48 protein-coding genes and 1 riboswitch are annotated in these 49,048 nt (G+C 61.7%); of the genes, 46 read left to right on the forward strand and 2 right to left on the reverse strand.

Annotation, left to right across the window (positions count from 1 at the left end; translation table 11 throughout):
* Nucleotides 1–217: hypothetical protein (locus F599_RS15865; protein ID WP_211209084.1), on the forward strand; the 217-nt coding region annotated here is incomplete at its 5' end.
* Between the two features lie 285 nt (nucleotides 218–502).
* On the opposite strand, the gene F599_RS0109025 is transcribed toward F599_RS15865, so the two are convergent.
* Nucleotides 503–1,543, reverse strand: a complete 1,041-nt coding sequence (locus F599_RS0109025; RefSeq protein ID WP_019543203.1) for an HD-GYP domain-containing protein — start codon at nucleotides 1,541–1,543, stop codon at nucleotides 503–505.
* A 460-nt stretch (nucleotides 1,544–2,003) separates the two neighbouring features.
* Here F599_RS0109025 and F599_RS0109030 point away from each other — a divergent pair, with 460 nt between their 5' ends.
* From F599_RS0109030 to ribF, 35 genes are all read left to right on the forward strand, one after another.
* Nucleotides 2,004–3,029, forward strand: a complete 1,026-nt coding sequence (locus F599_RS0109030; RefSeq protein ID WP_019543204.1) for a sulfate ABC transporter substrate-binding protein — start codon at nucleotides 2,004–2,006, stop codon at nucleotides 3,027–3,029.
* A 73-nt stretch (nucleotides 3,030–3,102) separates the two neighbouring features.
* Nucleotides 3,103–3,945, forward strand: coding sequence for a sulfate ABC transporter permease subunit CysT (gene cysT / locus F599_RS0109035; protein WP_019543205.1), 843 nt, complete (start codon nucleotides 3,103–3,105; stop codon nucleotides 3,943–3,945).
* Nucleotides 3,946–3,947: 2 nt separating this feature from the next.
* On the forward strand, nucleotides 3,948–4,772 hold the full coding sequence (cysW, locus tag F599_RS0109040; protein ID WP_019543206.1) for a sulfate ABC transporter permease subunit CysW: 825 nt from the start codon (nucleotides 3,948–3,950) through the stop codon (nucleotides 4,770–4,772).
* Entirely contained in the window at nucleotides 4,762–5,832 is a 1,071-nt protein-coding gene (locus F599_RS0109045) for an ABC transporter ATP-binding protein (RefSeq protein WP_019543207.1), read from the forward strand. Before cysW ends, F599_RS0109045 begins: the two co-directional genes overlap by 11 nt.
* Nucleotide 5,833: 1 nt before the next feature.
* Entirely contained in the window at nucleotides 5,834–7,537 is a 1,704-nt protein-coding gene (locus F599_RS0109050) for an adenylyl-sulfate reductase subunit alpha (protein WP_211209085.1), read from the forward strand.
* A complete protein-coding gene (locus F599_RS0109055; RefSeq protein ID WP_019543209.1) occupies nucleotides 7,527–7,826 on the forward strand; it encodes a 4Fe-4S dicluster domain-containing protein in 300 nt (99 codons plus the stop codon). The genes F599_RS0109050 and F599_RS0109055 overlap by 11 nt, the downstream gene beginning before the upstream one ends.
* Before the next feature lie 121 nt (nucleotides 7,827–7,947).
* On the forward strand, nucleotides 7,948–8,856 hold the full coding sequence (cysD, locus tag F599_RS0109060) for a sulfate adenylyltransferase subunit CysD (RefSeq protein ID WP_019543210.1): 909 nt from the start codon (nucleotides 7,948–7,950) through the stop codon (nucleotides 8,854–8,856).
* The gene (locus tag F599_RS14020) at nucleotides 8,856–10,496 is read left to right on the forward strand and encodes a sulfate adenylyltransferase subunit 1 (RefSeq protein ID WP_019543211.1); all 1,641 of its coding nucleotides are present in this window, start codon (nucleotides 8,856–8,858) and stop codon (nucleotides 10,494–10,496) included. Before cysD ends, F599_RS14020 begins: the two co-directional genes overlap by 1 nt.
* Before the next feature lie 373 nt (nucleotides 10,497–10,869).
* A complete protein-coding gene (locus tag F599_RS0109070) occupies nucleotides 10,870–13,542 on the forward strand; it encodes a valine--tRNA ligase (RefSeq protein WP_019543212.1) in 2,673 nt (890 codons plus the stop codon).
* 13 nt (nucleotides 13,543–13,555) lie between these two features.
* Nucleotides 13,556–14,887, forward strand: coding sequence for a bifunctional folylpolyglutamate synthase/dihydrofolate synthase (locus F599_RS0109075; RefSeq protein WP_019543213.1), 1,332 nt, complete (start codon nucleotides 13,556–13,558; stop codon nucleotides 14,885–14,887).
* Nucleotides 14,880–16,373: an O-antigen ligase family protein gene (locus F599_RS0109080; protein WP_019543214.1), complete on the forward strand. Its 1,494-nt coding sequence runs from the start codon at nucleotides 14,880–14,882 to the stop codon at nucleotides 16,371–16,373. Before F599_RS0109075 ends, F599_RS0109080 begins: the two co-directional genes overlap by 8 nt.
* Complete coding sequence (locus F599_RS0109085; RefSeq protein WP_019543215.1) at nucleotides 16,370–17,008, forward strand: redox-sensing transcriptional repressor Rex; 639 nt, start codon at nucleotides 16,370–16,372, stop codon at nucleotides 17,006–17,008. The genes F599_RS0109080 and F599_RS0109085 overlap by 4 nt, the downstream gene beginning before the upstream one ends.
* 220 nt (nucleotides 17,009–17,228) lie before the next feature.
* Nucleotides 17,229–18,731 carry an acetyl-CoA hydrolase/transferase family protein gene (locus tag F599_RS0109090; protein WP_019543216.1) on the forward strand — a complete coding sequence of 501 codons (1,503 nt, stop codon included), beginning with the start codon at nucleotides 17,229–17,231 and terminating at the stop codon, nucleotides 18,729–18,731.
* Nucleotides 18,732–18,811: 80 nt separating this feature from the next.
* Nucleotides 18,812–20,467, forward strand: a complete 1,656-nt coding sequence (locus F599_RS0109095; RefSeq protein WP_019543217.1) for an acyl-CoA mutase large subunit family protein — start codon at nucleotides 18,812–18,814, stop codon at nucleotides 20,465–20,467.
* Nucleotides 20,468–20,538: 71 nt separating this feature from the next.
* Nucleotides 20,539–20,934 carry a cobalamin B12-binding domain-containing protein gene (locus F599_RS0109100; RefSeq protein WP_019543218.1) on the forward strand — a complete coding sequence of 132 codons (396 nt, stop codon included), beginning with the start codon at nucleotides 20,539–20,541 and terminating at the stop codon, nucleotides 20,932–20,934.
* A 39-nt stretch (nucleotides 20,935–20,973) separates the two neighbouring features.
* A complete protein-coding gene (gene meaB, locus F599_RS0109105) occupies nucleotides 20,974–22,002 on the forward strand; it encodes a methylmalonyl Co-A mutase-associated GTPase MeaB (RefSeq protein WP_019543219.1) in 1,029 nt (342 codons plus the stop codon).
* 24 nt (nucleotides 22,003–22,026) lie between these two features.
* Nucleotides 22,027–22,443: a methylmalonyl-CoA epimerase gene (gene mce, locus F599_RS0109110; protein WP_019543220.1), complete on the forward strand. Its 417-nt coding sequence runs from the start codon at nucleotides 22,027–22,029 to the stop codon at nucleotides 22,441–22,443.
* Nucleotides 22,444–22,539: 96 nt separating this feature from the next.
* Nucleotides 22,540–24,069 carry a methylmalonyl-CoA decarboxylase subunit alpha gene (gene mmdA / locus F599_RS0109115; protein WP_019543221.1) on the forward strand — a complete coding sequence of 510 codons (1,530 nt, stop codon included), beginning with the start codon at nucleotides 22,540–22,542 and terminating at the stop codon, nucleotides 24,067–24,069.
* Nucleotides 24,070–24,090: 21 nt separating this feature from the next.
* Nucleotides 24,091–24,240, forward strand: coding sequence for a hypothetical protein (locus tag F599_RS0109120; RefSeq protein WP_019543222.1), 150 nt, complete (start codon nucleotides 24,091–24,093; stop codon nucleotides 24,238–24,240).
* A gap of 29 nt (nucleotides 24,241–24,269) precedes the next feature.
* Nucleotides 24,270–24,650 (forward strand): biotin/lipoyl-containing protein, encoded by a 381-nt coding sequence (locus tag F599_RS0109125; RefSeq protein WP_019543223.1) that lies wholly within the window; start codon nucleotides 24,270–24,272, stop codon nucleotides 24,648–24,650.
* Nucleotides 24,651–24,797: 147 nt separating this feature from the next.
* Nucleotides 24,798–26,051: a GGDEF domain-containing protein gene (locus tag F599_RS14025; RefSeq protein ID WP_081626367.1), complete on the forward strand. Its 1,254-nt coding sequence runs from the start codon at nucleotides 24,798–24,800 to the stop codon at nucleotides 26,049–26,051.
* 109 nt (nucleotides 26,052–26,160) lie between these two features.
* Nucleotides 26,161–26,610 carry an Hsp20 family protein gene (locus F599_RS0109135; RefSeq protein ID WP_019543225.1) on the forward strand — a complete coding sequence of 150 codons (450 nt, stop codon included), beginning with the start codon at nucleotides 26,161–26,163 and terminating at the stop codon, nucleotides 26,608–26,610.
* A 257-nt stretch (nucleotides 26,611–26,867) separates the two neighbouring features.
* The gene (locus F599_RS0109145) at nucleotides 26,868–27,656 is read left to right on the forward strand and encodes a CheR family methyltransferase (protein ID WP_019543226.1); all 789 of its coding nucleotides are present in this window, start codon (nucleotides 26,868–26,870) and stop codon (nucleotides 27,654–27,656) included.
* A gap of 18 nt (nucleotides 27,657–27,674) precedes the next feature.
* Entirely contained in the window at nucleotides 27,675–28,658 is a 984-nt protein-coding gene (locus tag F599_RS0109150) for a phenylacetate--CoA ligase family protein (RefSeq protein ID WP_019543227.1), read from the forward strand.
* 142 nt (nucleotides 28,659–28,800) lie between these two features.
* Nucleotides 28,801–29,958: an exonuclease SbcCD subunit D gene (locus tag F599_RS0109155; RefSeq protein WP_019543228.1), complete on the forward strand. Its 1,158-nt coding sequence runs from the start codon at nucleotides 28,801–28,803 to the stop codon at nucleotides 29,956–29,958.
* Nucleotides 29,955–32,561, forward strand: a complete 2,607-nt coding sequence (locus F599_RS0109160; protein ID WP_019543229.1) for an AAA family ATPase — start codon at nucleotides 29,955–29,957, stop codon at nucleotides 32,559–32,561. Before F599_RS0109155 ends, F599_RS0109160 begins: the two co-directional genes overlap by 4 nt.
* A gap of 160 nt (nucleotides 32,562–32,721) precedes the next feature.
* Complete coding sequence (locus F599_RS0109165; protein WP_019543230.1) at nucleotides 32,722–33,174, forward strand: ribosome maturation factor RimP; 453 nt, start codon at nucleotides 32,722–32,724, stop codon at nucleotides 33,172–33,174.
* Nucleotides 33,175–33,231: 57 nt separating this feature from the next.
* Nucleotides 33,232–34,374 carry a transcription termination factor NusA gene (nusA, locus tag F599_RS0109170; RefSeq protein ID WP_019543231.1) on the forward strand — a complete coding sequence of 381 codons (1,143 nt, stop codon included), beginning with the start codon at nucleotides 33,232–33,234 and terminating at the stop codon, nucleotides 34,372–34,374.
* A 1-nt stretch (nucleotide 34,375) separates the two neighbouring features.
* The gene (rnpM, locus tag F599_RS0109175) at nucleotides 34,376–34,678 is read left to right on the forward strand and encodes an RNase P modulator RnpM (protein WP_019543232.1); all 303 of its coding nucleotides are present in this window, start codon (nucleotides 34,376–34,378) and stop codon (nucleotides 34,676–34,678) included.
* Entirely contained in the window at nucleotides 34,675–34,986 is a 312-nt protein-coding gene (locus F599_RS0109180; RefSeq protein ID WP_019543233.1) for a L7Ae/L30e/S12e/Gadd45 family ribosomal protein, read from the forward strand. The genes rnpM and F599_RS0109180 overlap by 4 nt, the downstream gene beginning before the upstream one ends.
* Nucleotides 34,987–35,005: 19 nt before the next feature.
* Nucleotides 35,006–37,438 (forward strand): translation initiation factor IF-2, encoded by a 2,433-nt coding sequence (gene infB, locus F599_RS0109185; RefSeq protein ID WP_019543234.1) that lies wholly within the window; start codon nucleotides 35,006–35,008, stop codon nucleotides 37,436–37,438.
* Nucleotides 37,439–37,453: 15 nt separating this feature from the next.
* The gene (gene rbfA / locus F599_RS14030; RefSeq protein ID WP_019543235.1) at nucleotides 37,454–37,843 is read left to right on the forward strand and encodes a 30S ribosome-binding factor RbfA; all 390 of its coding nucleotides are present in this window, start codon (nucleotides 37,454–37,456) and stop codon (nucleotides 37,841–37,843) included.
* A 1-nt stretch (nucleotide 37,844) separates the two neighbouring features.
* Nucleotides 37,845–38,804 (forward strand): DHH family phosphoesterase, encoded by a 960-nt coding sequence (locus F599_RS0109195; RefSeq protein ID WP_019543236.1) that lies wholly within the window; start codon nucleotides 37,845–37,847, stop codon nucleotides 38,802–38,804.
* Entirely contained in the window at nucleotides 38,801–39,691 is an 891-nt protein-coding gene (gene truB, locus F599_RS0109200) for a tRNA pseudouridine(55) synthase TruB (RefSeq protein WP_019543237.1), read from the forward strand. The genes F599_RS0109195 and truB overlap by 4 nt, the downstream gene beginning before the upstream one ends.
* Nucleotides 39,692–39,885: 194 nt before the next feature.
* Nucleotides 39,886–40,821 (forward strand): riboflavin biosynthesis protein RibF, encoded by a 936-nt coding sequence (ribF, locus tag F599_RS0109205; RefSeq protein ID WP_019543238.1) that lies wholly within the window; start codon nucleotides 39,886–39,888, stop codon nucleotides 40,819–40,821.
* Nucleotides 40,822–41,086: 265 nt separating this feature from the next.
* On the opposite strand, the gene rpsO is transcribed toward ribF, so the two are convergent.
* Nucleotides 41,087–41,365, reverse strand: coding sequence for a 30S ribosomal protein S15 (rpsO, locus tag F599_RS0109210; RefSeq protein WP_019543239.1), 279 nt, complete (start codon nucleotides 41,363–41,365; stop codon nucleotides 41,087–41,089).
* A gap of 218 nt (nucleotides 41,366–41,583) precedes the next feature.
* A riboswitch (TPP riboswitch) is annotated at nucleotides 41,584–41,707 on the forward strand.
* Between the two features lie 100 nt (nucleotides 41,708–41,807).
* Here rpsO and thiS (F599_RS0109215) point away from each other — a divergent pair.
* The 10 genes from thiS (F599_RS0109215) to F599_RS0109260 all read left to right on the forward strand — a co-directional run bounded on the left by thiS (F599_RS0109215) (nucleotide 41,808) and on the right by F599_RS0109260 (nucleotide 48,893).
* Nucleotides 41,808–42,005, forward strand: a complete 198-nt coding sequence (gene thiS / locus F599_RS0109215; protein ID WP_019543240.1) for a sulfur carrier protein ThiS — start codon at nucleotides 41,808–41,810, stop codon at nucleotides 42,003–42,005.
* Nucleotides 42,006–42,044: 39 nt separating this feature from the next.
* Complete coding sequence (locus tag F599_RS0109220) at nucleotides 42,045–42,824, forward strand: thiazole synthase (RefSeq protein WP_019543241.1); 780 nt, start codon at nucleotides 42,045–42,047, stop codon at nucleotides 42,822–42,824.
* 12 nt (nucleotides 42,825–42,836) lie between these two features.
* On the forward strand, nucleotides 42,837–44,096 hold the full coding sequence (gene thiH / locus F599_RS0109225; RefSeq protein ID WP_019543242.1) for a 2-iminoacetate synthase ThiH: 1,260 nt from the start codon (nucleotides 42,837–42,839) through the stop codon (nucleotides 44,094–44,096).
* A complete protein-coding gene (locus tag F599_RS0109230) occupies nucleotides 44,089–44,829 on the forward strand; it encodes a thiamine phosphate synthase (RefSeq protein ID WP_019543243.1) in 741 nt (246 codons plus the stop codon). The genes thiH and F599_RS0109230 overlap by 8 nt, the downstream gene beginning before the upstream one ends.
* A 252-nt stretch (nucleotides 44,830–45,081) precedes the next feature.
* Nucleotides 45,082–45,291, forward strand: coding sequence for a sulfur carrier protein ThiS (gene thiS / locus F599_RS0109235; RefSeq protein WP_019543244.1), 210 nt, complete (start codon nucleotides 45,082–45,084; stop codon nucleotides 45,289–45,291).
* The gene (moeB, locus tag F599_RS0109240) at nucleotides 45,288–46,106 is read left to right on the forward strand and encodes a molybdopterin-synthase adenylyltransferase MoeB (RefSeq protein WP_019543245.1); all 819 of its coding nucleotides are present in this window, start codon (nucleotides 45,288–45,290) and stop codon (nucleotides 46,104–46,106) included. The genes thiS (F599_RS0109235) and moeB overlap by 4 nt, the downstream gene beginning before the upstream one ends.
* A gap of 10 nt (nucleotides 46,107–46,116) precedes the next feature.
* Entirely contained in the window at nucleotides 46,117–46,530 is a 414-nt protein-coding gene (locus tag F599_RS0109245) for a M67 family metallopeptidase (RefSeq protein WP_019543246.1), read from the forward strand.
* A gap of 40 nt (nucleotides 46,531–46,570) precedes the next feature.
* Entirely contained in the window at nucleotides 46,571–47,431 is an 861-nt protein-coding gene (locus F599_RS0109250; RefSeq protein WP_019543247.1) for a 4Fe-4S binding protein, read from the forward strand.
* Nucleotides 47,428–47,676 carry a sulfurtransferase TusA family protein gene (locus F599_RS0109255; protein ID WP_019543248.1) on the forward strand — a complete coding sequence of 83 codons (249 nt, stop codon included), beginning with the start codon at nucleotides 47,428–47,430 and terminating at the stop codon, nucleotides 47,674–47,676. The genes F599_RS0109250 and F599_RS0109255 overlap by 4 nt, the downstream gene beginning before the upstream one ends.
* Nucleotides 47,673–48,893 (forward strand): O-acetylhomoserine aminocarboxypropyltransferase/cysteine synthase family protein, encoded by a 1,221-nt coding sequence (locus F599_RS0109260; RefSeq protein ID WP_019543249.1) that lies wholly within the window; start codon nucleotides 47,673–47,675, stop codon nucleotides 48,891–48,893. The genes F599_RS0109255 and F599_RS0109260 overlap by 4 nt, the downstream gene beginning before the upstream one ends.
* Nucleotides 48,894–49,048 lie beyond the last annotated feature (155 nt).

Here is a 49,048-nt window from a genome sequence, read left to right on the forward strand (position 1 = left end):
CGGTTCTTATTGGCCTGAGAGAATGTCTGGTAAAGTGCGGATAAATCCATTTCATCCACAAAGTGGCGTAGCAGACGGACCGGGTCATCCTTTGGAATTTGAAATTCAAAATTTAAGGGAAGGCAGAGTTGAAAACTTCCGCCGAGGGATGTATAATCTCCTTGTAAAATTTGATTTTGCATATCTATATTTTACGCCTGTTGCCAAGGATTTTTAAGTCCTTAGCAACATTTTTTTGCAAACTAAAAGGGGCTGCTACACGTTGTTGATACGTGCAACAGCCCCTTTTGTGTGAGGTGAATAAAATAATCTCGAGGTCCGTTGTAAAATATTTTCCGTCTAGAGAAACCAAGTGACTGTGCACAAAGTGACTTCTCATTCATGCAACCGCCCTTTACTGTAAGGGCGCTGCACAATGTCCACGAAGTGGACGTTTGTGTATGTAGCTTTGTGTGGCGGATATTGCCTGTTCAGGGAAGAGACGCGGGCTGCGTGCAGCGTCTCATTGCTCGTGCAGGCGGTAGTCTTTGTCTGAGTCGATGATGAGGATCATGATGTCTGCGTATTTCGGGTCGAGCTGTTTGCCGCTGGCTTTTTCGATTTCCTTGCGCACGACATCCTGCGGGAGGATGTCGCGGTAGCTGCGTTTGGAGGTCATGGCATCGTAGGTGTCGGCGACGGCGATGATGCGCGCGTAGACGGGGATGGTATCGCTCTTGAGGCCATCTGGGTAGCCGGTACCGTCGTAGCGTTCGTGGTGCCAGCGTGCACCGATCTTGAGCTCTGGGAATTCGGCGACGTAGTTGAGGATGTTGTAGCCGATGATGGTGTGCTGCTTGATGATGTCATATTCCTCATCCGTGAGGCGAGAGGTCTTGCGCAGGATGGCTTCTGGGATGCCAATCTTGCCGATGTCGTGCAGGAGCCCCATGTAATAGATGCGTTGCTGTTCTTCCTTGTTCCAGCCGAGCCGATAGGCGAGGAATCTCGCGTAGGTGGCAACGCGCTGCGAGTGGCCGCGCGTGTAACGGTCCTTGGCATCGACGGTCTTGGCGAGCGCCATGATGGTTTCCTCGTAGAGCCGTCGGCTGGAGGCCAGGCGGTCTTCCGCGAGCTGTGTCTGGCGGCTGACTTCTGTCTCGAGGTTCTTGTTCAGATACTCAAGCGCGAGCACCTGCTCCACCTTTTTGACGACGAGGATAGGGATGAATGGCTTGCGGATGATATCAAAGGCTCCCGCCATCGCACAGGCGGCTTCTTTTTTCTGACTGTGGTCTGCTGTCGTCATGAGGATGGGGAGGTTTTTGTACTGCTCCTGCTGATGGATGGCGCGGAGGAGGTCGAAACCTGTCATGTCAGGCAGGCTATCTGCAATCAGCAGGAGATTGATGGGGGATTGGGCGAGGAAGCCGAGGGCATCTTTTCCGTTGCGCACACTGGTGAATCGGACTTTACGGCTGAGGTAAAGCTGCAGCTGCTGGCTGTCAGACGGGTTTCCGTCGACAACGAGGACTGTCATTTGTTTGAGTTGCATGTGATCCATGTAGCGGGGGCCCTCCCAAAATAGTCAGTTGATGAAATCATCATTCATGGGGAAACAGTTTGTCCAATTGTGTTGCGTCTGTGGCTTGCGTTCTTTAGGGAATCACTGATGAAATGAGGTGGTAAAATTCGTATATTCATCAGTGGCTCCTTAGATTTCATAGCAATATATGTATGGTTTATTAATCTATTCATTATATCATGGGATGAAAGACGTAGCAAGAATTTCTTGCGACATCGGAGGGTCACGGAAGCGCCGATAGAATAAATTTCTCGGCAGCAGTTGACAATGGGGAGGGAAGGGCTTAGAATAACACTATCGATTCATAAAACATATAAGAAAGATAGGAATGAGTTGCAGGTCATTCGACAGCGAAAGCCTGAGACGTCCGTCGTTTATTTGTGTACGACGGGTGTCTTGGGCTTTTTTGTTCCTGTTTTTGCGGAAAGGAGCGATCGGGATGAAAAAGGCGAAGTTTTTGGCGGCTGCGGCGGGACTTTTCTTGTTGGCAGGGGTGTTCACGGGCTGCGGCAGTGATGCGGAGGAGTCGGCGGAAGGCAAGGAACTGCTCAATGTCTCGTATGATCCGACGCGTGAGCTCTATCAAGAGTTCAATGCGGCGTTCTCGGAGAAATGGCAGGCGGAGACGGGAGAGCAGGTGAATTTCAAGCAGTCGCACGGCGGCTCGGGCAAGCAGGCGCGGGCGGTGCGCGAGGGCTTGGAGGCGGATGTCGTGACGCTCGCGCTCGCCTACGATGTTGATGAGATTGCCGCGGAAGGACTCATCGACAAGGATTGGATGGAGAAGTTCCCCGACCATTCGGCGCCGTATACGTCGACGATCGTGTTCCTTGTGCGCAAGGGGAATCCGAAGCAGATCAAGGACTGGGACGATCTCGTGCGCGAGGATGTCTCCGTCGTGACGCCGAATCCGAAGACGTCGGGCGGCGCGCGCTGGAACTATCTCGCGGCCTGGGCGTACGCGAGTGAGAAGACGGGCGGCGATGAGGCGCAGACGAAGGCGTTCATGAAACAGCTCTTCTCGCGCGTCGTGGCGCTCGACTCGGGGGCGCGCGGTGCGACGACCTCGTTCGTGCAGCGCGGTCAGGGCGATGTCCTCATTGCCTGGGAGAACGAGGCGCTGCTCTCGGTCAAGGACGCGCCGGACAAATATGAGATCGTCACGCCGTCGCTGAGCATCCTCGCGGAGCCGTCGGTGGCGGTCGTGGATGATGTCGTGGACCGGAAGGGGACGCGCAAGCTCGCGGAGGCCTATATCAAGTATCTGTATTCGCCGGAGGGGCAGGAAATCGCGGCAAAGCATTTTTACCGGCCGCGCAACGCGGAGGTTGCGGCGGCCTATCAGTCGCAGTTCCCAAAGCTGCGCCTCGTGACGATTGATGAGGCGTTCGGCGGCTGGACGAAGGCGCAGGCGGAGCATTTCGCGGATGGCGGTACGTTCGACCAGATTTACGAGAAGCAATAGGGCTGCCCGCTGGGCGGCAGGGCGCGGCATGGGGCCGCGTTTTCTGGGGAAGCGCTGGCGGAACAGCGCTTCCATGAGTGAGGTGTTCTTCATGCGGGCTGCGGCTCACGTCATTCCGGGCTACCGGTTCACGCTCGGTATCACGTTTTTCTATCTGTCCATGATCCTCCTGATCCCCCTGGCGGCGTTCCTGCTCTACGCGAGCGGCATGGGGGTGGGGAAGTTCCTCGCGGTCGCGACGGAGCTGCGCGTCGTCCACGCGTATCTCGTGAGCTTCGGTACGTCGCTGGTGGCGGCGCTCGTGAATGCGGTGTTCGGCCTGCTGCTCGCGTGGGTGCTCGTGCGGTATGATTTCCCCGGCAAGCGACTGCTCGACGGGCTCATCGACCTGCCGTTCGCGCTGCCGACGGCGGTCGCGGGCATCGCGCTCACGACGCTCTACGCGGAGAATGGCTGGCTTGGGCAGTTCTTCTACGCGGCGGGGATTCCCTCGGCGTTTTCCGTTCTCGGCATCACGATTGCGCTGGTGTTCGTGGGGATTCCTTTCGTGGCGCGCAGCGTGCAGCCCGTGCTCGAGGGGCTCGATCCGCAGCTCGAGGAGGCGGCGGAGATGCTCGGCGCGAGCCGGTGGCTGACGTTTCGCCGCGTGGTGTTTCCCGAGCTGCTGTCGCCGCTGCTCACGGGGTTCGCGCTCGCGTTCGCGCGCGGTATCGGCGAGTATGGCAGCGTGGTGTTCATCGCGGGCAACCTGCCCTATGAGACGGAGATCGCGCCGCTGCTCATCATGGCGAAGCTCGAGTCGTTCGATTATCCGTCGGCGGCGGCCATCGCCATCGTGATGATGGCCGCGTCGTTTCTCGTGCTCCTGGCGCTCAATGGTTATCAGCGCTGGCGCATGCACCATCAGGGGGTGTGAGGATGAAAAAGGAAAAAGGCCTGGGCGCCTGGCTGCTCATCGCGCTTGCCGCGCTGTTCCTCTGCGTGATGCTCGTGCTGCCGCTCGTGCTTGTCGTGCATGAGGCGCTCGCGCGCGGTGCGGCGGCGTATCTTTCGGCCGTCGCGGAGCCGTTCGCGGTCAAGGCACTGCAGCTCACGCTCCTCGCGACGGCGGTCGCGGTGGGTGCGAATACGCTGTTCGGCCTCGCGTCAGCCTGGCTGCTCACAAAGCATGATTTCCGCGGCAAGGCGCTGCTCGGCTCCCTCATCGATCTGCCGTTCGCGATCTCGCCTGTGGTCGCGGGCCTGTTCTTCGTGATGCTGTTCGGCCGCATGAGCCCGCTCTATCCGCTGCTGCGCGCGGAGCACATTCAGATTCTCTTCGCCGTGCCGGCCATCGTGCTCGCGACGGTGTTCGTGACGTTTCCTTTCATCACGCGCGAGCTCGTACCGGTCATGGAGAGCCAGGGGCGCAGCGAGGAGGAGGCGGCGACGACGCTTGGCGCGAGCGGCTGGCAGATGTTCTTCCATGTGACGCTGCCGAATATCAAGTGGGCGCTGCTTTATGGCGTGATTCTCTGCACGGCGCGCGCGATGGGAGAGTTCGGCGCGGTCTCGGTCGTCTCGGGCCATATCCGCGGCAAGACGAATACGCTGCCGCTGCACATCGAGATTCTCTACAATGAATACAATTTCACGGCAGCCTTTGCCGTGGCGTCGCTGCTCGTCCTGCTGGCCGTCGTGATCCTCGTGCTCAGGAATATCGTGGAGTGGCGTGCAAAAAGGGGGATGCATCATGCCCATTGAGGTGGAGCTTCGTCATATTGAGAAGCATTACGGTTCGTTCCAGGCATCACGCGATGTGAGCTTTACGGCGGAGCGCGGCAGGCTCATCGGCCTGCTTGGTCCGTCGGGCAGCGGCAAGACGACCATCCTGCGCATGATCGCGGGGTTGGAGACGCCGGATCGAGGGGATATCTTCATCGGCGGTCGTCGCGTGAATGACCTCGCGCCGGGAAAGCGCGGCATCGGCTTCGTCTTCCAGAACTACGCGCTGTTCCGGCACATGACGGTGCGTGAGAACATCGCGTTCGGCCTGAAGATCCAGGAGGTGCCGCAGGCAAAGCGCCGAACGCGCGTCGATGAGCTGCTGGAGCTCATCGGCCTGACGAGCTTCGGCGCGCGGTATCCGATGCAGCTCTCCGGCGGGCAGCGCCAGCGCGTCGCGTTCGCACGGGCGCTCGCGCCGGAGCCTGAGCTGCTGCTGCTCGATGAGCCGTTTGCCGCCATCGACGCGAAGGTGCGCAAGGAGCTGCGGAGCTGGCTGCGGCGGACAATCCACAGGCTCGGCATCACGAGCATCTTCGTCACGCATGACCAGGAGGAGGCTGTCGAGGTCGCGGATGACATCATCATCACGAACCGCGGCCATATCGAGCAGGTCGGCACGCCGGTCGCCATCTACCAGTCGCCGCGCACGCCGTTCGTCGCGGATTTCATCGGCGAGTCGGTGCATGTGCCGGATTATACGATTTTCAAGGGCTTCGACGGGGACGAGGGCACGGCGGAGCACACGGGCATCATCCGTCCGGAGTTCCTCGAGATCGGCGCGGACGCCGACGAGATGCGCCTGCCGCTCGCGTCGGAGGACGGAACAGTGCGCGGCGTCTACTTCCGCGGCGACAGCCTGCAGGTCGATGTCGAGGTCAAGGGACAGCTCCTGCACGGGCGGCGCAGCCTAGAGAAGCGGCCCCTCCGGGAGGGGGACGCGGCCAAGGTGTTCATCCACCGCATCTACAGCTTCGCGGACGGCGGCACGCGCATTCTCGAGAATGCGGCGAAGCGTCAGGATTCCGTGGTGATTTGAGGTGAAGGATTTGAAACTGAAGGAAGAAACATCAGATATCCTCGTCATCGGCGGCGGTGCTGCCGGCTGCTACGCAGCGCTCACGCTCGCGGCGGAGCGGCCGGAACGCTCGGTCCTGCTCGTCGACAAAGCGGGCATCGAGCGCAGCGGCTGCCTCGCGGCCGGCGTCAACGCACTCAACGCGTATATCACGCCCGGGCATACGCCGGAGGACTACGCGGACTACGCGGCGGCGGACGCGGCGGGCATCGTGCGTGACGATCTGTTGCTCACGATGTCTGAGCGGCTCAACGAGGTCACGCGCCGCATGGAGGAGCTCGGGCTCGTTATCCTGAAGGATGCGGACGGGAACTACGTCTCGCGCGGCTGGCGCAACATCAAGATCAACGGGGAGAATATCAAGCCGCTGCTCGCGGCCGCTGTGCGGCGCGCGAAGAATGTCCGCGTGCTGGAGCATGTCGATGTCGTGAATCTCTTGAAAGCGGCGGACGGGCGCATCGCCGGCGCCTGGGGCATCGACCTGCGCGAGGACGCGGTCTGCTATTTCCGTGCGCGCGCCGTCATCTGTGCGACGGGCGGCGCGGCGGGCCTTTACCGGTCCAACCATCCGGGCGCGGCGCGCCATACGATGTGGTATTCGCCGTTCAATACGGGCGCTGGCTACGCGATGGGCCTGCGCGCGGGCGCGGAGATGACGTCGCTGGAGATGCGGTTCATCGCGCTGCGGTGCAAGGACACGATCGCGCCGACGGGCACGATCGCGCAGGGCGTGGGCGCGCCGCAGGTCAACGCGCGCGGCGAGAAGTACCAGGCGGGCTACGGCAACACGACGTCGGAGCGCCTCTACGCGGTCGTGAGCGAAAATCTCGCCGGACGCGGCCCTTGTTACCTCGAGACGCAGGGCATCACGGCGGCGCAGGAGCAGTCCCTCGAGCGCGCGTATCTCAACATGGCGCCCGCGCAGACGATGCGCTGGCGTGAGACGGGGCTCGGCCCGCGTACGGCGAACGTCGAGGTCGAGGGCACGGAGCCCTATATCGTCGGCGGCCATACGGCGAGCGGCTACTGGGTGGACACAACGCGGCAGACGACGGTGCCGGGTCTCTTCGCCGCGGGCGATGTCGCGGGCGGCTGCCCGCAGAAATACGTGACGGGCGCGTTTGCCGAGGGGGCCTATGCCGCCGAGGGGGCTGCCTGCTATGCGGCGGCGCAGGAGGTGCTCCCCGTGCCGACAGAGGCTGCGGCGGCGGTGCGCGCGCGCGTCGAGCGCCTGCGCGAGCAGCCGGCCGCGGCGCCGCTCTTCACCGTCGACGCGCTCGAGGAGGCCATGCAGCAGGTCATGGACGAGGAGGCGGGCGGCATCACAGCCGGCTACCGCTATACGGAGCGCCAGCTCGCTGCGGCGGCGCATCACATCGCGCGCCTCACGCGGCTCAGTGAGGGGCTGCGCGCAGAGGACGCCTACGGACTGCTGAAGATCTTCGAGCTGCGCGAGCGGCTGCTCGTCTGCCGCGTGCTCATCGAGCACATGAAAGCGCGGCGCGAGACGCGCTGGCACTGCTTCGCGGAGAACCTAGACCATCCGGCGCGGGAGGCGCGCTATGAGAAATATGTCAATTCCAGGCTGAAGGACGGCAGGGTGGAGATCATCCTGCGCGATCTGGTGAAACGGGGGCAGCACTATGAGCATACGCTTGGAAACTGAGAAATGCATCGGCTGCGGCCGCTGCGCGGACGTCTGTCCCGGCAATCTCCTCGTCATCGAGGCGGGCCGGGCCCGCCTGCGCGACGCGCGCGACTGCTGGGGCTGCACGGCCTGCGTCAAGGCGTGCCCGCGCGCGGCGATCTTCTACACGCTCGAGGCGTCGCTCGGCGGCGCGGGCGGCAGGCTCTACGCCGAGAACAGCCGCGACACGCTCACCTGGGTGCTGCGCCTCGCGGACGGCGAGGAACAGCGCATCGCGGTCAATAAGAAGCAGGCGAATGATTACTGAACAACTGAGGAATCGTAAGCTCCGACAGCGGGACACAGATTTTGCGCTGCCGGACACGAAAGACACGCGCGGGCCGCACGGGAGCGGACGCGCGCAGACTACCATCAGGGAGAGAGAAGATATGGGAAATTTATCGCATCTCGATGCGCTTGAGGCAGAGGCCATCTACATCATCCGCGAGGTGGCGGCTGAGGCGGAGAAGCCGGTGATGCTCTATTCCATCGGCAAGGACAGCACGGTCATGATGCACCTCGCGCTCAAGGCGTTCTATCCGGAGAAACCGCCGTTTCCGTTCCTGCACATCAACACGACGTGGAAGTTCCACGAGATGATCGCGTTCCGTGACGCGCAGGCGAAAAAGTACGGTCTCACGATGCTCGAGTACAAGAACGAGGAGGGCATCCGCGAGGGCATCAACCCCTTCGACCACGGTGCGTCCTACACCGATATCATGAAGACGCAGGCGCTCAAGCAGGCGTTGACGAAGTACGGTTTCACGGCGGCGTTCGGCGGCGGGCGGCGCGACGAGGAGAAATCCCGCGCGAAGGAACGCGTGTTCTCGTTCCGCAACGCGGCGCAGGCCTGGGATCCGAAGAACCAGCGCCCGGAGATGTGGAAGCTCTACAACGCGGAGCTCCACAAGGGGGAGAGCATCCGCGTATTTCCGCTCTCGAATTGGACGGAGAAGGATATCTGGCAGTACATCCGCCGCGAGCAGCTCGAAATCGTCTCGCTCTATTTTGCCAAGGAACGTCCCTGCATCGAGCGCGACGGCAACATCATCATGGTGGATGATGACCGCATCGTCAAGAAGCTGCACCTGCGGCCCGAGGACATCCAGCAGAGGAAGATCAGGTTCCGTACGCTCGGCTGCTATCCGCTCACGGGCGGTGTCGAGTCGGACGCCGATACGCTGGACGCCATCGTCGAGGAGACGCTCGGCGCCGTGGAGTCCGAGCGCACGAGCCGCGTCATCGACCATGAGGGAGCCGGCAGCATGGAGCGCCGGAAACGGGAGGGCTATTTCTGATGAACGATTTACTGAAATTTATCACCTGCGGCAGCGTGGACGACGGCAAGTCCACGCTCATCGGCCATCTGCTCTACGATGCGAAGCTCATCTATGCCGATCAGAAAGAGGCGCTGCTGCTCGACTCGAAGGTCGGCAGCCGCGGCGGCGCCATCGACTACTCCCTGCTGCTCGACGGCCTGCTCGCGGAGCGCGAGCAGGGCATCACGATCGATGTCGCCTACCGCTATTTCACGACGGACCGGCGCAGCTTCATCTGCGCTGACACGCCGGGGCATGAGGAGTATACGCGCAACATGGCCTGCGGCGCGTCATTCGCGGATCTCGCCATCATCCTCGTGGACGCTTCGAAGGGCGTGCTCACACAGACGCGCCGCCACGCGCGCATCTGCGCGCTCATGGGCATCCGCTATTTCGTCTTCGCCGTGAACAAGATGGACCTCATCGGCTACGACGAGGCGCAGTTCCGCGCCATCGAGGTGGAGATCGGCGCGCTCCGGCAGGAGCTCGGGCTCGAGAGCGTCCGCATCATCCCGGTTTCAGCGACGGAGGGCGACAATATCACGAAGCGCTCTGACCGCATGCCATGGTATGACGGTGAGGTCCTCCAGGAATATCTCGAGACGGTCGACGTCACGGCGGGGGCCGCCGCGGAGAAAGGGTTCTACCTCCCCGTGCAGCGCGTCTGCCGTCCGAACCAGTCGTTCCGCGGTTTCGCGGGGCAGATTGAGAGCGGTAGCGTCGCCGTCGGCGATACGGTGACGGCCCTGCCGAGCGGCGAGCAGGCGGAGGTCACGCATATCTTTGTCGCGGATCACGAGGAGAAGCGTGCCAGCGTCGGCCAGCCCGTCACGCTGCAGCTCAGCCGCGAGGTCGATGTCTCGCGCGGCTGCGTGCTCGAGCGGGAGAGTGGACTAAGCCTCGCTGACGCGTTCGAGGCGGAGATTCTCTGGATGGACGATGTGCCGCTCACTGTGGGGAAGAATTTCCTCATAAAGCTCGGCACGAAGAAGATCCCCGGCATCCTTTCCGGCATCGCGTACCGTACCGACATCCATACGGGCGAGCACGAGCCGGCGGAGCGTCTCGAAAAGAACGAGATCGCGCATGTGACGATTGCCGTTACGGAGCCCATCGTGCTCGGATTGTTCGATGAGCACCGCACGCAGGGTGAGCTCCTGCTCATCGACCGCATCACGAACAACACGGCGGCCTGCGGCGTCGTGCGCAGCATCGGCGCCGCGGAGGACGCGGCGCGTGTCTACGCGACGCCCGCGATGCGCAGCGCGCTCAACTGGCAGAAGCCGCTCGTCACTGTGTTCCGTCCCGGCGCGGACGGCACGACGGCGCGCGCCGTCGCGGAGGCGGAATACCGCCTCGTGCAGAGCGGCCGTCACACGTACCTCTACGCGCCGGCGGCGGGCGAGGACTACGCGCGCACGGCAGCGCACCTCGCGGCGGCGGGCGTCATCGTGCTGCTCGTCCTCGGCGCTGACGCGCCGCGCCTCGACCTCCCGGAGGCAAGAGAGTGGAGCGCGCTCGCGCCCGCAGGCGAGCAGACGGCGCAGGCCATTGCCGCGCGGCTGCTCCAGGAGACACTGCTCGATGCCGCGTTCGCGCCGGGGCAGTGGGTGATTTGAGGAACCGCTGAATTAATCAGTGGTTCCTTAAGCTATGACGGAGGTTGCATTTTCCGCGCGCGTGTGCTAAGATAGCTCACATAATAGCTCATATCATGGAAAGACGAAGAGGAAGAGGAGTAGCTGCCGGATGTCAGCAGAGAGAGGGCGGTCGGTGCAAGCCCCCGGCAGGATGGCAGCGAAGTCGCTTCTGAGTCGCCCGGGGGAGGCGTGCGCGTTACCTCGGGCCGCGGCCGCGGCGTTAGAGCGAAGAGCAGCAAGTTAGGTGGTACCACGGAAGCAGGCGCTTTCGTCCTTCGGGACGGAGGCGCTTTTTTCATGGGTCACGAGATTTTGCGGGCGTGCCCCGCGATGGTTTAGAGGAGTATCCGATATGGCAGAGACGAAAGAAACGAACATCCCGAAGGTCTATGATCCGCAGTCGTTCGAGAAGAAATGGTATCAGTTCTGGGAGGAGCATAAATTCTTCCACGCGGAGGTCGACAAGAGCAAGAAGCCGTACAGCATGGTCATCCCGCCGCCGAATGTCACGGGCCAGCTGCACATGGGCCACGCGCTCGATAATACGTTGCAGGATATCCTCATCCGCTACCACCGCATGCAGGGCTACAACACGGTGTGGATCCCGGGCTGCGACCACGCGGGCATCGCGACGCAGGCCAAGGTCGAGGGAAAGCTGCGCGAGGAGGGCACGAATCGTTACGAGCTCGGCCGCGAGAAGTTCCTCGAGCGCGTCTGGGACTGGAAGGAGAAGTTCGGCAGCCGCATCATGTTCCAGCTGCGCTCCCTCGGCTCCTCGCTCGACTGGGATCGCGAGCGCTTCACGATGGACGAGGGCTGCAGCCGCGCCGTGCGCGAGGTGTTCGTGAGCCTCTATGAAAAGGGACTCATCTATCAGGGCACGCGCATCACGAACTGGTGCCCGTCCTGCAATACGGCGATCTCGGACATCGAGGTGGAGCACGAGACGGAAAAGGGGCATCTCTGGCATCTGCGCTACGCCGTCGAGGGCGAGCCGGGCCGCTACGTCGAGATTGCGACGACGCGTCCGGAGACGATGTTCGGCGATACGGGCGTCGCGGTGCATCCAGACGATGAGCGCTACAAGGATTTCGTCGGCAAGACGCTCATCCTACCGATCGTCGGCCGCCGCATCCCGCTCTTTGCCGATGAATATGTCGACAAGGCGTTCGGCACGGGCGCGGTCAAGGTCACGCCTGCGCACGATCCGAACGACTTCGAGATGGGGCAGCGTCACCACCTCGAGGAGATCAAGGTCATCGGCAATACGGGCAAGATGCTCGAGGGTGCCGGGAAATACGCGGGCATGGATCGCTATGAATGCCGCAAGGCGCTCGTCAAGGAGCTCGAGGAGACGGGCGTCCTCGTCTCCGTCGAGGAGCATGAGCACGCCGTCGGTCACTGCTCGCGCTGCCATTCGACGATCGAGCCGCTCGTCTCCAAGCAGTGGTTCGTCAAGATGGAGGGCCTCGCGAAGCCCGCCATCGAGGCGGTGAAGGACGGACGCATCCAGTTCGTGCCGGAGCGCTTCACGAAGATTTACTGCAACTGGCTCGAGAACATCCGCGACTGGTGCATCTCGCGCCAGCTCTGGTGGGGCCATCGCATCCCCGCCTGGTACTGCGACGACTGCGGCGAGACGAGCGTCTCGCGCACGGATCTCACGGTGTGCCCGCACTGCGGGAGCCATCATATCCATCAGGACGAGGATGTGCTCGACACCTGGTTCAGCTCGGGCCTCTGGCCGTTCGAGACGTTCGGCTGGCCGGACAAGACGCCGGAGCTCGCGCAGTTCTATCCGACGGCGACGCTCGTGACGGGCTACGACATCATCTTTTTCTGGGTGGCGCGCATGGTCATGATGGGGCTGGAGTTCGGCAAGGACATCCCGTTCCATCACGTTTTCATCCACGGCCTCGTGCGCGACAGCCAGGGCCGTAAGATGAGTAAGTCCCTCGGCAACGGCATCGACCCCGTCGAGGTCATCGAGAAGTACGGCGCCGATACCCTGCGCTTCATGCTCATCACGGGCAACACGCCGGGCAACGATATGCGCTTCTACTGGGAGCGCGTCGAGAGCGCGCGCAATTTCGCGAACAAGATCTGGAACGCGTCGCGCTACATCCTCATGAACCTCGAGGGCTTCGATCGCTCGTTCCGCCCGGAGGAGGCGGACTATACGCTCGCGGACCGCTGGATTCTCTCACGTTTCGCGCGCACGGAGCAGGGCGTCACGGAGAGCCTCGACAAGTTCGAGCTCGGCGAGGCGGGCCGCATGATCTACGAGTTCCTCTGGAATGAGTTCTGCGACTGGTACATCGAGCTCACAAAGGCGCGCCTCTACGACAAGGAGAATGTGCGCGCGAAGAACACGGCGCTCTATGTGCTCTCCTATGTCCTCGAGAACACGCTGCGTCTGCTGCATCCCTTCATGCCGTTCCTCACGGAGGAAATCTGGCAGAAGGTGCCGCATGACACGCGGTTCCCGAGCATCATGATCGCCGACTGGCCGAAGGGGGACGCGGGCCTCATCCACGATGAAGTCGAGGCGCAGATGACGGCCATCATGGAGACAATCAAGACCGTCCGCAACCTGCGTGCCGAGGTTGGCGCGGCACCTGGGAAGAAGAGTGAGGTCATCCTCGGCTTCACGGACGAGGCGCTGCGTCCCGTCTTCGCGGCGCATGAAAGCTACCTCCAGGCGCTTGCGGCCGCGGAGCCCGTGACGCTGCTCGCCGCTGGTGCGGCTAAGCCGGAGAACGCCATGGCGGGCGTTGTCGGCGGCGTGGAGATCTACCTGCCGCTCAAGGGTCTCATCGACGTGGAGAAGGAGACGGCGCGCCTCACGAAGGAGCGCGAGAAACTCCAAAAGGAAATCAAGCGCCTGACGGGCAAGCTCAGCAACGAGGGCTTCCTCAAGAAGGCGCCGGCGGCCGTCGTCGCCGGGGAGCGCGAGAAGCTCGCAGGCTATGAGGAAAAGGAGAAATCCCTCGAGGCACGTCTCGCAGATCTCGCGAAGCTTTGATGGAGGAGCGCAGATGAACTATCAGGAAGCATTGGCCTATCTCGACGGGCTCAATGTCTTTGGCGTGCGCCTCGGGCTTTCCCGCATCAAGCGCCTGCTCTCGCTCCTCGGCAATCCGCAGGACAAGTACCGCACAGTCCATGTGACGGGAACGAACGGCAAGGGCTCCGTCTCCGCCATGCTCGCGGGCATCCTCCAGAAGGCGACCATCCACACGGGTCTCTATATCTCGCCGCATCTCGTCTCCTACACGGAGCGCATGCAGGTGGACGGCCAGCCCATCAGCGAGGAGGACTTCGCCGAGGCCATCTCCGCTGTGCGCGTCTTCATCGAGCAGATGCTCGCGGAGGGCGAGGAGTGCCCGACGCAGTTCGAGGCGCTCACAGCCGCTGCCTTTTACTATTTCGCCGCGCACAAGGTCGAGTATGCCGTCATCGAGGTTGGCCTCGGCGGCCTGCTCGACTCGACGAACGTCATCACGCCGGAGGTCTCGGTCATCACGAATGTCGCGTTCGAGCACGCGAAGCTCTGCGGCGGCACGCTCGCGGGCATCGCGCACCACAAGGCGGGCATCATCAAGGACGGCGTTCCCGTCGTCACGGCGGCGGAGGGCATGCCGCTTGCCATCCTGCGGGAGGCGGCGGAGCAGCACGCCGCGGATATCTTCGTCGAGGGAGAGGACTTCTCGGTCAGGGGCGGCGCGTTTTCGCCGCGCGGGCAGTCGTTTTCTTTCTCTTCGCCGCTGCTCGGCGTGGACGGCGCGCCCTATGAGCTCCATCTGCTCGGCGCGCACCAGGTGAAAAACGCGGGCGTCGCCATCATGACGGCCTATCTGCTGCACAACATCGAGCCGCGCATCACGGAGCCGGTCGTGCGCGAGGCGCTGCGCCTCGTGACCTGGCCCGGCCGGTTCGAGTATCTCGAGGTGCCGTCAGAGGGGGGCGCGGGCGTGCAGCCCGTCCTCATCGACGGCGCGCACAACCCCGCGGGCATGGAGGTGCTGCGGCAGAGCCTCGACGCGTATTTCCCGGGGCAGCCGCGCGTGCTGTTGCTCGGCATCCTGCACGACAAAGACATCGACAAGATGCTCCGGGCACTCGTGCGGCCGGAGGATCTCATCGTCATGACGCCGCCGCAGTCTGACCGCGCGGAGAAAGCGCGCGTGCTGGCGGAGGAGGCGGCGCAGTACGCGCGAAGCGTCGCGTACCGCGAGGACAACGTAGAGGCGCTCGCCCTCGCGCTTTCTCTGGCGCAGGAGGGCCGTCTGCTCGTTGTAGCGGGCTCGCTCTATCTCATCGGCGGCCTGCGCCAGCTGCTGCTCGGAAAGGAGGATTCCCATGCCTGATACGCATGGCAAGGAAGCAATCACGCAAGCGGAAGCGCGTGTGCTCGAAGATCTCAGAGCCAAGCGCCGTGCCCGGCAGTTCGACCGTTGGCTGGGCTGGGCCATCGTGGCCGTGGGCTTTGCGCTCGCGCTCTCCCCGGGGGCGGCGACGGCAGCGCTGCTCGTCGGCAGCGCGCTGACGCTCTGGCGGCTGCGCGCAGACCCCGCGATGCATTTTCGAAGGCTGCCCTTCGACATCCCCGTGCTGATCTTCGCCGGCTTCGGCGCGGCGTCCATCCTCGTCTCACCGGACCCTGCGTTCAGCTTTTACAACTACTACAACCTCGTCGGCGTCTATCTGCTCATGTATTTCTTCATCGGGCAGAACCTCCGCACGGGCAGGGAGCTCAAGCTGCTCATCGTCTCGTTGGCGGCCTCCGCGCTGCTCTGCGTGCTCTACGGCTTCTACCAGTTCGCCTTCGGCATCGATACGAGCGCGATGAAATGGGTGGACGGCGAGGCGTTCCCCGAGCTGCGCAAGCGCGTCTTTTCCACCTGGGAGAACCCGAATATCTTCGCTGGCTATCTCGATGTCATGATGTGTCTCGTGTTCGGCGTATTCCTCCGCGTGAAGGCGCGCGGCCAGCGGCTCGTGCTGGCGCTTGCGCTGCTCGCGCTCGCCGCGTGCCTCGCCATGACGTATGCGCGCGGCGCATGCCTGGCCATCGCGGCGGTGTTCCTGGCCTACGGCGCGCTGCGCGACTGGCGCGTGCTCGTTGCCTGCGTGCTCGTGGGCGGCGGTATCCTCGCGCTCGACCCCGCGCTGCTCGAGCGGATGACCTCGGTCTTCACGCGGCTCGACACCTCGTCTGAGATGCGCCTCGCGTTCTGGGAGAGTACGGTCGCCATGATTGCCGACCACCCATTCCTCGGCATCGGCTGGGGGGCGTACTGGATGGTGTATCCGCTCTACGATTTCTACATGCAGGGCGCGGCGGGTACGACCATCAAGATCGTGCATGCGCACAACATGTATCTGAACTACGCGGCGGAGATCGGCATCATCGGCGCGCTCGCGTTTTTCTGGTTCTTTTTCGGCACGCTGGTGACGGCACTGCGCACGCGCTTCCTCACGCCGGAGGAGATCGAGCGGGAGGCGCAGGCGGGGCGCGCGCCGCAGCCGACGGATCTCTCGCCGGAGAGCGGCATCGACGAGGAACTGCGCGCCGTCCACGAGAGCATCGCGGTGAGGACGGAGGCGCCCGCCTGGAACTGGGCGGCGTTTCGCGCTGAGGTATCGCACTGGGAGGAGCGCCGCCTCGCGTCCGGCTTCGCGCTCGGCATCGGCTTGGCGCTTGTGTCCATCGCCCTCAACGGTCTCACGGATGACCTGCTCTTCAATATCCCGTCCTCCATGCTCATGTGGATGCTGGCCGCCGCAGCCGCGAGCCTTTCCTTCGTGAGCAAGCAGGAGCAGGCAGCGACGAGAAAGGAGCAGCAGACATGACCACCACGAAACGCACATCCCTGATTTCCAAGGCGACCATCGACCGTCTGCCGCTCTATTTCCGCACGCTGCGTCTCGTGCAGGACGAGGGCATCGACGTCATTTCCTCCGATGAACTCGGGCGGCGCCTCGGCATCACGCCGGAGCAGATCCGCAAGGATCTCGCCTCCTTCGGCCAGTTCGGCAAGAAGGGCGTCGGCTACTATGTCAACGAGCTCAAGCACAATGTTGGCGGCATCCTCGGTCTCGACAACCATTGGAACATCGCTGTCATCGGCATCGGCCATCTCGGCGCCGCACTCGCGAACTATCAGAACTTCGTCTCGCTGGGCTTCAATCTCGTCGCGCTCTTCGACCAGGATCCGAAGGTTATCGGCACGGTGCAGAACCATGTCAAGGTGGAAGATGTGCGCGAGCTCGCCCAGATTGTGCGCGAGCGCCATGTGGACATCGGCATCATCGCCGTGCCGGCGGCTTTCGCACAGGAGGTCGCCGACCAGCTCGTCACCGCGGGCGTCAAGGGCATCTGGAACTTCGCGCCCATCAAGATGCAGGTGCCGGACTCCATGCACATCGTCAATGAGGATCTGTCCATCGGCCTGAGCAGGCTTTCGTATTACATCACGCGCAGGTGAAAGCGTGTATTGTTAACGCGCTGTTCTTCCGTAATTGACTTAAAAATAATATAAAATATGACAAAAGCCGTCTGAGCAATCTTGACGGCTTTTTCTATGTGTGATATTCTAAGGCATGGGATATAAATGACGCATGGTGGTATGATAAATCATAGTTATTTCATATAGCTGCGATAACGAAGAGTTATACTACATGCAAGTTTCACAAGGGGGATTTCTGATGATTGATATTCTCGATCGCGTCCGCAACAAAGGACTGCAAGCGAAAATCGTCACAGCAGAGGAAGCCGCGGCCTTTATCCAGCCGGGCATGAACGTCGCCACGAGCGGCTTCACGGCCTCTGCTTACCCGAAGGCTGTGCCAATCGCACTCGCCGAACGCATGAAGAAGGATCCGTTCACAATCAACCTCTGGACGGGCGCGTCCACGGGTCCGGAGCTCGATGATGTGCTCGCAGGCGTCCATGGCATCAAGCAGCGCCTGCCGTATCAGACCGACAAGGTGCTGCGCAATGAGATCAACGACGGTAGCGTCAACTACCTCGACCTGCACCTTTCAGAGTCGGCACAGCTTTCTCGCTGCGGCTACCTCGGCCACATCGATGTCGCCATCGTCGAGGCTTGCGCCATCGATGAGGACGGCAACATCATCCCGACGACGTCGCTTGGCAATGCTGCGTCCTATGTGCAGAGCGCGGATACCGTCATCGTCGAGGTGAACACGAGCCAGCCGCTCGAGCTCGAAGGTATGCACGATGTCTACATTCCGCTCGATCCGCCGCATCGCCTGCCCATCCCCATTGTGAAGGCGAGCGACCGTGTCGGCACGCCGTACATCCCGTGCACGCCGGAAAAGATCAAGTTCATCGTGCCCTGCGATATCCCGGATCATACGCGTCCGCTGCGCGCCATCGACGAGGGCTCCAAGAAGATGTCGGAGTTCACGCTGGAATTCCTCCAGAAGGAGATCCAGGCGGGCCGCATGCCGAAGAACCTGCTGCCGCTGCAGTCCGGCGTCGGCAATGTCGCGAACGCGGTGCTCGCCGGCTTCGTGGACTCGGACCTCAAGGATCTCACGGTCTACACGGAGGTCATCCAGGACGGCATGCTCGACCTCATCGATGCGGGCAAGCTGAACTTCGCGTCCGGTACGGCATTCTCGCCGTCGCCTGAGGGCATGGAGCGTTTCTACAAGGATGTCGCGAAGTACAAGAAGTACTTGCTGCTGCGTCCGGAGGAGATTTCCAACAGCCCGGAGGTCGTCCATCGCCTCGGCGTCATCGCCATGAATACAGCGATTGAGTGCGATATCTACGGCAACGTCAACTCGACGCATATCACGGGCACGAAGATGATGAACGGCATCGGCGGCAGCGGCGACTTCGCGCGCAACGCGTTCCTCACCATCTTCTACACGCCGTCGACGGCCAAGGATGGCAAGATCTCGTCTATCGTCCCATTCTGCTCGCACATCGACCATACGGAGCACGATGTCGATATCATCATCACGGAGCAGGGCGTTGCAGACCTGCGCGGCAAGGCGCCGAAGGAGCGCGCGCTCGAGATCATCAACAACTGCGCGCATCCGGATTACCGCCCGCTGCTGCTCGACTATTTCCATCGCGCAGACGAGGCGACGAAGCATGCGAATACGCCGCATATCCTCGACGAGGCGTTCTCTTTCCATGAGCGCTTCCTCAAGACGGGGACGATGCAGAAATAAGAAAGTGGATGTGCTGGTTGGCCTGATGACTGGCTGACACGGCACTTCCAGAATAGAACTGAATCAGGAGGCAACTCGATATGAGCACGGAACACGAGAAAATCCAAGCTGAACTTGCAAAGTATCAGGCGAGCGTTGAAAAGGCAGTCGCCCGTTTCCCGGAGCGCCCGCATCTGCCGGAGCAGCGCCTTTACACGCCGCTCGACATCAAGGACACGGACTACGCTGATGAAATCAGCTTCCCAGGCGTCTATCCGTACACGCGCGGCGTGCAGCCGACGATGTACCGCGGCCGTTTCTGGACGATGCGCATGTACGCAGGCTTCTCCACGGCAGAAGAGTCGAACAAGCGCTATCGCATGCTGATTGAAAACGGCGCTACGGGTCTTTCCTGCGCGTTCGACCTGCCGACGCAGATCGGCTATGACTCCGATGATCCGATTTCCGAGGGCGAGGTCGGCAAGGTCGGTGTCGCCATCGACTCCCTCGCCGATATGGAGGTCCTCTTCGACAAGATCGATCTTGGCAAGGTCTCGACGTCCATGACGATCAATGCGCCGGCATCTGTCCTGCTCGCTATGTACATCGCTGTCGCTGAAAAGCAGGGGGTTCCTGCTGACCAGCTGCGCGGCACGATCCAGAATGATATCCTCAAGGAGTACGCAGCGCGCGGCACGTACATCTTCCCGCCGCGTCCGTCCATGCGTCTCATCACGAACATCTTCGAGTACTGCTCGAAGAACGTGCCGAAGTGGAACACGATCTCCATCTCTGGTTATCACATTCGCGAGGCAGGCTCCACGGCTGCTCAGGAAATCGCCTTCACGATCGCCGATGGCATCGCCTACTGCGAGGCGGCCATCAAGGCAGGCCTGCACATCGACGATTTCGCCGGCCGCCTCTCCTTCTTCTGGAATGCCCACAACAACGTCCTCGAGGAGGTTGCGAAGTTCCGCGCTTCCCGCCGCATCTGGGCGAAGGTCATGAAGGAGCGCTTCCATGCGCAGAAGGATAAGTCCATGAAGCTGCGCTTCCATACGCAGACGGCGGGCTCGATGCTCACGGCGCAGCAGCCGAACAACAACATCGTGCGCGTTGCCCTGCAGACGGCTGCAGCCGTCATGGGCGGCACTCAGTCCCTCCACACGAATTCCCGCGATGAGGCGCTCGCGCTGCCGACGCAGGAGTCCGTGACGATTGCACTGCGCACGCAGCAGATTGTCGCCTACGAGAGCGGCCTTGCCGATGTCATCGACCCGCTCGCCGGCTCCTACTACGTAGAGGCTATGACGAACAAGCTCGAAGCTGAGGCTTGGGACTACATCAAGAAGATCGATGACATGGGCGGCGCTGTCGCAGCCATCGAGAAGGGCTACATCCAGAAGGAGATTCAGGATTCCGCTTATAAGTGGCAGATGGATGTCGAGTCTGGTGCCCGCGTCATCGTCGGCGTCAACAAGTTCCAGATGGAGAACGAGGAGCCGCCGAAGGATCTTCTGAAGGTCGATGAGGCCGTCGGCAAGCGCCAGGTTGCCAAGTTGCACGAGATGAAGGCGAAACGCGACAACGCGGCTGTCGAGGCAGCGCTCAAGGATCTCAAGAGCGCCTGCGAGGATGAAAACGAGAACCTCATGCCGCATATTCTCGCAGCGGTCAAGACGTACGCGACACTCGGCGAAATCTGCAATGTCATGCGCAGTGTCTTCGGCGAGTATGAGGCACATGTGAACCTGTAATCTGCTGAGTGTGAGTCTAGCGGCAGGCGGGCGGGTGCCCGATGCTGCCGCACTGTCTGGAGGGACAACAAATGGAGAAGAAAATCAGAGTATTAGTGGCGAAACCGGGTCTTGACGGACATGACCGCGGCGCGAAGGTCGTCGCACGTGCACTGCGCGACGCGGGCTTCGAGGTCATTTACACGGGCCTTCGCCAGACGCCGGAGCAGATTGCTGAAGCAGCACTCCAGGAGGATGTCAACGTCATCGCGATGAGCATCCTTTCCGGTGCGCATGGGCATCTGTTTCCAAAGGTGGTCAATCTCGTTCGCGAGAAGGGCATGAACGATGTCCTCATCATCGGCGGCGGTGTCATCCCCGAAACCGATATCCCTGCCCTCAAGGAGGCCGGCGTTGCCGAGGTCTTCACGCCGGGCACGCCGACGACGGACGTCGTGAAGTTCATCAAGGAGCATGTAAAGCTCTAAGAGCCCATTGATTCAGTTTCTTTAAGGGAGGGCGAGCCTTTGGATATTGCAGAAGAACTGCTGAAAGGGAACCGCTTAGCACTTTCCCGCGCCATCACGGCCATCGAGAATGAGTACGATGAAGCGACCGAAATCATGAAGAAGCTTTATCCGCGCACGGGCCATGCGTTCGTTCTTGGTGTCACCGGGCCTCCGGGAGCCGGCAAAAGCACGCTGACCGACAAGCTCGCGCGCGAGTACCGCAATCAGGGCAAGACCGTCGGCATCATCGCCGTCGATCCGACCAGCCCGTTTACGGGAGGCGCCATCCTCGGCGACCGTATCCGCATGAACGGACTCACGCTCGATGAAGGCGTATTCATCCGCAGCATGGGAACGCGTGGCAGCCTTGGCGGACTTTCGCACAAGACGGCAGATGCGGTCAAGGCGATGGATGCCTTCGGCAAAGATGTGATTTTCGTCGAGACGGTCGGCGTCGGCCAGTCCGAGGTCGATATCGTCAAGGCGGCAGATACGACGATGGTCGTGCTCATTCCCGGCATGGGGGATGATATCCAGGCCATCAAGGCAGGTATCCTCGAGATCGGCGATGTGTTCTGCGTCAACAAGGCAGATCATGACGGTGCCGACAAGCTCGTGCGCGAGATCAACATGATGCTCGATCTCGACGTCCATGAGCCGGCGCCCATGGACGCGGCACAGAAAGCGCTCTCTGACCAGTTCCACCACATGGCGGTCGGTCCGCAGGCGAATGAGGATGCAAAGCTTGGTTATTGGCGTCCGCCGATTGACAAAGTCATTGCCAATCAGAACATCGGCGTCAAGGAGCTCATCGCGAGCATCGAGAAGCACCATGCCTACATCAGCGCGAACGGCGAGCTGCTGGCGCGCCGCACGAAGCGTACGAAAGACGAGATGCTCGACATCCTGTCGAGCAACATCGGCAAATACATCACTGGCAAGATCGTGGATACGGGCCGCCTCGACGCCTACGTCGAGAAGATCAAGGCACATGAGACGGATCCCTACACGGTCGTCGGCGACATCATGCAGGAAATGCTCCGATGAGGAGTCATTGAGGAGGCAGATATTATGTTCAAGGTTTTAGGCGTAGACCATATCGGCATCGCAGTCACGGATCTCAAGGAGGTCGGCTCGTTCTGGAGCGAGGCGCTCGGCCTGCCGGCCAACGGTGAAGAGACCGTCGCAGAGCAGAAGGTCACGACGGGATTCTTCCCGACGCCGAATGGCAGCGAGATCGAGCTTCTGGCAGCAACGGAGGATTCCTCCCCAATTGCGAAGTTCATCGAGAAGAACAATGGCCGCGGTGGCATCCAGCACATCGCACTGCGTGTCGACAACCTCGAGGCAGCACTTGCCGACCTCAAGGAGAAGGGCGTGCGCCTCATCGACGAGAAGCCGCGCAAGGGTGCCGGCGGCGCCAAGATTGCTTTCGTGCATCCGAAGGCTTCGCATGGCGTCCTTCTTGAGCTCTGCCAGCGCGACTGATTCCTTTCTTATCAGCTCTTAGTAGCTACTTGCAATTTTTGCGAAAAAGGTGCAAAATAATGATGCAGTAACAATGCTGATCATAGGAGGGTTAAAATGGCAACCGTTCAAGAAAAGATTGACCAGATGAATGCGAAGAAGGCGCACATCCGCCTGGGCGGCGGTGCGGCACGCATTGAGAAGCAGCATGCCAAGGGCAAGTATACGGCGCGTGAGCGTCTCGAAAAGCTCTTTGATGAGGGTACCTTCGTCGAGCTCGACATGTTCATGAAGCATCGCTGCACGAACTTCGGCCAGGAGAAAAAGGATATGCCTGCCGATGGCGTTGTCACCGGCTACGGTACGGTGGATGGCCGTCTTGTCTATGCCTATGCGCAGGATTTCACGGTTTCCGGCGGCGCGCTCGGCGAGAAGCATGCCCACAAGATCTGGAAGGTCATGGATCTCGCGATGAAGATGGGCGCTCCCTGCATCGGTATCAATGATTCCGGCGGCGCCCGCATCCAGGAGGCCGTTGACGCGCTCTCCGGCTATGGCGGCATCTTCTACCGCAACACGGCGGCGTCCGGCGTCATCCCGCAGATCTCTGTCATCATGGGACCGTGCGCTGGCGGCGCTGTCTACAGCCCAGCAATTACGGACTTCATCTTCATGGTGAAGAACACGAGCCAGATGTTCATCACGGGCCCGGCGGTCATCAAGTCCGTCACGGCCGAAGAGGTCACGGCGGAAGAACTCGGCGGTGCTGTCACGCACAACAGCCGTTCCGGTGTTGCGCACTTCGCTTGCGAGAACGAGGACGACTGTCTCGCGAAGATTCGCGAGCTGCTCTCGTATCTGCCGAGCAACAACATGGAGGACGCGCCGTCCGTCGAGCCGACAGACGATCCGGATCGCCAGGATGAGAGCCTCAATACGGTCGTGCCGGACAATCCGAACATGCCGTACGACATGAAGGATGTCATCCAATCCATCGTGGATAACGGCGAGTTCTTCGAAGTACAGGAGCTTTTCGCGACGAACGTCATCATCGGCTATGCCCGCATGGATGGCCGTGTCGTCGGTATCGTGGCGAATCAGCCGAACGTCATGGCAGGCTGCCTCGACGTCGATGCCTCGGACAAGGCGGCGCGCTTTGTCCGCTTCTGCGATGCGTTCAACATCCCGCTCCTGACGCTCGTCGATGTACCGGGCTTCCTGCCGGGCGTCGACCAGGAGCACAACGGCATCATCCGCCACGGCGCGAAAATGCTCTACGCATACAGCGAAGCGACGGTGCCGAAGGTCACGGTCATCACGCGCAAGGCTTACGGCGGTTCCTACATCGCGATGTGCTGCCGTGAGCTCGGCGCTGACCAGGTCATGGCATGGCCGACCTCTGAGATCGCTGTCATGGGCCCTGCGGGCGCAGCGAACATCATTTTCCGCAAGGATCCAGACAAAGAGGCCAAGACGCAGGAATACATCGATGAGTTCGCGACGCCGTATGTCGCTGCAGAGCGCGGCTACGTCGACATGGTCATCGAGCCGAAGGAGACGCGTCCGCTCGTCATCACCGCGTTCAACGCGCTCGCGAGCAAGCGCGAGGTCGGTCCTGCAAAGAAACATGGCAATATCCCATTGTAATTCGGAAGCGAGGAACCGCTCATGAAAATCAATGCAAGCGATGTCCGTCCTGAGGTCGTAGCCGCTATCTCGGCTGCGGTCCAGATGATGACGGGGAATAAAGTCATCGCTGTGCGCATCAAGCGTACGAGCAATGCATGGAATCTGGCTGCCCGCGGCGGCAGGCATTGAGTCAAGCTGAATAATTGGAGGAATTTTCAATGAAAAAGTTCAACATCACGGTCAATGGCACCGCCTATGAGGTAGAGGTAGAAGAGGTCAAGTCCGCAGTCAAGGCAGCACCGGCACCGAAGGCTGCTCCTGCACCGAAAGCGGCGCCCACCGCTGCGCCTGCACCGGCGAAGGCAGCTGTTGCAGCTGGCGCTGGCGAACATTCCATCAATGCGCCGATGCCGGGCAAGATCGTGAAGCTCGTCGCTTCCGAGGGCCAGGCAGTTAAGGCTGGCGATGTCCTGCTCATCCTCGAGGCCATGAAGATGCAGAACGAGATTACGGCAGATGCCGATGGCGTGGTCAAGACGTTCAATGTCACGGCTGGCCAGAGCGTCAAGGTGCATGATTCCCTCGTGATTCTCGGATAAGTATCGCGGAATAAAGTACAAGAAGTCCCTTTCCTTTGCAGGAAAGGGACTTCTTGTGTAGAATAGAACTATATGAAAATTGTAGATTCATAGATACCATAGCGCGAAAGTGGACGGTGAAACGCACGTCTGAGAGGAAGATAGACCATGTACCATGTTCAGCTGCATTTTTGGGTGAGAGGCATTGATGAGAAGATTATCCGTATCTGGCAGGAGATAGAACCACTAGAGAGGTTTACCCATCTCTTTCATGATTTTTCTCGGTCGATGCACCTACCCAGCGGGAGGAATCAGATCGTCCTGCTCGGTGATGCAGCGACGCTTCAGATTCCCATGCTGCGGCAGGACATCGGTATGAAGGGAAAGCTGATTCTCTGCGCGGATTCTGTGCAGAATCTGCCGGAAGAGGATCTCACGTATTTCGATGATGTCTGGCCGCTCGCACATCTCGGAGAGACGGCAGTCTTTCATTTCCGTCGGCTGCAACGTCTGCTCAAGGAGGAAAAGGACGCATGGCTCACGCAGACGTACCTCGAACAGACCATCAATACGTTGCCGGATATGGTCTGGTACAAGGATATCAAGGGGATACATCTCCATGTCAATGATGCGTTCTGCACGGCAGTCAGCAAGCGGAAAAAGGATGTGGAGGGCAAGGATCATTATTACATCTGGGGCATCCCGCGCGAGGTCTATGAGGCGAGTGACTATGTCTGTGTGGAGACAGAGGAGGATGTGATCAATACGCGCAAGACATGCCTCTACGATGAGGAGGTCATGAGCGCGCAGGGCCTGCGCAAGCTCAAGACGTACAAGACGCCGATCTTTGACGAGGACAGTCAGGATATCATCGGTACCGTTGGCATTGCGCGGGATGTCACGCAGGAAAAGGAGTACCGGAGCACCATTCAGCGGCTCACGCGTGAGGATCAGCTGACATCGTTGCTCAACCGGGAGTATTTCTATGACGTCCTCAAGCAGAACGACAGACAGGCCTATACGCTGCTCTCCTTTGATGTCGAAGGATTCCATGGCTTCAATGAACGCTACGGTCATCCGCTTGGGGATGCAGTGCTGCAGATCGTCGCGGAGGAGCTGCGGTTGGCGTTCACTACCAATCACGTGGCCCGCCTTGGCGGCGATGAGTTCGCGGTATTCCTGCCGGATGCCTTATCGGACGAAGCGGCGGAGGCGAGTGTGAGGGCGTTCCAGGAACAGCTCGCTTTCATGCTGTCGATGGATGACCGCATGAAGCATCTGCGTGTCAATGCAGGCATCGTGCATGCCGTCCCAGGTATGACGCCGGAGCGGGTCATTCGCGACGGCGGCAGGGCGTTGGATCGCGCGAAGGAGGTCGGTGGCGGAGCGTGCTGCTCTTCCGGGGAGAGCATGATGGCATGAGCGACTGCGCGATATTCTTCGAGGGGCGGCAGATGTCGTGATTTCTCGTTGTGATTTTTCAACGGAAACGGTATAATGAAATCAGAATCATCGATAGGAGGAGATTATTATGTTCCGTACGATTCCGTTTCATTTCAAGAACAATGCCTCGGAAAAGAGCCGCGAAGTGCTCGATCGTTTTTGGGACTTCGCGATGGAGCAGGCGCACAATCCAGTCGGCCGGGCGGCAAGCGTTATCTTCCCATTCCGCGTGGATGCCATCGAGCTGTCGGATCGTTATGAACTTTTCGCTGAATTGCCAGGATTCACAAAGGAGGAGATCACGGTCGCTTATGAGGGGGACTGCAGGCTGACGATTCGTGCGGAGCGTCCGGAGCCGGAGATGGAGTCCGTGCGCTACCTCTGCCGTGAACGTCGTACGGGAACGTTCGAGCGTTCCTTTGAGATTGACGACATTGATAAGGATGCGGTGACTGTTTCCTTTGAGAACGGTGTGTTGCACATCGTGTTGCCCAAAGTACAGGTTGATGCAGACAAGATGGTGTATGACATCAAGTGATCCGCTTCATGAACAGTTCGGATGAGGAAAACATACTTTCTTTAGGAAGATTTTCCTATTTTTGGACGGTTGCTTTTTGGCGACTGTCTTTTTTTGTTTGGTTAGCAGGAAATTCATTCCTCAAAGGGGAATATAGAACTGAAAGAAGAATGTGTTGCGGGACGGGGGAGGAGATGCGCTGGAGCGCAGTCCTGCCGGACGCCCGTTCCTTCATGGAGAGGGAAGGCATGGTCCTGCAAATTTAGGAGGGATTCCCTATGATGGATGATGCGGATTGGGTGAACTTCAAGAGAAAGCTCAAGGCAAAGACGGAAATCGATCTCGACCTTTATAAGGAACCGCAGATGAAGCGGCGAATCGGCAATCTCGTGAATCGCGGCAAGTTCGATGGCTATACAGCATATTTCGATCATGTCGTGCAGGACAAGGATGATTTCGCCGCGTTCATCGAATATCTGACCATCAACGTATCTGAGTTTTTCCGCACGCCGGAGAAGTTCGGCAAGCTGGAGACGGATGTTATCCCCGACTTGCTGAAGCGGTCGCCGCGACTCAAGATCTGGAGCGCGGGCTGTTCCATCGGAGCAGAGCCGTATTCGCTCGCGATCATTCTTAAGGAACTCACGCCGGGGGTCAAGCATCAGATTCTCGCGACGGATCTCGATGTGGAGATCCTTGCCAAGGCGCGGCAGGGGGTCTATACGGAGAACGAGCTCAAGAGCATGACGCCGGAGCGGCGCAGTCGGTATTTCGACCGCGTGGAGGGCGGCAAATTCGCGGTAAAGGATGAGATCAAGCGCTGCATCGAGTTCAAGCGGCACAATTTGCTCAAGGATTCCTTTGAGACGGGGTTCGATCTTATTCTCTGCCGCAATGTCGTGATTTATTTCACGGAGGAGGCGAAGGACCAGCTCTATGCGAACTTCTTCCGTGCCTTGAAGCCGGGCGGTATCCTCTTTGTCGGCGCGACGGAGGCGATTCTGAATTTTCGGGCGCTGGGCTATACGAGCTTTCAGCCATTTTTCTATCAGCGGCCGCTGGCATGAGCGACAGGAAGCGATGGGATGTCGGATATGTATGCAAATCCCGAGATTGAGACGATGCCGCGCGAGGCGCTGCAGGCGCTGCAATTGGAGCGCCTGCAGAAGGCGGTGAAATGGGCGGGAGAAAAGAGCGGTTTTTACCAGGACGCTTTTGCCAAAGCCGGCGTTTCTGCGGCGGATATCCAGGCACTCTCTGATATTCGCAAGTTGCCCTTTGTGACGCCGCTGGATTTGCGCAGCCATGATGTGTATGACAGGCTGACGCTACCGCTCTCGGGCGTGCTACGGTTCAGCTACCAGGAGCAGCCGGCCGGGGAGTTCCTGCAGCTCTATACGAGCGGCGACGTGGCGCATAATGTTGAGATGATGCTGCGCGGGCTCGTCGCAGCGGGTGTGAATAGGACTTCGGTGGTCGGCGTGCAGGGGGATCTCTCGGACAGCCGTCTGCTCGATGTGCAGTATGCGCTTGAGATCCTCGGTGCGGCCGTCGTGCCGCTCGGCACGGACTACCGGCGCTGGTTCCGCCTCATGGACTGTGTGAGCATGGATGCTGTTGTGAGTACGCCGCAGCTCATCATGCAGCTCGTCATCCAGCTGCAGGCAGTGGGGAAGGATATCGCGGCATATCCACTGCGCATGCTTTTCAGCCTGAACGATATGGGGCTGCAGAATCTCCTGCAGCGACACGTCGTGCAGCGGTCGCATGCACGCGTCTATAATTTCTTCGCACCGCCGGCACTCGGCATGGCGGGGGCGCTCTTTTCCTGCCCCGCACAGCAGGGACAGCATGTACAGGAGGATTATTGGTATCCTGAGGTTATCGCGTTTGGGACAGATACGCCGGTCGAGGATGGACAGATGGGTGAGTTGGTGCTCACGTCGCTCATGGCTGAGGCGCTCCCGCTCATCCGGTTCCGCACGGGACAGGCAGTGAGTCTGTGCAGCGACCCTTGTGCCTGCGGCCGTACGTTCGTGCGCGCGATGACGCCGCTGCAGGGGATTTGAGGAACCACAAGTTCATTCAGCCTTTTCTTGTACTGGGAGCCGGGCGCATAGCTGCGGCGAAGTGTTTTTTTAGGAACTGCGCTTTGCCGCAGTTTTTTCTTTGGAACGATGTGTGCTATGGGATGGAGATTACGGAGGAATCATGCGATTTTTACATACAGCAGACTGGCATCTCGGCAAGTTGTTTGGTCAGCGCTACATGACGGAGGATCAGCGCTATGTGCTCGAAGAGCTCGTCGCGCTGGCCGTGGATGAGGACGTGCAGGCCGTCGTGATCGCGGGGGATGTCTATGACCGAGCGGTACCGCCCGCCGAGGCTGTGGCGCTTTTCGACGAGGTGCTCGCCCACCTTGTGGGAAAGGGCATCGCGGTGCTCTATATCGCGGGCAACCACGACAGTGCGGCCCGCCTTGATTTCGGCAGGGAACTGCTCGCCGCGAGCGGCGTCTACTTGCGCGGGTGCGTGCGCGGGGAGGACGCGCCGGTCGTACTCGAGGATGCGGCGGGGCCGGTGTATTTTTCGCTGCTGCCTTTTGCGACGCCCGTGGAGGTACGCGCGGCATTTCAGGTGCCGCGAGAGGAACCGCTGGATTTCGACGCGGCGATGGCGCGCCAGGTGCAGGCGGCGCGCGCGCAGATTCCGGACGGCTGCCGTTCGGTGGCTGTCGCGCACGCATTCCTCGCAGGCGGCCGCAGCGCTTCCTCCGAGCGGCCGCTCTCCGTCGGCGGCACGGACCAGGTGCGGCCCGCGCATTTCCTGCCTTATAGCTATACGGCGCTCGGCCATCTGCATGGGCCGCAGCGCGCGGGAGCGGAGAAGATCCGCTACGCGGGATCACTGCTCAAATATTCCTTTGACGAGGCTGCGCAGAAAAAGGGGGCGCTGGTCGTGGAGCTCGCGGCAGACGGTGCCGTAGAGACGAGGTTCGAGGCGCTGGCGCCGCGCCACGACGTGCGCATCGTGCGCGGCACCTTGGAGGAGCTGCGGCAGGCGGACTTTGACCCTCTGCCGCATGATGACTATGTGCGTGTGGATCTCCTCGATCGTGCGACCATTCTCAATGCCTATGACAAGCTCACCGCCATCTATCCGAATCTCTTCGCGCTCACCCGGCCGAATTGGCAGGCGGCGCAGGCGGAGGAACTGCGGCTGCGCCCGCAGGCGGGAGAGGTGTCGGAGCTTGCCTTGTTCCGGGATTTCTATGAGGAGATGACGCGGGAGACGTTTTCCCCCGATCAGCAGAAGTATCTCGAGGCGGTCCTTGAGGAAATGGCGCGGGAAGAGAGGGAGGAAGTATGAGGATCAGGAAACTCAGCCTGCAGGCATTCGGCCCCTATGTCGGCAAGGTGGCGCTCGACTTCGCGCGGGGGCTGGGAGAGAATCGCTGCTTCCTCATCCACGGTATGACGGGCGCGGGGAAGACGACGCTGCTCGACGCGATCTGCTTTGCGCTTTACGGCAAGGCGAGCGGCTCTCTGCGCACGGGTACGATGCTGCGCTCGGACAAGGCGGCGCCGGAGACAGAGACCTGGGTGGAGCTGGAATTCGCGCTCGGCGCGCGCGGCTACCGCGTGCTGCGCAGTCCGGCCTATCGGCGCGAGGACAGGAAGAGCGCGACGAGGGCGCGGGCGGAGCTCTACGTGCAGCGCGGCGGCGAGGAGGAATTGCTCGTCACCGGCACGAGCGAGGTAACGGAGTATCTCGAGACGCTGACGGGCTTTCGCTGCGAGCAGTTCCGACAGGTCGTGCTGTTGCCACAGGGTGAGTTCCGCGCGTTCCTCATGAGTGATTCCCGGCGGCGCGGCGAGCTCATGCAGGCGCTCTTCCACACGGAGCGGTATGCCGCGCTCGAGAAGCGGCTGAAGGAGCGTGCGCTCGATCTCGCGGCGTGGGCACGGGACTGCCGGGCGCAGCAGGCGCAGCTGCTCATGCAGGCGGAGGTCGCCTCGGCGGAGGAGTTTGCGGCAGCGCTCGCGCAGCAAGAGCAGGCGCTCACCGCTTGCCGGGAAAGAACTGCATCCCTGCGGTTGGCGCATGAGGAGCAGCAGCGCCGACTCGTCAGCGGGCAGACGCTCGCGGCGGCGTTCGCGCGTCTCGCGCAGGCGGAGAAGGACTGCGCGTCAGATGAGAAGAAGAAAGAGAGCGTAGAGATGTTTCGCGCGCAGCTGGCGCAGGCGCAGCAGGCGGCAGCGATCCTCGACAAAGAGCGGCAGGCGGCAGAGGAGGCAGCGGCTGAGGTAAGGAGCAGCGAGGAGGCAGAGCGCCTCGCCGCGGCGGCCGCGCGGGCAAAGCAGGCGGCCACGCAGGCGGCTCAGCAGCTCGCGGCGCAGCAGGAGAAGGAAGAGGAACGCGCGGCGCTGCGGCGCAAGGTGCAGCAGCTCGAGCTGGCCAAGCGTGCTGCGGCGGATGCGGAGCGCCTGGCCCATGCGCTCGCGGCGGCCGAGCGTCGCGAAGCCGCCTGCCGCGTGGAGCGGATCGACACGGAGACGGCGGCCGAGCAGGCAAAGCTGAGGCTGGAGCGGCTGCAGGCCCTCGAGCGCCTGGGCAAGGCCGTCTCTCTGGCCCGCGGCCTGGAGGACGGGACGCCGTGTCCTGTCTGTGGCTCTTGCTCGCATCCGCATCCGGCGGAGGCGCAGGACGTCGTGCCGGAGGAGCAGGAGGTCCACGAGGCGGCAAAGGTGCTCGAGAAGCTGCGGCAGCGCGTACGTGGTGCGCAGGAAGAAGAGCAGAAGGCCGCAGCGGCGGCAGCGGCGCTCAAGGGACAGCTCGCCGCGCAGAAAGAGAATCTGCCGGAAGGCGTCGCGCCTGCTGCGGCGGCTGTGAACCGGGCCTGGTGCGATGCCTCTCGAGCGCTGCAGGAAAGCGAGCAGGTACTCAAGCAGTGCGAGGAGGCAAGCCGCCGGACGGAAACGGCCGCGAGCGCCTCCGCCGCGAGCGCGAAGAGCGCCGCCGCGCATGCAGAGCAGCAGCGCGCGCGGGCAGTGCAGGCGCAGCAGCAGTTCGCAGCCGCGCGCGCGGACGCGGGATTTTCCACGCAGGCTGCGTATGACGCGGCGCTTGCGGGACGCTGGCGCGAGAAGGCGCACCGCGATGAGGTGGCGCAGCACATCCGCGCCTTTGAGGACGCGGCGCTCAGACACCGGGCGGCGTGGGAGGACGCGGCGCGTGAGACAGCGGGGCAGACCGCGCCGGACCTCGCGGCGCTCAAGGCGGCTGCGTCTGCCGCAGAGGCGGCGTGGCGGCAGGCGGCGAGGCAGGAAAGCGAGACGACGCTGCGGATCGAGCAGGGCAAGAAATGGCAGGCTTCCCTGCAGAAGCTCGCTGTCGAAGAAAAAAGCATCGAGCAGGCGTACGGCCTCGCCGGCCGCCTCGCGCAGGTGGCCGGCGGCGAGCAGCCCTACCGCATCCATTTCCAGACGTATATCCAGCGTTCCATCTTCCGCGATGTCATGGATGCGGCCAACGAGCGCCTTGGCACCATGAGCGGCCAGCGCTACGCGCTCGCGCTCGGCAGCCAGTCGGATGGGCGCAAGGCGGATGGTCTCGAGATCGCGGTCTACGATGCCTATACGGGAAAATGCAGGGAGGCGCAGTCGCTCTCAGGCGGCGAGTCGTTTCTCGCCTCGCTTTCGCTCGCGCTCGGGCTGGCCGATGTCGTCGAGCGCTACGCGGGCGGCATCCGCCTCGATACGATGTTCATCGACGAGGGCTTCGGCTCTCTCGACAGCGAAACGCTCGACCTCGCCATCGAGGCGCTGCTGAAGCTGCAGGAGGGCGGACGCGTCATCGGCATCATCTCCCATGTCGAGGAACTCGCCGCGCGCATTCCGTGTCGCCTCGAGGTCACGAAGTCCCCCGAGGGCAGTGCGGCGCATTTCGTCACGGGGACTGCGCGGCAATGATGACGTCTCCGGAGGGCGGGCAAATAGATAATTTTCTCTTTACAAGTCCGCGGGCGAATGCTATACTTAATAAAGAAATTTGAGCGTTTTTTGAAAGAGTGGGTGTGAGCCCACTCTTTCCTCTTATGTTTATGGTAATTTTCTTGCGGGAGGTGGAGGAATGGCAAATCCGATCGAAGAAGCTGTGGAACAGATGGCGCGCAAGCTGCTCGAGGAACAGGCGGGCGTCGAGCTTGTCGATGTCGAGTATGTGAAGGAGCATGACTGGTATCTGCGCGTTTTCATAGATAAGGAAGGCGGCATCGATATCGATGACTGTCAGACGCTCAGTGAGAAGCTCGAGCAGCAGCTCGACGCGACGAGTCTCATCGCGGACAGCTACATACTCGAGGTCTCGTCGCCGGGGCTCGACCGCGTGCTGCGCAAGCCGCGCGATTTCGTGCGCGAGCAGGGCAAGAAGGTAGACGTCGCGCTCTACGCGCCGCTCGACGGCAAGAAACAGCTGACGGGCGTGCTCGAAGCGTATGACGACGCTGCGAAGACCGTTACGATCAGCGGGATGGCGCTGCCGCTGGCGAAGGTCTCGCAGATCCGGTTGCATATTGATTTTTGATTATCATGCGAGGGGGCGGCGTAACGCGGTCTCCGCTGCAGTAGGAGGATATATATTTTGGCAGCAAGAAGAAGCAAAGCGAAGGCAAAGGCACAGGAGCCGGGCTTCCTTGAGGCGCTCAAGGAGCTCGCACGTGAAAAGGGCGTAGAGGAGGAGGTCCTCTTCGACGCCATTGAGGCGGCACTCATCTCGGCGTATAAGCGGAATTTCGGTTCGGCGCAGAATGTGCGTGTCGTGCTCGACCGCACGACGGGTGCCTATCACGTTTATGCCATCAAGACGGTCGTGGAGACGGTAGAGGATGACGTGCAGGAGATCTCGCTCGCGCAGGCGCGCACCATCCGCCCGGACTACGAGGTTGACGATGTGCTCGAAATCGAGGTGACGCCGGCGAACTTCGGACGTATCGCGGCGCAGACGGCGAAACAGGTCGTCGTGCAGCGCGTGCGCGAGGCGGAGCGCGGCATCATCTACGAGGAGTTCATGAGCCGCGAGGGTGACATCATCACGGGCCTCGTCTCGCGCGTCGAGAACCGCAACGTGTTCATCGACCTCGGCAAGACGGAGGCCGTGCTCACACCGACAGAGCAGATCGCTGGCGAGACGTACGAGCATGGCGACCGCATCAAGGCGTATATCGTCGAGGTCAAGAAGACGAGCAAGGGGCCGCAGATCGTCGTCTCCCGCACGCATCCTGGCCTCTTGAAGCGCCTCTTCGAGCTTGAGGTGCCGGAGATCCAGGAGGGCATCGTCGAGATCAAGTCGGTGGCGCGCGAGCCGGGCATGCGCTCGAAGATCGCTGTCTACTCGAAGGACGATGACGTCGATCCCGTCGGCTCCTGCGTCGGCCACAAGGGCATGCGCGTGCAGGCCGTCGTCGATGAGCTCGGCAGTGAGAAAATCGACATCGTGAAATGGAACGAGGACAGCGCGAAGTTCATCGCGAACGCGCTGAGCCCCGCGAAGGTCGTCTCTGTGGCCGTCAACGAGGATGAGAAGGTCTCGCGCGTTGTCGTGCCGGACTATCAGCTCTCTCTCGCCATCGGCAAGGAGGGACAGAACGCGCGTCTCGCCGCGAAGCTTACGGGCTGGAAGATCGATATCAAGAGCGAGTCGCAGGCAGCGGACGAGGTGCTCGACGCGGGCATGAGCGAGGTCGCCGTCGAGAGCGACGCTTCCTTCACAGCGGAAGGTGAATGACGTGGCGGCAAAGGCAGGAAAAGTCAAGAAGATACCGGAGCGGCTCTGCGTCGGTTGCCAGGAGAAACATCCGAAAAAGGAACTCATCCGCATCGTGCGGAGCCCGGAAGGGGAGTTCTCCGTCGATCGCACGGGCAAGAAATCAGGGCGCGGCGCCTACATCTGTCCGCGCGTCGAGTGCCTCGAGAAGGCGCGCAAGGGACATCGTCTCGAGCGTTCCTTCGCCTGTGCCATCGACCCGGCGGTCTATGAGGCGCTCGCGGCGGAACTCGCTGTCGGCGCAGCTCCGGAGGAACGCGCATGAGCGAGCAGCGCATCGTGAACCTCCTGAGCATGGCACAGCGGGCGGGCCGTATGGCCTCCGGTGCCTTTGCTGTCGAGGAGGCCGTGAAGAAAGGGAAGGCTGACTTCCTGATGATTGCGGCTGACGCGCAGCAGGAAACGAAACGAAAATTTGAAGAATTAGCAGATAGATACGACGTCCCCGTCGCGCATCTCCTCACGAGGGATGCGCTCGGCGCCTGCCTGGGCAAGGAATACCGTGCGGTCGCAGCATTGCTCGACGCAGGATTTGCGAAGCGCTTGCAGGAGCTCCTGAAGGAGCAGGGATGATACCTACGGGGGTGGATTAATGTCCAAATATAGGGTTTATGAATTAGCAAAGGAATTCCATACAGATACGAAGAATATCCTCGACATCCTGAAGAAGAATCATTTCAAGGCGGTCAATAATTTCTCGAGCGTCGGCGACGCGGAGCATGCCGCGGTGAAGAATCATTTCGCGGGCAAGAGCGGCAAGTCGCAGGAAAAGGCGGCAGCACCAGCGCCGCAGCCGGAGAAGCGCGCGCCACAGCCGAAGCAGGAGGTGCGGCAGGAGTCGAAGCGGGAAAGCGGACAAGCGGGCGGTGAGACGCGCCGCAGGAGCGAGAACCGTCCGGCGGAGCGCCGCACAGCCGCAGCGCACAGCGAGAGCCGCAGCGGCAGCCACAGCAACGAGAGCCGCAGCAGCGAAAATCGCGGCGGTGAGAATCGCGGCAATCGCGGCGGCGACAGCCGCAGGAATGGCGGCAATGGCCGCAATGATCGCAGCGGCGGCAATGGCCGCAGGGGTAGGAACGATCGCACGGAGAATCGCGGCGGCAGGAACGACCGCAGGGGTGGCAGAAACGACCGCCGCAGCGGCAGGAATAACCGCAGGGGCGGCCGCCAGCAGCCGGCACCGAAGGTTGAGATCGCGCGTCCGACGCATATCAAGCTCCCCGAGAGCATCGCGGTCAAGGATCTCGCCTCGAAGATGAGCTACACGGCGGCAGAGGTCGTCAAGAAGCTCTTCATGATGGGCGTCATGGCGACCATCAACCAGGAGATCGACTTCGAGACGGCGGCACTCGTCGCCTCCGAGTTCGGCGTGACGTGCGAGGAGCTACCGCCTGATGTCGATCCGACGGAGATCCCGGAGATTGAGGATGATCCGAAGAGCCTCAAGCTCCGTCCGCCGGTCGTCACGGTCATGGGCCACGTCGACCACGGCAAGACGAGCCTGCTCGACTGCATCCGCAACACGCATGTGCAGACGCACGAGGCGGGCGGCATCACGCAGCACATCGGTGCCTATCAGGTTAACTGCAAGGGCAAGAAGATCGTCTTTCTCGATACGCCGGGCCATGAGGCGTTCACGGCCATGCGCGCGCGCGGTGCCCAGATCACGGATATCGCCATCCTCGTCGTCGCGGCAGATGACGGCGTGATGCCGCAGACCATCGAGGCCATCCATCACGCGAAGTCGGCAAATGTCCCCATTATCGTAGCGGTCAACAAAATCGATAAGCCGGGCGCCAACCCTGATCGCGTGAAGCAGGAACTCATGGAACAGGGCCTCGTGCCGGAGGAATACGGCGGCGATACCATCATGGTGCCCGTCTCGGCGAAGAAGCAGATCGGCATCGACGACCTGCTCGAGAACGTCCTGCTCGTCGCGGAGGTCGAGGAGCTCAAGGCGAACCCGAACCGCGCGGCGCGCGGCGTCATCGTCGAGGCGAAACTCGACAAGGGACGCGGCCCGGTCGCGACGGTGCTCGTGCAGAATGGCACGCTGCGCATCGGCGACTCCATCGTCTGCGGCACGACGTACGGCAAGGTCCGCGCGATGATCAACGATCGCGGCGAGAACGTCAAGAAGGCCGGCCCGTCGGTACCGGTCGAGATCCTCGGCCTCGGCGATGTGCCGGAGGCGGGCGACGTGCTCGCGGCGCTCGACGAAAAGCAGGCGCGTTCCATCGCGGAGGCGCGCATCGAGCGTCAGCGCAACAACCTCATCAAGAGCAAGAAGGTCTCCCTCGACGATCTCTTCCATCAGATCCAGGAGGGCGAGATCAAGGATCTCAACATCGTCATCAAGGCGGATGTGCAGGGCTCTGTCGAGGCGCTCTCGAGCTCTCTTCTGAAGCTCAACAAGAACGACGAGGTCCGCGTCTCCATCGTCCACTCGGGCGTCGGCGCGGTCAACGAGTCGGATGTCATGCTCGCCTCGGCGTCGAACGCCATCATCATCGCGTTCAACGTGCGTCCGGATGCGAACGCGCGCCGCGTCGCCGATACGGAGAGCGTCGACATCCGCACCTACCGCGTCATCTACGATGCCATCAACGACGTCAAGGACGCGATGAGCGGCATGCTCAAGCCGAAGTACAAGGAAGTCGTACAGGGCCGCGTGGAGATCCGTCAGGTCATGAAGTTCTCCAAGGCGCTCGTCGCAGGCTCCTACGTGCTCGAGGGCAAGATCTGCAACAACTCGAAGATCCGCATCATTCGCGACAACATCGAGATCTTCGACGGCGAGATCGACTCGTTGCGCCGCTTCAAGGACGAGGTCAAGGAAGTCCAGGCGGGCTATGAGTGCGGCATCTCCATCATTGATTTCCGCGACTTCAAGGAAGGCGACATCATCGAAGCCTATACGATGGAGGAAGTGGAGACGAGCATCACCGAGGCGAACAAGGCGGCCGCCAAGAAGCGCGAGGCGGAGGCCAAGGCCAAGGCAGAGAAAGAAAAAGCGGCTGAGTAAAGGAGGCGTATGCACATGAGCCAGCTCCGGGTAGAAAAGGTGCAGGAACTCATGAAGCAGGAGATTTCTGAAATCATCCTGCGCGAGCTCAAGGACCCGCGCATCGGGTTCGTGACTGTGACATCTGTGGAATGTACCGGCGACCTCCGTGAGGCAAAGATCTACGTGAGCCTCATGGGCAGCGAGCAGCAGGTCAAGGATTGCTGGACGGGGCTGCAGAGCTCCCTCGGCTTCATCCGCCGCGAGATCGGAAAGCGGATCCGCCTGCGGTTTACGCCGGAACTCACCTTTGCGCTCGATAAGTCTCTCGACTACAGCGCACATATCCAGAAACTCCTCTTGAAAATCCAGGCGGAGGATGCGGCGAAAGCCGCGTCCGCTGCTGATGCGGAGGGAGAAAAATAAAATGCTTACATTGAGTGAAACAGCGGCAGCGCTGCAAGGCGCCGCAAAGGTTGTCATCACGGCCCATGTGAATCCCGACGGCGACGCCATCGGCTCCTCGCTCGGCCTCATGCACCTCCTGCGGGCGCTTGGCAAGGACGTCACGGTTTTGCTTGATGATGATATCCCGGCAGCCTTCTCGGTGCTGCCGGGATATGATGTTATAGAGAGGCCGCGGGAGGGCGAGGCCATCGCATGCGATGTCTTCGTCATCCTCGACACGATGTCGGACCGCATCGGGGGAACTTCCAGTGTCGTCCGTGCGCGGCGCATCCTGAACATCGATCATCATCATACGAACACGGGCACGGCGGGCGAGGAGCTCTACCTCGATGGTACGCGCGCCGCGACAGCGGAGATCATCTATGACCTCGCGGGCGCACTCGGCGTCCGGCCGGACGCCGCAGCCGCGGCCTGCCTCTATACGGGGCTCGCGACGGATACGGGATTCTTCCGCTTTTCCAACGCGACGGCGCATACTTACCGCGCGGCCGCCGACCTTCTCGAGGCCGGCGCCGAGCCGCATGTGATATCCGAGGCGCTCGAGGTGCGGCCGCTCCAGACCGTGCGCGATCTCGCGGAGGCGCTTTCCCAGATGGAGCTTTTTGCGGACGGGAAGGCCTGCGGCATTTTCCTCACGCAGGCGCAGACGGCGCGCATGGCGTCGACGGAGAGCTTCATCGGTCACATCCGCGTCATCGACGGCGTGGATGTCGCCGTCGTGCTCAAATGCAAGGAGCCGGAGCTCTGCCGCGTGAGCATGCGCTCGAAGCGCGTCGACGTGAGCCGCATCGCGGCCTCCTTCGGTGGCGGCGGCCATGTGCGCGCGGCGGGCTGCACGCTCACACAGCCGTTCGCTGAGGCGAAGCAGACCATCATGGACGCGATTGCGCGCGCCATCCGCGAGGACTGGACGGCATGACGGCGCGCGAAGATGGCTTCCTGAACCTGCTCAAGCCGCCGGGCATGAGCTCGCATGACGTCGTCGGCTGCGCGCGGCGCGTGCTCGGCATGAAGAAGGTCGGCCACGCTGGGACGCTCGATCCCGGCGCGGCGGGCGTCCTGCCTGTGGCGGCGGGCGCGGCGACGCGCCTCATCGAGTATCTCGAGCACGCGGAGAAATCATACCGCGCGGAGCTGTTGCTCGGCGTGGCGACGGACTCGGGCGATCTTGGCGGCGAGGTCGTGGCGCGGCAGGCGGTCAGCATGCCTGCCGCGTCCGAGGTCGAGCAGGCCCTTGCCGCGTTCCGCGGCGAGATCTCGCAGGTGCCACCCGCGCACTCCGCCATCAAAATCGGCGGCAGGCGCGCTTACGAGCGCCTGCGCGCGGGTGAGACGGTTGAGCTGCCGGCGCGGCGCGTAACCATCCATCGGCTGGAGCTGCTCGCACTCGATGCTGCACGTCATACCCTGCTGCTCGATGTCGATTGCTCGCGCGGCACATATATCCGCTCGCTCTGCCGCGATATCGGCAAGCGCCTCGGCATGCCCGCCGTCATGAGCTTCCTCGTGCGCACGCGCGTCGGTGATTTCTCCCTGACGGAGGCGCTGACGCTCGAGGAGTTTGCCACGCGGGGGCGCGGCGCGCTCGAGGCGCCGGAGGAGCGCCTCTCAGGACTTCCCCGCTACGATCTGCCGCGGGGACGCGCACGTGCCTTCTGCAACGGGCTGCCGACGCACGACATCTCTTTGGTGATGCCCGAGGCGGCGCACCTGCGCGTCTACGGCGAGGGACAGTTCCTCGGTATCGGACGCGTGGACGCGGCGGCGCAGAGCGTCGTGCCGGAGAAGGTCCTCTCGCGCAGCTAATTCTTCCAAGGAACCGCTGATTAAATGAAGTGCTCCGGATTTACGTGGATGCGCTGTACTCTTCGGAGACAAACCGCAGGCGTAGCCGAAGCTACGCTGAGGATGGTAGAGGGCGAGAGGACAGTGCAGACGCGTGAAGACGGAGTGCTGAATGAATCAGTGGTTCCCCAAATCACAGAAACAGGACTGATACCATGCAGGTCTACCATAAACTGAAAGACTTCACAAAGAAATATCCGCGCATGGCGGTTGCGCTCGGCATGTTCGACGGTGTCCATATCGGCCACCAGAGCATCATCCGCCGGGCCGTCGACCTTGCGCGCAGCGTAGAGGGGACGAGCGCGGTCTTCACGTTCAGCAATCATCCGCTCTCGGTGCTCTCGCCGCAGCATATGCCGCTGCAGCTTGGCACGGAGGCGCTCAAGGAGCAGCTCGTCGCGGGGCTGGGCGTCGATGTCCTTGTCTCCATCCCGTTTACGCGGGAATTTGCCCAGCGGACGCCGGAGGAGTTCCTCGAGCTCCTGCGCGCCGATTTCGCGCCGCGTTTTGTCGTCACGGGGCCGAATTACACCTTCGGGCAGAGGGGGCGGGGAACGCATCGTCAGCTCCTGCGCGACGGCCCGGCCTACGGTTTCCAGACGGAGATCTGTCCCGCCGTGCTCCGCGGCGGCCGGATCGTGAGCTCGACGCGCATCCGCGCGCTCATTGCTGAGGGAGAGCTCGCGATGGCGAACGATTTCCTAGGCCATCCCTTCCGCCTCGTCGAGCGCGTCATCCACGGCGATCGCCGCGGGCGTACGCTCGGTTTCCCGACGGCGAACCTGCCGATCCTGCCAGGCGTCGCCATGCTGCCGAACGGTGCTTACGCCGTGCGCGTCGCCTATGACGGACAGTTGTACGGCGGCATGGCGAGCATCGGCAGCAATCCGACATTTGCGGGCTGCAGCCGTCGCGTGGAGGTCAACATCGCGGATTTCTCGGCAGACATCTACGACCGCGAGCTCACCGTCGATTTCCTCGCCAAGCTGCGCGACGAGCAGCGCTTCGCCTCAGCGGAGCAGCTCGTGCGGCAGCTCACGAAGGACCGCGCGCGTGCGGCCGCCATCTGGCGCACGCAGCTGCCATCGTAACATACTCAACGCACAAACGTCCACTTTGTGGACATTGTGCGCCCGTCCTTGCAGTAAATCCAGCCAATCGCGCTGCGCCTGCGGCTTGCGCTCTTGGGGATTTATATAGTAAGTGCCTGTGCGTTTCCCCACGGAGAAAATGCTCCATGGGGAGAGCGCACAGGCACTTTTTTATTTATGACACGAACTGCTGTGAGAAATGAAAAAGACGCACGCGCCTTCTCGCGAAGTCGTGTGCGTCCCGAAAGACTCATTGCTTGATGAATCAGCGCTCCACCGTGGAACGGAGGCCGAGCTTCGCGATGATGGCGCGATAACGCTCGATGTCCTTCTTGTAGAGGTAGCTGAGGAGACGGCGGCGATGGCCGACCATCTTCAGCAGGCCGCGGCGGGAGTGATGATCTTTCTTGTGCTCCTTGAGGTGATCCGTGAGGTACTGGATGCGAGCCGTGAGAACGGCGATCTGCACCTCGGGCGAACCCGTGTCACCCTCGTGCACCGCGTATTTTGCCATGATTTCCTGTTTTGCTTCCTGAGTCAGCATGTTGTCTTTTCCTCCTAATCTTGATATGCTGCACCGTCAGCGAAGAAACGGCCGGAGTTGCCAGCCTCTGCGCCGCGGCATGGATGGTGCTGACGCACCTTGCATAGTATATCACAGGCCCGCGCGCCTGTAAACTGGAAAATCCGCGGCCTGCCGTGTTTTCTCGGTGGTTCTCGGATTGCAATTTCAGAGAAAGCGTTTTATAATAAAAGGGAAAATCATATAGCGAGGGGAGCTTGCTGAGGACAGTTGTCCTCCGAGCAGGCTGAGAGGGCAGTGGAGCTGCCGACCCGGAACCTGATTTGGATAATGCCAACGTAGGGAGCGCCGTTGTATCGCGGAGAGAAGACTGTCCAAGCAGGGGCAGTCTTTTATTTATTTGCGGAGAATCGTTACGTCATTCAGCGTTCCTCGCAGTTGTTCTCGGAAAGGGGGGAGGTGTATGGTGAAGATCAACGGTGAGCCGCAGGACGCGGCGGGACAGAGCGTCGCCGCGTATCTCGAGGCCGCAGGCTATGACAGCCGCGCGGTCGCGGTGGAGTACAACGAGGCGATTTTGCCGAAGGCGCAGTATGCAGCGACGCAGCTCGCCGACGGCGATGTCGTGGAGATAGTCTGTTTCATGGGCGGCGGCTGCTGAGCCGCTGCCAGTTACTGAAGAGAGAAAGGAAGCAATGGTATGGTGCAGAATGAGGAAGACCTGCTGGAACTTGGCGGACGGAAATTCGCTTCGCGGTTCATTCTTGGCTCGGGGAAATACTCCTTGCAGCTCATCGAGGCGGCCGTGCGCGACGCGGGCGCCGAGATCGTGACGGTGGCCGTGCGGCGCGCGAACACGAAGGAGCATGAGAACATCCTCGACTACATCCCGAAGCAGGTGACGCTGCTGCCGAATACGTCGGGCGCGCGCACGGCGGAGGAGGCCGTGCGCATCGCGCATCTCGCGCGTGAGCTCGGCTGCGGCGATTTCGTAAAGATCGAGATTATGCGCGACTCGAAGTATCTGCTGCCGGATAACGAGGCGACGGTGCGGGCGACGGAGCAGCTCGCCAAGGAGGGCTTCATCGTTCTGCCGTATATGTATCCTGACCTCAATACGGCGCGCGACCTCGTGGACGCCGGCGCAGCCGCCGTCATGCCGCTCGCCGCGCCCATCGGTTCGAACAAGGGGCTCGTGACAAAGGAGTTCATCCAGATCCTCATCGACGAGATCGACCTGCCCATCATCGTCGATGCCGGCATCGGCAGCCCGGCGCAGGCCTGCGAGGCGATGCAGATGGGCGCAGCGGCTGTCATGGCGAACACGGCGCTCGCGACGGCGGGCAACCTACCGCTCATGGCCGCGGCGTTCCGCGATGCGATTATCGCGGGACGCAAGGCGTACCGCGCGGGTCTCGGCCGTGTGCTCGCGCGCGGCGCGGCCGCCTCGGATCCCCTCACGGGCTTCCTGCGGGATTGAGGGGGCGAGGAGATGAGCGAAAAGGAAAACAATTTCTTCGTCGACTCGGCGAAGCTCAGCGAGAAAGCGCTCGCAAAGAAGCACCGCCTGGAAAACGATCCGTCCTGCCGTAAGGATCCGATGGAATATTTCCCGGATATGGAGCGGATCACCTCGGATGTGCGCGGCAAGGTCATCGCGCAGATGGAGGCCTATGATGAATCGCGCTATACGGCGGTCGACGTGCGGCGCGCGCTCGATCATGAGCGCTGCAGCATCGAGGACTTCAAGGCGCTGCTCTCTCGCGCGGCCGCGCCGTTCCTCGAGGAGATGGCGCAGCGCGCGCGGCGCGAGACGAGCCGCCATTTCGGCAATACGGTCTATCTCTTCACGCCGCTCTACATCGCGAACTACTGCGAGAATTACTGCGTCTACTGCGGTTTCAACTGCTACAACGACATCGAGCGCCTGCAGCTCACGCCGGAGCAGGTCGCGCACGAGATGAAGGTCATCGCCGAGAGCGGCATGGAGGAAATCCTCATCCTCACGGGCGAGAGCAAGACGAAGAGCGACGTCCATTACATCGGCGAGGCCTGCAAGCTCGCGCGGAAGTATTTCAAGAACGTCGGACTCGAGGTCTATCCGATGAATACGGAGGACTATCGTTACCTGCACGCGTGCGGCGCGGACTATGTGACGGTGTTCCAGGAGACGTACGACCTCAAGAAATACGAGACGCTGCACCTCCTCGGGCACAAGCGCGTCTGGCCGTATCGGTTCGAGGCGCAGGAGCGCGCGCTCCGGGGCGGCATGCGCGGCGTGGGATTCTCCGCGCTGCTCGGGCTCTCGGACTATCATAAGGACGCGCTCGCGACGGCGCTGCACGTCTACTACCTGCAGCGCAAATATCCGCAGGCGGAGTTCTCGCTCTCATGCCCGCGCCTGCGCCCCATCATCAACAATGAGAAGATCAATCCGCTCGATGTGAGCGAGAAGGTGCTCTGTCAGATCCTCTGCGCGTACCGCATCTTCCTGCCCTATGTCGGCATTACGGTGTCCTCGCGCGAGAACGTGCGGTTCCGCAACGGCATCGCGAAGATCTGCGCGACGAAGATCTCGGCGGGCGTCTCGACGGGCATCGGCGACCATGAGGAGAAATACACGGGCAGGGATACGGGCAAGACGGGCGACGAGCAGTTCGAGATCTCCGATACACGCAGTATCCGCAGCATGTACGGCGATATGGAGCGCGAGGGACTGCAGCCGGTGCTCAATGACTACCTCTATGTCTGAGTTGCGGCAGGTGTTTCCTGCGTCGCGTGAGGCAGAGCTCTCCCGCGTCCTCTGTGTCACGAACCGCCATCTCGTCGCAGACGGCGCGTCTCTGCCGGAGGCGGCTGCTGGCAGCGCTGGCGGGCGAGAGCTCGCGGACGGGGCGGCGGAAGACGTCGCTCACACTGCAGGCGCGGAGGACTGGACACCGTTCCTGCGGCGTCTGGAGATGGTCGTGCGCGCGCGGCCGCGCGCCGTCATCCTGCGTGAGAAAGATCTGCCGCCCGTTGCCTATGAGCGGCTCGCGCAGGAGGTGCTCGCCCTCTGCCGTGCGGCCGGTGTGCCGTGCCTCCTTCACACGCACGCGGCACTCGCGCTGCGGCTTGCGGCCGCGGGCCTGCATCTGCCGCTCGCGCTGCTCCGGGAGCTTCCGCTCGCGCAGCGGCAGCGCTTCGCTTTGCTCGGGGCGTCGTGCCACTCCGTTGAGGATGTGCGCGCGGCGGAGCGGCTCGGCTGCAGCTATGTGACGCTCGGCCACATCTACGCGACCGCGTGTAAGCCGGGCCTGCCGCCGCGCGGGCGGGATCTCTTGCGGCGCGCCTGCGCGGCGGCGCGGATTCCCGTCTATGCCATCGGCGGTATCACGCCTGCGCGCCTCGCGGAGGTGTGCTCGGACGGGGCGGCGGGCGCTTGCGTGATGAGCGGACTCATGCGCGGCTCTGACTGGATTCCTGGAATTGAGAAAATCTGTTGACATTTCCCGGCGGCTGCTCTATAATGTCAGTAATGTTTTAGAAAACATATTGTTATTATATGATTGAGCGGTCCGCCGTAGGTCATTCGACAGCGAAAGCCTGCGGGAAGCGTGGGGAGCGTGGCAGAAGTGTCTGCTCCTCGGCTTTCCGCGGGCTTTTTTGCGCAGCGGGGCGAGAGAGAATACGCCGCAGCCGGTGGCCGCGACGCGCCTTGCCGCCCTGTCGGCAGAGGATAGCGAGGAGGATATAAGATGAAACTGACTGTCAATGGAGAACCACTGGAAATCGAGAAACCCATCAATGTCAAGGAACTGCTCGTCGACGCCAAGGCCGAGCAGCCGGAATATGTGACCGTAGAGCTCAACGGGGAGTTCGTCGATCACTCCGGCTTTGAGTCGACGCTCGTGAAGGACGGCGACACGGTGGAGTTCCTGTATTTCATGGGAGGCGGTGCGAGATGAGCAGCCTGACGAACGAACAGCTCGAACGGTATTCCCGCCATATCATCCTCCAGCAGGTCGGCGGCAGGGGGCAGGAGAAGATCCTCGGCAGCAAGGTGCTTGTCATCGGTACGGGCGGCCTCGGCGCGCCGGCCGCGATGTATCTCGCCGCGGCCGGCGTCGGCACCATCGGCCTCGTGGACTTCGATGTCGTCGACCTCTCGAACCTCCAGCGCCAGATTATCCACCAGACGGCGGATGTCGGCAAGCCGAAGGTCGATTCCGGACGGGAGACCATCGAGGCGATGAATCCGGATGTCGATGTGCATACGTACAATGAGCTCGTGACCTCGGCGAACATCCGCGACATCATCCGCGATCAGGACTACGACTTCATCATCGACGGCACGGACAACTTTCCCGCGAAGTTCCTCATCAACGACGCTTGCGTCTTTGAGAAGAAGCCCTTCGTCCACGCGGGCATCATCCGCTTCCAGGGACAGCTCATGACGTATGTGCCGGGTGCGGGGCCGTGCTACCGCTGCGTGTTCAAGACGATGCCGCCGAAGGATGCCGTGCCGACGTGCCGGCAGGCGGGTGTCCTCGGCGTCATGGGCGGCATCATCGGCACGCTGCAGGCGACGGAGGCGCTCAAGTACATCCTCGGCGTCGGCGAGCTGCTCACGGGATATCTGCTGACGTACGACGCACTCACGATGAAGTTCCGCAAGGTGAAGCTCCCGCGCGATCCACACTGCGCGATCTGCGGCGAACATCCGACGATTACGGAACTCATCGATTACGAGCAGCCGGCCTGCGATCTCAGAAAGCATTGAGGAGGGCGCTATGGTCATCGAATTGAAACTCGCGGACTATCTGGAGATGGTCCGCCACGCCCGCGCGCTCGCGCCCATCGAGGACTGCGGCCTTCTGGGCGGCACAGTCGCAGACGGCGTCAAGACCGTGGAGAAGGTGTATTACCTCACGAACACCGACCACAGCGAGGAGCATTTCTCCCTCGACCCGAAGGAGCAGTTCGCGGCGGTGAAGGAGATGCGGGCGAATGGCTGGCAGCTGCTCGGCAACTGGCACAGCCATCCCGCGAGCCCCTCGCGCCCGAGCGAGGAGGACAAGAGGCTCGCGTTTGACAGCAAGGCGAGCTATTTCATCCTCTCACTGCATGGCGGCGAGCCCGTGTTGAACAGCTTCCATGTGAGCAGGGAAAAGAAAGTCACGAAAGAGGATCTGAGAATCAGGTAAAGAGCGGGGCCGGGGACTCCGGCCACAGGAGGAGAGCAAGATGGCAGTAGATTACAAGGCACTCAAGAAGGGCGGCCTCATGCGCCAGCGGCAGAAGGATTGTTTCTCGATGCGCCTGAAATCCGTCGGCGGTCATTTCACCGCGGGGCAGCTCGCGACCGTGCAGCAGGTGGCAGAGAAGTACGGCAAAGGATATGTACATCTCACGAGCCGGCAGGGCATCGAGATCCCGTACATCAAGCTGCAGGAGATCGACGAGGTCAAGGAAGTCCTCAAGAAGGGCGGCGTCGAGGTCGGCGTCTGCGGGCCGCGCGTGCGCACCATCACGGCCTGCCAGGGGGCGGCGACCTGTCCGTCAGGCCTCATCGACACGGTGAAGCTCGCCAATGAGTTCGACCGCCGCTACGGCGGGAAGGAACTGCCGCACAAGTTCAAGTTCGGTTTTACGGGCTGCCACAACAACTGCCTCAAGGCGGAGGAAAACGACCTCGGCGTCAAGGGCGGCGTGCTGCCGAAATGGGAGGCGGCGAGCTGCATGTACTGCGGCGTCTGTGAGGCTGTCTGCCCGGAGAAAGCCATCTGCGTGGACAAGGAAAAGAAGGCGCTCGCCTTTGACCAAGAGTCTTGCGTCTACTGCGGCAAATGCATCAAGAGCTGCCCGACGGATGCATGGACGGGAGAGAATGGCTTCGTCATTTCCTTCGGCGGGCTCTACGGCAACCGCATCGCCATCGGCCGCCATTTCCTGCCCATCGTCTTCGATGAGGCCAAGGTCTACGAGATCGTCGACGTCACGCTGAAGTTCTTCGAGGAGAATGCGAAGCCGAGCGAGCGCTTCGCGAACTGCCTCGACCGTGTGGGCTGGGATGTATTCGAGAAGAGAGTGGAGGAAGTCTTATGAGTGAGAAGCACACAGATGCCGCCATCGACATCACGGATGTCGTCTGCCCTATCACGTTCGTCAAGGTGAAGGTCGCGCTCGAGGATCTCGCGGACGGGCAGACGCTCGCCGTGCACCTGAATGACGGCGAGCCCATCCAGAACGTGCCGCGCAGCCTCAAGGACGAGGGACACAAGGTGCTCTCCGTTGACCAAAATGGGGACGGCACGTATGACCTCGTCGTGGAAAAGGGTGGTCTCGCATGAGATTCACCACGCGGCTCCTGCACGAGGCGTTCGCGCCGGACGCGGCGACGGGGGCGACGACGCAGCCGCTCTACCAGACCTCGGCGTTCTATCAGCCGACGGCGGAGGAGATGGCGCGCGTCTTCGCGGGACGCAAGCCGGGCTTCGTCTACACGCGCGTGAACAATCCGACCATCGCGCGCTTCGAGCAGCGTGTGAACGCGCTCGAGGGCGGCGTCGGCGCCGTGGCCTGCGCGTCCGGCATGGCGGCTGTATCGCACGCCGTGCTCAACATTCTCTCGCAGGGCGATGAGATCCTCGCATCGGGCGGACTCTACGGCGGCACGAGCTCGCTCTTTCGCGATTTCGCGAGCTACGGCATCGGCGTGCGCTACGCGGCGGGCGACAGCGTGGCGGATTTCCGCGCGGCGCTCACGAAGCGCACGCGGCTCATCTACATCGAGACCATCGGCAATCCGACGCTCGACGTCGTTGACATCGCGGCGCTCTCTGAGCTCGCGCACGCGCACGGCGTACCGCTCTTCGTCGACAATACGGTGACGACGCCGTACCTCTGCCAGCCGCTCGCGCACGGCGCCGATGTCGTCATCCACTCGACGTCCAAGGCGCTCAACGGCAACGGCAACTCCATCGGCGGCATCGTCGTCTCGGGCGGCAAGTTCCGCTGGGATGCGGCGCGTTTCCCGAAGCTCGGGGAGTATCCGTTCGGGCCTATGAGCTATCTCGTTCGCCTGCGTATGCGCATGGTGACGGACTACGGCGGCTGCATGGCGCCGTTCAACGCGTATCTCACGGGCATCGGGCTTGATACGCTCGCGCTGCGGCTCGACCGGATCACGTCGAGTGCATTCGCGCTCGCTGCGTTTTTCGCGGCGCGCGGGGAGCGCGTGAATTATCCAGGTCTGCCGGAACATCCCTCGCATGCACTCGCGGCGCGCCAGTTCGGCGGGCGCTACGGCGCGATGCTCACGCTGCGCCTCGGCACACGGGAGCGCGCGTTCCGTTTCATCGATGCGCTGCACTACGCGCTCAATGTCTCGAACATCGGCGACGCGCGCACGCTCGTGATCCATCCGGCTTCGACAATCTTCCTCCACGCGAGCGAGGAGGAAAAGGCGAATGCCGGCGTCACGGACGATCTCGTGCGAATCAATGTGGGATTGGAAGACATCGAGGATCTGCAGGAGGATTTCGCGCAGGCGCTCGACGCGCGCTGAACGCGAAGCCGTGAAAACAGCGATTTGTCTTGCGGGGGGCTGTCTCACGAAAGCATTTTCGTGCGGATAGCCCCGTTTTCTTTGACCTCAATCACGGTCATCTGACACTGGCGATAATCATGGCATAAAAAACAGTACAAGAAACAGGCGGTCAC

Origin of the sequence: Selenomonas bovis DSM 23594, assembly GCF_000381005.1 — a bacterium.
GTDB lineage: Bacteria > Bacillota > Negativicutes > Selenomonadales > Selenomonadaceae > Selenomonas_C > Selenomonas_C bovis.

Excerpts from the sequence above, each read along its gene's own strand:
- infB (WP_019543234.1), top strand. The coding sequence starts at position 35,006 with ATGTCCAAATATAGGGTTTATGAATTAGCAAAGGAATTCCATACAGAT.
- thiS (WP_019543240.1), top strand. The coding sequence starts at position 41,808 with ATGGTGAAGATCAACGGTGAGCCGCAGGACGCGGCGGGACAGAGCGTC.
- F599_RS0109125 (WP_019543223.1), top strand. The coding sequence starts at position 24,270 with ATGAAAAAGTTCAACATCACGGTCAATGGCACCGCCTATGAGGTAGAG.
- ribF (WP_019543238.1), top strand. The coding sequence starts at position 39,886 with ATGCAGGTCTACCATAAACTGAAAGACTTCACAAAGAAATATCCGCGC.
- cysD (WP_019543210.1), top strand. The coding sequence starts at position 7,948 with ATGGGAAATTTATCGCATCTCGATGCGCTTGAGGCAGAGGCCATCTAC.
- F599_RS0109095 (WP_019543217.1), top strand. The coding sequence starts at position 18,812 with ATGAGCACGGAACACGAGAAAATCCAAGCTGAACTTGCAAAGTATCAG.
- F599_RS0109075 (WP_019543213.1), top strand. The coding sequence starts at position 13,556 with ATGAACTATCAGGAAGCATTGGCCTATCTCGACGGGCTCAATGTCTTT.
- rbfA (WP_019543235.1), top strand. The coding sequence starts at position 37,454 with ATGAGCCAGCTCCGGGTAGAAAAGGTGCAGGAACTCATGAAGCAGGAG.
- F599_RS0109150 (WP_019543227.1), top strand. The coding sequence starts at position 27,675 with ATGTCGGATATGTATGCAAATCCCGAGATTGAGACGATGCCGCGCGAG.
- F599_RS0109245 (WP_019543246.1), top strand. The coding sequence starts at position 46,117 with ATGGTCATCGAATTGAAACTCGCGGACTATCTGGAGATGGTCCGCCAC.
- F599_RS0109160 (WP_019543229.1), top strand. The coding sequence starts at position 29,955 with ATGAGGATCAGGAAACTCAGCCTGCAGGCATTCGGCCCCTATGTCGGC.
- cysW (WP_019543206.1), top strand. The coding sequence starts at position 3,948 with ATGAAAAAGGAAAAAGGCCTGGGCGCCTGGCTGCTCATCGCGCTTGCC.
- F599_RS0109230 (WP_019543243.1), top strand. The coding sequence starts at position 44,089 with ATGTCTGAGTTGCGGCAGGTGTTTCCTGCGTCGCGTGAGGCAGAGCTC.
- F599_RS0109100 (WP_019543218.1), top strand. The coding sequence starts at position 20,539 with ATGGAGAAGAAAATCAGAGTATTAGTGGCGAAACCGGGTCTTGACGGA.
- F599_RS0109120 (WP_019543222.1), top strand. The coding sequence starts at position 24,091 with ATGAAAATCAATGCAAGCGATGTCCGTCCTGAGGTCGTAGCCGCTATC.
- F599_RS0109255 (WP_019543248.1), top strand. The coding sequence starts at position 47,428 with ATGAGTGAGAAGCACACAGATGCCGCCATCGACATCACGGATGTCGTC.
- F599_RS0109145 (WP_019543226.1), top strand. The coding sequence starts at position 26,868 with ATGATGGATGATGCGGATTGGGTGAACTTCAAGAGAAAGCTCAAGGCA.
- F599_RS0109030 (WP_019543204.1), top strand. The coding sequence starts at position 2,004 with ATGAAAAAGGCGAAGTTTTTGGCGGCTGCGGCGGGACTTTTCTTGTTG.
- F599_RS0109070 (WP_019543212.1), top strand. The coding sequence starts at position 10,870 with ATGGCAGAGACGAAAGAAACGAACATCCCGAAGGTCTATGATCCGCAG.
- F599_RS0109155 (WP_019543228.1), top strand. The coding sequence starts at position 28,801 with ATGCGATTTTTACATACAGCAGACTGGCATCTCGGCAAGTTGTTTGGT.
- F599_RS0109045 (WP_019543207.1), top strand. The coding sequence starts at position 4,762 with ATGCCCATTGAGGTGGAGCTTCGTCATATTGAGAAGCATTACGGTTCG.
- moeB (WP_019543245.1), top strand. The coding sequence starts at position 45,288 with ATGAGCAGCCTGACGAACGAACAGCTCGAACGGTATTCCCGCCATATC.
- F599_RS0109135 (WP_019543225.1), top strand. The coding sequence starts at position 26,161 with ATGTTCCGTACGATTCCGTTTCATTTCAAGAACAATGCCTCGGAAAAG.
- thiS (WP_019543244.1), top strand. The coding sequence starts at position 45,082 with ATGAAACTGACTGTCAATGGAGAACCACTGGAAATCGAGAAACCCATC.
- F599_RS0109195 (WP_019543236.1), top strand. The coding sequence starts at position 37,845 with ATGCTTACATTGAGTGAAACAGCGGCAGCGCTGCAAGGCGCCGCAAAG.
- F599_RS0109165 (WP_019543230.1), top strand. The coding sequence starts at position 32,722 with ATGGCAAATCCGATCGAAGAAGCTGTGGAACAGATGGCGCGCAAGCTG.
- F599_RS0109250 (WP_019543247.1), top strand. The coding sequence starts at position 46,571 with ATGGCAGTAGATTACAAGGCACTCAAGAAGGGCGGCCTCATGCGCCAG.
- mce (WP_019543220.1), top strand. The coding sequence starts at position 22,027 with ATGTTCAAGGTTTTAGGCGTAGACCATATCGGCATCGCAGTCACGGAT.
- F599_RS0109080 (WP_019543214.1), top strand. The coding sequence starts at position 14,880 with ATGCCTGATACGCATGGCAAGGAAGCAATCACGCAAGCGGAAGCGCGT.
- F599_RS0109260 (WP_019543249.1), top strand. The coding sequence starts at position 47,673 with ATGAGATTCACCACGCGGCTCCTGCACGAGGCGTTCGCGCCGGACGCG.
- F599_RS0109090 (WP_019543216.1), top strand. The coding sequence starts at position 17,229 with ATGATTGATATTCTCGATCGCGTCCGCAACAAAGGACTGCAAGCGAAA.
- thiH (WP_019543242.1), top strand. The coding sequence starts at position 42,837 with ATGAGCGAAAAGGAAAACAATTTCTTCGTCGACTCGGCGAAGCTCAGC.
- F599_RS0109180 (WP_019543233.1), top strand. The coding sequence starts at position 34,675 with ATGAGCGAGCAGCGCATCGTGAACCTCCTGAGCATGGCACAGCGGGCG.
- truB (WP_019543237.1), top strand. The coding sequence starts at position 38,801 with ATGACGGCGCGCGAAGATGGCTTCCTGAACCTGCTCAAGCCGCCGGGC.
- F599_RS0109085 (WP_019543215.1), top strand. The coding sequence starts at position 16,370 with ATGACCACCACGAAACGCACATCCCTGATTTCCAAGGCGACCATCGAC.
- rpsO (WP_019543239.1), bottom strand. The coding sequence starts at position 41,365 with ATGCTGACTCAGGAAGCAAAACAGGAAATCATGGCAAAATACGCGGTG.
- F599_RS0109025 (WP_019543203.1), bottom strand. The coding sequence starts at position 1,543 with ATGGATCACATGCAACTCAAACAAATGACAGTCCTCGTTGTCGACGGA.
- mmdA (WP_019543221.1), top strand. The coding sequence starts at position 22,540 with ATGGCAACCGTTCAAGAAAAGATTGACCAGATGAATGCGAAGAAGGCG.
- F599_RS14025 (WP_081626367.1), top strand. The coding sequence starts at position 24,798 with ATGTACCATGTTCAGCTGCATTTTTGGGTGAGAGGCATTGATGAGAAG.
- F599_RS14020 (WP_019543211.1), top strand. The coding sequence starts at position 8,856 with ATGAACGATTTACTGAAATTTATCACCTGCGGCAGCGTGGACGACGGC.
- F599_RS0109220 (WP_019543241.1), top strand. The coding sequence starts at position 42,045 with ATGGTGCAGAATGAGGAAGACCTGCTGGAACTTGGCGGACGGAAATTC.
- cysT (WP_019543205.1), top strand. The coding sequence starts at position 3,103 with ATGAGTGAGGTGTTCTTCATGCGGGCTGCGGCTCACGTCATTCCGGGC.